Origin of the sequence: Rosettibacter primus, from assembly GCF_036860675.1 — a bacterium.
Classification (GTDB): Bacteria; Bacteroidota; Ignavibacteria; order Ignavibacteriales; family Melioribacteraceae; genus Rosettibacter; species Rosettibacter primus.
Genome location: NZ_JAYKGK010000012.1, coordinates 1 through 57,671 on the forward strand (window position 1 = coordinate 1; position 57,671 = coordinate 57,671).

The 57,671-nt window shown below is 30.6% G+C and carries 49 protein-coding genes (1 of these 49 running past the window's edge); 21 read left to right on the top strand and 28 right to left on the bottom strand.

Going from position 1 to position 57,671, the window contains the following annotated elements; translation table 11 throughout:
• Positions 1–340 precede the first annotated feature (340 nt).
• From VJY32_RS12610 to VJY32_RS12620, 3 genes are all read right to left on the bottom strand, one after another.
• Positions 341–622, bottom strand: coding sequence for a hypothetical protein (locus tag VJY32_RS12610; protein WP_353678282.1), 282 nt, complete (start codon positions 620–622; stop codon positions 341–343).
• A 382-nt stretch (positions 623–1,004) separates the two neighbouring features.
• Entirely contained in the window at positions 1,005–1,664 is a 660-nt protein-coding gene (locus tag VJY32_RS12615) for a Card1-like endonuclease domain-containing protein (protein WP_353678283.1), read from the bottom strand.
• A gap of 489 nt (positions 1,665–2,153) precedes the next feature.
• A complete protein-coding gene (locus VJY32_RS12620) occupies positions 2,154–4,820 on the bottom strand; it encodes a S9 family peptidase (protein ID WP_353678284.1) in 2,667 nt (888 codons plus the stop codon).
• Positions 4,821–5,151: 331 nt separating this feature from the next.
• Between VJY32_RS12620 and ybaK the strand changes: the two genes are divergently transcribed.
• Positions 5,152–5,628, top strand: coding sequence for a Cys-tRNA(Pro) deacylase (gene ybaK, locus VJY32_RS12625; RefSeq protein WP_353678359.1), 477 nt, complete (start codon positions 5,152–5,154; stop codon positions 5,626–5,628).
• Between the two features lie 87 nt (positions 5,629–5,715).
• On the opposite strand, the gene VJY32_RS12630 is transcribed toward ybaK, so the two are convergent.
• Positions 5,716–7,758, bottom strand: a complete 2,043-nt coding sequence (locus VJY32_RS12630; protein WP_353678285.1) for a dipeptidyl-peptidase 3 family protein — start codon at positions 7,756–7,758, stop codon at positions 5,716–5,718.
• A gap of 92 nt (positions 7,759–7,850) precedes the next feature.
• On the opposite strand from VJY32_RS12630, the gene VJY32_RS12635 reads away from it, so the two are divergent.
• Positions 7,851–8,186 (top strand): arsenate reductase family protein, encoded by a 336-nt coding sequence (locus VJY32_RS12635; protein WP_353678360.1) that lies wholly within the window; start codon positions 7,851–7,853, stop codon positions 8,184–8,186.
• Here VJY32_RS12635 and VJY32_RS12640 read toward each other — a convergent pair.
• The 7 genes from VJY32_RS12640 to VJY32_RS12670 all read right to left on the bottom strand — a co-directional run bounded on the left by VJY32_RS12640 (position 8,179) and on the right by VJY32_RS12670 (position 18,552).
• The gene (locus VJY32_RS12640) at positions 8,179–8,802 is read right to left on the bottom strand and encodes an HAD family hydrolase (RefSeq protein WP_353678286.1); all 624 of its coding nucleotides are present in this window, start codon (positions 8,800–8,802) and stop codon (positions 8,179–8,181) included. The two genes, VJY32_RS12635 and VJY32_RS12640, sit on opposite strands and share 8 nt — an antisense overlap.
• A 106-nt stretch (positions 8,803–8,908) precedes the next feature.
• Positions 8,909–10,975: an insulinase family protein gene (locus tag VJY32_RS12645; RefSeq protein ID WP_353678287.1), complete on the bottom strand. Its 2,067-nt coding sequence runs from the start codon at positions 10,973–10,975 to the stop codon at positions 8,909–8,911.
• A gap of 46 nt (positions 10,976–11,021) precedes the next feature.
• Positions 11,022–12,347, bottom strand: coding sequence for a M16 family metallopeptidase (locus tag VJY32_RS12650; protein WP_353678288.1), 1,326 nt, complete (start codon positions 12,345–12,347; stop codon positions 11,022–11,024).
• A 343-nt stretch (positions 12,348–12,690) separates the two neighbouring features.
• Complete coding sequence (locus VJY32_RS12655) at positions 12,691–14,136, bottom strand: glycine--tRNA ligase (protein WP_353678361.1); 1,446 nt, start codon at positions 14,134–14,136, stop codon at positions 12,691–12,693.
• 119 nt (positions 14,137–14,255) lie between these two features.
• Complete coding sequence (locus tag VJY32_RS12660; protein WP_353678289.1) at positions 14,256–16,211, bottom strand: tetratricopeptide repeat-containing sensor histidine kinase; 1,956 nt, start codon at positions 16,209–16,211, stop codon at positions 14,256–14,258.
• Between the two features lie 62 nt (positions 16,212–16,273).
• Positions 16,274–17,707 carry a pyridoxal phosphate-dependent decarboxylase family protein gene (locus VJY32_RS12665; protein WP_353678290.1) on the bottom strand — a complete coding sequence of 478 codons (1,434 nt, stop codon included), beginning with the start codon at positions 17,705–17,707 and terminating at the stop codon, positions 16,274–16,276.
• 2 nt (positions 17,708–17,709) lie between these two features.
• Positions 17,710–18,552: an alpha/beta hydrolase family protein gene (locus tag VJY32_RS12670; protein WP_353678291.1), complete on the bottom strand. Its 843-nt coding sequence runs from the start codon at positions 18,550–18,552 to the stop codon at positions 17,710–17,712.
• Between the two features lie 283 nt (positions 18,553–18,835).
• On the opposite strand from VJY32_RS12670, the gene VJY32_RS12675 reads away from it, so the two are divergent.
• The 3 genes from VJY32_RS12675 to VJY32_RS12685 all read left to right on the top strand — a co-directional run bounded on the left by VJY32_RS12675 (position 18,836) and on the right by VJY32_RS12685 (position 21,951).
• Positions 18,836–20,527: a proline--tRNA ligase gene (locus VJY32_RS12675; RefSeq protein WP_353678292.1), complete on the top strand. Its 1,692-nt coding sequence runs from the start codon at positions 18,836–18,838 to the stop codon at positions 20,525–20,527.
• A gap of 96 nt (positions 20,528–20,623) precedes the next feature.
• The gene (gene rsmI / locus VJY32_RS12680) at positions 20,624–21,307 is read left to right on the top strand and encodes a 16S rRNA (cytidine(1402)-2'-O)-methyltransferase (RefSeq protein WP_353678293.1); all 684 of its coding nucleotides are present in this window, start codon (positions 20,624–20,626) and stop codon (positions 21,305–21,307) included.
• 98 nt (positions 21,308–21,405) lie between these two features.
• The gene (locus VJY32_RS12685; protein WP_353678294.1) at positions 21,406–21,951 is read left to right on the top strand and encodes a NifU family protein; all 546 of its coding nucleotides are present in this window, start codon (positions 21,406–21,408) and stop codon (positions 21,949–21,951) included.
• Between the two features lie 104 nt (positions 21,952–22,055).
• On the opposite strand, the gene VJY32_RS12690 is transcribed toward VJY32_RS12685, so the two are convergent.
• Entirely contained in the window at positions 22,056–22,220 is a 165-nt protein-coding gene (locus VJY32_RS12690) for a hypothetical protein (protein ID WP_353678295.1), read from the bottom strand.
• A gap of 94 nt (positions 22,221–22,314) precedes the next feature.
• Between VJY32_RS12690 and VJY32_RS12695 the strand changes: the two genes are divergently transcribed.
• Positions 22,315–23,085: a DUF72 domain-containing protein gene (locus VJY32_RS12695; RefSeq protein WP_353678296.1), complete on the top strand. Its 771-nt coding sequence runs from the start codon at positions 22,315–22,317 to the stop codon at positions 23,083–23,085.
• On the opposite strand, the gene VJY32_RS12700 is transcribed toward VJY32_RS12695, so the two are convergent.
• From VJY32_RS12700 to VJY32_RS12720, 5 genes are all read right to left on the bottom strand, one after another.
• Positions 23,082–23,330 carry an FmdB family zinc ribbon protein gene (locus VJY32_RS12700; RefSeq protein WP_353678297.1) on the bottom strand — a complete coding sequence of 83 codons (249 nt, stop codon included), beginning with the start codon at positions 23,328–23,330 and terminating at the stop codon, positions 23,082–23,084. The two genes, VJY32_RS12695 and VJY32_RS12700, sit on opposite strands and share 4 nt — an antisense overlap.
• Positions 23,331–23,342: 12 nt before the next feature.
• Entirely contained in the window at positions 23,343–24,002 is a 660-nt protein-coding gene (locus VJY32_RS12705; RefSeq protein ID WP_353678298.1) for a fumarylacetoacetate hydrolase family protein, read from the bottom strand.
• A 37-nt stretch (positions 24,003–24,039) separates the two neighbouring features.
• Entirely contained in the window at positions 24,040–26,322 is a 2,283-nt protein-coding gene (locus tag VJY32_RS12710; protein ID WP_353678299.1) for a T9SS type A sorting domain-containing protein, read from the bottom strand.
• A gap of 3 nt (positions 26,323–26,325) precedes the next feature.
• Positions 26,326–26,661: a hypothetical protein gene (locus tag VJY32_RS12715; protein ID WP_353678300.1), complete on the bottom strand. Its 336-nt coding sequence runs from the start codon at positions 26,659–26,661 to the stop codon at positions 26,326–26,328.
• A gap of 74 nt (positions 26,662–26,735) precedes the next feature.
• Positions 26,736–30,422: an alpha-amylase family glycosyl hydrolase gene (locus VJY32_RS12720; RefSeq protein ID WP_353678301.1), complete on the bottom strand. Its 3,687-nt coding sequence runs from the start codon at positions 30,420–30,422 to the stop codon at positions 26,736–26,738.
• A 473-nt stretch (positions 30,423–30,895) separates the two neighbouring features.
• Here VJY32_RS12720 and mutS point away from each other — a divergent pair, with 473 nt between their 5' ends.
• The 5 genes from mutS to efp all read left to right on the top strand — a co-directional run bounded on the left by mutS (position 30,896) and on the right by efp (position 36,879).
• Positions 30,896–33,511, top strand: a complete 2,616-nt coding sequence (gene mutS, locus VJY32_RS12725; protein ID WP_353678302.1) for a DNA mismatch repair protein MutS — start codon at positions 30,896–30,898, stop codon at positions 33,509–33,511.
• Entirely contained in the window at positions 33,495–34,121 is a 627-nt protein-coding gene (locus tag VJY32_RS12730) for a DUF1684 domain-containing protein (protein WP_353678303.1), read from the top strand. The genes mutS and VJY32_RS12730 overlap by 17 nt, the downstream gene beginning before the upstream one ends.
• A gap of 14 nt (positions 34,122–34,135) precedes the next feature.
• Positions 34,136–35,149, top strand: coding sequence for a 3-deoxy-7-phosphoheptulonate synthase (gene aroF, locus VJY32_RS12735; protein ID WP_353678304.1), 1,014 nt, complete (start codon positions 34,136–34,138; stop codon positions 35,147–35,149).
• Entirely contained in the window at positions 35,150–36,232 is a 1,083-nt protein-coding gene (locus VJY32_RS12740) for a prephenate dehydrogenase/arogenate dehydrogenase family protein (protein ID WP_353678305.1), read from the top strand.
• An 83-nt stretch (positions 36,233–36,315) separates the two neighbouring features.
• On the top strand, positions 36,316–36,879 hold the full coding sequence (gene efp, locus VJY32_RS12745) for an elongation factor P (protein WP_353678306.1): 564 nt from the start codon (positions 36,316–36,318) through the stop codon (positions 36,877–36,879).
• 13 nt (positions 36,880–36,892) lie between these two features.
• On the opposite strand, the gene ubiE is transcribed toward efp, so the two are convergent.
• From ubiE to rsmA, 3 genes are read right to left on the bottom strand one after another with little or no spacing between them, the layout of a single operon-like run.
• Positions 36,893–37,582 (bottom strand): bifunctional demethylmenaquinone methyltransferase/2-methoxy-6-polyprenyl-1,4-benzoquinol methylase UbiE, encoded by a 690-nt coding sequence (gene ubiE, locus VJY32_RS12750; protein WP_353678307.1) that lies wholly within the window; start codon positions 37,580–37,582, stop codon positions 36,893–36,895.
• The gene (locus tag VJY32_RS12755) at positions 37,582–38,535 is read right to left on the bottom strand and encodes a phosphatase PAP2 family protein (protein ID WP_353678308.1); all 954 of its coding nucleotides are present in this window, start codon (positions 38,533–38,535) and stop codon (positions 37,582–37,584) included. The genes ubiE and VJY32_RS12755 overlap by 1 nt, the downstream gene beginning before the upstream one ends.
• Before the next feature lie 32 nt (positions 38,536–38,567).
• Positions 38,568–39,359, bottom strand: coding sequence for a 16S rRNA (adenine(1518)-N(6)/adenine(1519)-N(6))-dimethyltransferase RsmA (gene rsmA / locus VJY32_RS12760; RefSeq protein WP_353678309.1), 792 nt, complete (start codon positions 39,357–39,359; stop codon positions 38,568–38,570).
• Positions 39,360–39,416: 57 nt separating this feature from the next.
• Here rsmA and VJY32_RS12765 point away from each other — a divergent pair, with 57 nt between their 5' ends.
• The 10 genes from VJY32_RS12765 to VJY32_RS12810 all read left to right on the top strand — a co-directional run bounded on the left by VJY32_RS12765 (position 39,417) and on the right by VJY32_RS12810 (position 49,982).
• Positions 39,417–40,508 (top strand): glycosyltransferase, encoded by a 1,092-nt coding sequence (locus VJY32_RS12765; RefSeq protein WP_353678310.1) that lies wholly within the window; start codon positions 39,417–39,419, stop codon positions 40,506–40,508.
• Positions 40,509–40,545: 37 nt separating this feature from the next.
• Complete coding sequence (locus tag VJY32_RS12770; protein ID WP_353678311.1) at positions 40,546–41,373, top strand: DUF1207 domain-containing protein; 828 nt, start codon at positions 40,546–40,548, stop codon at positions 41,371–41,373.
• Between the two features lies 1 nt (position 41,374).
• Positions 41,375–42,367, top strand: a complete 993-nt coding sequence (locus tag VJY32_RS12775) for a site-2 protease family protein (RefSeq protein WP_353678312.1) — start codon at positions 41,375–41,377, stop codon at positions 42,365–42,367.
• Positions 42,368–42,549: 182 nt separating this feature from the next.
• Positions 42,550–43,371: a choice-of-anchor X domain-containing protein gene (locus VJY32_RS12780; protein ID WP_353678313.1), complete on the top strand. Its 822-nt coding sequence runs from the start codon at positions 42,550–42,552 to the stop codon at positions 43,369–43,371.
• Positions 43,372–43,390: 19 nt separating this feature from the next.
• Positions 43,391–44,965 carry a WD40/YVTN/BNR-like repeat-containing protein gene (locus tag VJY32_RS12785; RefSeq protein WP_353678314.1) on the top strand — a complete coding sequence of 525 codons (1,575 nt, stop codon included), beginning with the start codon at positions 43,391–43,393 and terminating at the stop codon, positions 44,963–44,965.
• Positions 44,966–44,982: 17 nt separating this feature from the next.
• Positions 44,983–45,972 carry a PorV/PorQ family protein gene (locus VJY32_RS12790; RefSeq protein WP_353678315.1) on the top strand — a complete coding sequence of 330 codons (990 nt, stop codon included), beginning with the start codon at positions 44,983–44,985 and terminating at the stop codon, positions 45,970–45,972.
• Between the two features lie 5 nt (positions 45,973–45,977).
• On the top strand, positions 45,978–46,874 hold the full coding sequence (locus VJY32_RS12795) for a PorV/PorQ family protein (protein ID WP_353678316.1): 897 nt from the start codon (positions 45,978–45,980) through the stop codon (positions 46,872–46,874).
• A gap of 2 nt (positions 46,875–46,876) precedes the next feature.
• Complete coding sequence (locus VJY32_RS12800; protein ID WP_353678317.1) at positions 46,877–47,836, top strand: GNAT family N-acetyltransferase; 960 nt, start codon at positions 46,877–46,879, stop codon at positions 47,834–47,836.
• Positions 47,837–47,844: 8 nt separating this feature from the next.
• Positions 47,845–48,963 (top strand): glycosyltransferase family 4 protein, encoded by a 1,119-nt coding sequence (locus VJY32_RS12805; protein WP_353678318.1) that lies wholly within the window; start codon positions 47,845–47,847, stop codon positions 48,961–48,963.
• Positions 48,963–49,982 (top strand): glycosyltransferase family 9 protein, encoded by a 1,020-nt coding sequence (locus VJY32_RS12810; RefSeq protein ID WP_353678319.1) that lies wholly within the window; start codon positions 48,963–48,965, stop codon positions 49,980–49,982. The genes VJY32_RS12805 and VJY32_RS12810 overlap by 1 nt, the downstream gene beginning before the upstream one ends.
• A 254-nt stretch (positions 49,983–50,236) precedes the next feature.
• On the opposite strand, the gene VJY32_RS12815 is transcribed toward VJY32_RS12810, so the two are convergent.
• The 8 genes from VJY32_RS12815 to VJY32_RS12850 form a co-directional block, all read right to left on the bottom strand.
• Complete coding sequence (locus VJY32_RS12815; protein WP_353678320.1) at positions 50,237–50,902, bottom strand: rhodanese-like domain-containing protein; 666 nt, start codon at positions 50,900–50,902, stop codon at positions 50,237–50,239.
• Positions 50,899–51,501, bottom strand: a complete 603-nt coding sequence (locus tag VJY32_RS12820; protein WP_353678321.1) for a YeeE/YedE thiosulfate transporter family protein — start codon at positions 51,499–51,501, stop codon at positions 50,899–50,901. Before VJY32_RS12820 ends, VJY32_RS12815 begins: the two co-directional genes overlap by 4 nt.
• The gene (locus VJY32_RS12825; RefSeq protein WP_353678322.1) at positions 51,498–52,070 is read right to left on the bottom strand and encodes a YeeE/YedE thiosulfate transporter family protein; all 573 of its coding nucleotides are present in this window, start codon (positions 52,068–52,070) and stop codon (positions 51,498–51,500) included. Before VJY32_RS12825 ends, VJY32_RS12820 begins: the two co-directional genes overlap by 4 nt.
• A gap of 27 nt (positions 52,071–52,097) precedes the next feature.
• Entirely contained in the window at positions 52,098–53,045 is a 948-nt protein-coding gene (gene nrfD / locus VJY32_RS12830; protein WP_353678323.1) for an NrfD/PsrC family molybdoenzyme membrane anchor subunit, read from the bottom strand.
• Positions 53,046–53,417: 372 nt separating this feature from the next.
• Complete coding sequence (locus VJY32_RS12835; RefSeq protein WP_353678324.1) at positions 53,418–53,957, bottom strand: 4Fe-4S dicluster domain-containing protein; 540 nt, start codon at positions 53,955–53,957, stop codon at positions 53,418–53,420.
• 1 nt (position 53,958) lies between these two features.
• On the bottom strand, positions 53,959–56,157 hold the full coding sequence (locus VJY32_RS12840) for a molybdopterin-containing oxidoreductase family protein (RefSeq protein WP_353678325.1): 2,199 nt from the start codon (positions 56,155–56,157) through the stop codon (positions 53,959–53,961).
• 2 nt (positions 56,158–56,159) lie between these two features.
• Positions 56,160–56,600 (bottom strand): MerR family transcriptional regulator, encoded by a 441-nt coding sequence (locus tag VJY32_RS12845; protein WP_353678326.1) that lies wholly within the window; start codon positions 56,598–56,600, stop codon positions 56,160–56,162.
• A 198-nt stretch (positions 56,601–56,798) separates the two neighbouring features.
• A protein-coding gene (locus tag VJY32_RS12850) for an ATP-binding protein (RefSeq protein ID WP_353678327.1) crosses the window boundary here: on the bottom strand, positions 56,799–57,671 show its 3' portion. Its footprint extends 309 nt past the window's final position; the window shows 873 of its 1,182 coding nt (coding positions 310–1,182); its start codon lies beyond the right edge, outside the window — the gene reads right to left on this strand; its stop codon occupies positions 56,799–56,801.

Below are 57,671 nucleotides of genomic sequence, written 5' to 3' on the forward strand. Positions count from 1 at the left end.
GGCTCATAATTCGCCAACGGCGAATTGTAGGTTCAAGTCCTACCCCCGCTACTAAGTAAAAAGCCTCTTCGAATGATGATGCTTTTTATTTTAGAAATCTATGAAAAACCGATGGCTACAATTAAAATTAAATATAATAATTTGGAAAGTATTTGAGCGCATCACGAATCTAGTTTTTGCAAATTGTAAGATGAAAAGTTGCGACAAGTATTAACTTCAATAAACTTATTTCACAGGTTCTAGTAAAATTATTTTTTGGGGCTATAATTGGTTCAACAATTTTAGACATATGAAATCTTACCTTAAATAACTTGCATACCAAATATTAACTATTTTGATATTATTCATCTAAAGGTTCATCATCTCCTTGAATTATTTCAAACTGAGAAAAGCAATCACAGCAAATGCAATATTTAATTTTGTTATTATCACTTTCATAACACTCTTCTAATTTAATTACATCAAGCAAAGTTTCACATATAGGACAGAGAATAATAACATAATCTTCATCGCATATTTTGTTTATACAATTGTTGCAGAAAGAGCCTTTGAATTTAACAAGATTCATACATTCTTTAATACTGCATTTATGAGCCTTTAATTTTTTGATATTATTTGCCATAAATTTTCCTAATTGTTTTTACTAGAAGAAGAAGTGCGGCAAAATGTGATTCTGAACTGAATGCCCTCGAAATTCAGCGAATCACAATTTTAACCGCACTCGGAATGACAAAAAGAACAGAAATTATTTATACCAAAATTATTATGTAATTAATGACTTGTGAAGAAAAGAAATATTTCGAAAATATTTATAAGCCCTCAATGGACAACTAAAACCTACCTAAAATCTCTGCTTCGAAAATTTTAAATCTCCAAGAATAGTATCATGCACTCTTTTTAATGTCAAAAAAATTTAATCTCCAGGTATTTCAATTTTATAAGAAAAAGAAATAACACTTGTTTGTAATTATAGTTGTAATCTTAGATACACACACAAGATGATTTTAATTTTCATTTTTAATAATCAAATCTAACTCATCTCTAATTTTATATAAATCATTAAAAATACATTTCCAAAGGATTGTGAAAAATTGTTCTGATGTAATTGTTCGAAAATCATACTTCTCTTCAATTTTTTGACAGTATTTAGGATTAGCCAAATGCAAAACACAAAATGCATGATTATCATCAAATTCAAGTCTCTCTTTGATAGCTGAATATTTTTTTATATCACTCTCATCAAAACTACCACTTTTACATTCAATCCAGTAAATATAATTTTCTATTACTGCGATAACGTCCAGTTCATAATGTTTATTATTATAGATACTTGTAAGTTCAACATCATAATAAATTTGATAATTAATGTGGCTAAAGTATATAGCACATTCATTAATTATCTTGAAAAGCAGAAAGCATGTATAAATCTCTAACCATTTACCATTAATTATAGACCTAATTTCATTTAATAATTTTAAATCATCATAATTATTTTCTTGCAATAATTTTTTTTTACACTTATTAACAATTTTTCTCAATAAAATACACTTCTTAGTTTTACCTTTGTAAAGTTCCTCAGCTAATCCATTGAATATATTCTCTGAATCATAAATTTTATAATTAACTACTTTTAGGTTGAATTGACTGAAAAAATTTTCAATCATGTTACCCTCAAGTTAAAAAGCTTTTAATGGGAATTAGACAAATTAGATTATATATTTAAGAAATCTTATAACATTAATAACTTCATTGATATTCGAATGAATATAAGTGCTATAACAATTTCCTCTTTTGCTAATTTATAAGAGTATTGAAAGAGAAGTTTTTCAAAATTGACTTTAAATTTTTTTGAGATATACCCTCAACTTGGTTAAACATTATATCTTATGTTAATTCATTATTACCCCTAATATACAGATTGTATAAAAACATCAATTGTAATGTGATATTTATCTGGCTTTTATGAAAAGACAATAATTTCAAAACATTTATAAACAAAATAAATTTCGATTTATAATTCTCATACAATCTCATAAAAAAAGACGACCTATAGGCCGTCTTTTTCTACTAACTTTTTTATCTACTAATTTGCTTTTTAATTTAAAAACAAGCTAACAATTTTTCTTTTTATTATAATATATCATAATTCTAATTTATTTCGTTAATTCAACTGTTACTGTACCACCTCCCATCATTGCGCCAAGTTTGGATTCAGATTTTACCAATGTTTTTGTTGTAACATCAAGCCATAAAGTTTGTGCACCTTCATCACTTTCTGCTGGTTTAACCAAAATTTTATATGTTTCATACTCTCCTGATGGAAGTGTTACTTTTTCTTTACCGGTTACTTCAATAATCATTGTCTGCACATTTGCTTTCATTATATCAACTTGTTTGTATGATGTTTTATATCCTTCTGCTAATGGCAAAGACCTCAATGCTAATTCTACTCCAGCTCCCTCTGTTAAAACTGGAGAATCAATTTTTATGTTTACAGGCATTTTTTGGGGACCGGCTTCAATTTGCCCTTCTACTTTATCCGGACTAAATGTTAAATGAATAGTAGCTGGTCCCTGTTTGATATTTCTTTTTATTGGCAATAATGTATTTGCATCAACTATTAATGTATCATTTCCTCCCATCATGCCTGTTGCTGCATCAACTATAACAAAAACACTTCTTCCATTGAGTTCAGATTTTGTTATTTCTCTGCTTACATTCATTTCAAATTTTTGACCTCTTGTTTCAATCTTAACAAGATAATTTAACAATGATGATTGAATTACTGAACCATCAAAAGTAGTAAGAATACTACTAACAGTTTCTTGTTTTGGCATTGTAACAGTTTTAATATCAACGGTTATCTCATCAAGTCTTTTTTGTATTTCTGGTTTAACATCTTCCTGCATTCTTCCGCCTAAATGTTTAGCAAAAAATTTCTCCATTGCTACTATCATTGCAAGTCGATTTTCTTTACCGAGAAATCCATGTCCCTCATCAGGGGCAACGATATATTCAACCTGTCTTCCTAAATTTCTCAAAGCTACTACAATTTGGTCTGATTCAGCTTTTTTAACACGGGGGTCATTAGCTCCCTGCACAACAAATAATGGAGCTTTGATATTGCTTGCATAATTAAGCGGTGATTGTTCTTCAAGCATTTTCCTTTCTTGGGGATTATCCGGGTCTCCAACTCTCACAGTAAAAATTTTCTTTACTGGAGCCCAGTATGGTGGAATTGAATTCAATAATGTAATAATATTTGATGGTCCTACAATATCAAACCCTGCAGCATATAAATCAGGAGTAAATGCCAAACCTGCTAATGTTGCATATCCACCATATGAACCTCCTGCAATTCCTATTCTTTTTGGGTCAGCAATTCCTTCTTTAATTAAATAATTCACACCATCAGTAATATCCTGCTGCATTGCACCTCTTCCCCATTGCTTATTTCCTGCATTCAAAAATTTTTTACCGTAACCTGTAGAACCTCTAAAGTTTGGCAATAATACTGCATAACCTCTGTTAGCTAAAAATTGTGCGAAAGGATTGTAACCCCAAAAATCACGAGCCCATGGACCCCCATGAGGAAATACAATTGCTGGCAGTTTTTTTGGTGTAATACCTTTAGGCAACACTAAGTATGCAGGAATTAACAATCCATCCTTAGCTTTATATTTAATTGGTTTCATCTCAGCAAGATATTCTGTAGGTAAGTTTGGTCTTGATTTATAGAGCAGTTCAGCTTTGCCTGTTATTCTGTTGAACAAATAAGTGGAACCTGGATCTACATCTCTCGAGACACTTACAATCCATAAATTTTCATCTTCAGACATAGAATTCAAAAATATCTCACCTTCTGGAACAGCTTTTTTCAATTGCATAAAAGCTTTTTCGAAATCTTTGTTTTTAAAATAAATTCTTAACCTGTCAGCTCTATAATATGTAGCTATAAGTTCATTTGTAATATCAGAAAAAATAGCACCACCAAAATCAACTTCGTTCTTAGGATCCCTTTCAATAAACTTTGTTTTGCCTGTTTCCATATCAAATAAAACTAATTCTGTCTTATCAACTTTATCCCCTTTATTAGTTACCAGATAAAAACTTTTTCCATCTGGCGTAAATCTGTATGGTTCAGCTGTTTCTTCACTTGATACTTTATAAATGGGAATTAATTTATCACCATCTATTTTCAAAATTTCTGTCCCTCCATCTTCAGTTTGCCTTATTCCAAGTCTTAAATTACCATCTAAATCAAAAATCCATTCTGCTACATTCTCGTCATTTTTTCGAATTAAAGTTCTTTCTCCTGTTGTTAAATTCAATTTGTATACATCATGAAGTTGAGGATTGCGGTCGTTAAGGCCAATAAAAATTTCATTTGGAGTTTTCTTTGGAACATCATAAATATAAGCCCTTACATTTTCGAGTGGTGTTAAATCTCTTGAAGGTGGAACTGGGTCTCCTTTATCAAGTGGACTTACAGCATATACTCTAAAATTTTCATTACCTCCCTGATCCTGAACATAAAGAATATACTTACTATCCCTTGACCAGAAATAATTTGTAATAGGTCTTTTTGTGTCATTAGTTAATGGACGAGCTTCTTCAAATTTTTGATTAATTTCTTTAATCCAAATGTTTCGCACATTATTGTAAGGCTTGATAAAGGTAATATACTTTCCATCTGGAGAAATTTGAGCACCTGAAATTTCCGGGTCTCCAAAGAAAAGTTCTCTGTCAATAATTGGTGGAAGTTGAGCAAATGACTTCATAAAAAATCCTATAAAGAAAATAATAATTAATTTTTTCATGGTGTTCCCCTCATAAATGTTGGTTATAAAATTAGTCAAGAATAATTTAAAACACTACATAATTCTAATTTTTTTTATTCTTGACAAGGCTCACAAAAACTTTCGAAATTTTATTTTACTATTGCACAGGGCAAAAAAGAAAGACATGAAAATGATTACCTATCTAATACTTGGATTAATGCTTATTTTGATTTTAATATTTCTGAAAAAAGTAATCCAAATTCTTAAAGAACTTAAATCTGATAATTAAAAACTCATTCAGTAAATAATTAGAGCTCAGTGCCCTTCTTCTAATAGAAATTATTTTTAAATTCGAGATGATATTTTATCAATTGAGGTTAATTTGAAAACCAATGCTATTAGAATTCTTGAATCAAAAAATATTTCATTTGAAACTGTGGAATATGAATTTAACGAAGAGGAAATTGATGCTGTTTCCGTTGCAAAAAAGTTAGGAGTAAATTTAGAAATTGTATTTAAGACACTTGTAGCGCATAACGAAGAAAATAATTTTTATGTTTTTGTAATTCCCGGCTGTTATGAATTAAATCTGAAAAAAGCAGCAAAAGCATGCAATTCAAAAAAAATAGAATTAATAAAGGTTAAGGAACTCCAACCAATTACAGGCTATATCAGAGGCGGTTGTTCACCAATCGGGATGAAAAAATTGTTTCCAACTTTTATTGATGAATCAGCTCAACTTTTCGATTACATTTATGTAAGTGCTGGAGTGAGAGGAATGCAGATAAAAATTTCACCTTCAGATTTATTGAATGTTATTAACGGTCAATATTCTGATTTGATTTAAGAATTCGGTTAAAAAAATTTATTGAATTTATTAAATGAAAAGTCCACCTGCATACCAATAAGCACGCAGATGGACTTAAATAAAAACTTAATTATTTACTTGTAGTACAGAATACTCATTAGCATAGTAAAGCATTTGTTCTGTAAAATCTTCTGGATATTCAATCTTCACATCAATTATTTCATCGCCATTCATAACAGGAATTAATTTAGGATTAATAAAACCTGCATAAGGTGCAATATTTAATTTCTGATATCTTTCCAAAACTTCATTATGAAGTTCAGTATCAACTTTTACACCATAATTTTCAACCAGATTTTTTCCTGCTTCATAATCGCCTTCTGATTTTATTCTCTGAATTTCGCGAAGCAGCTGTCCAAAAAGGTTTCTTAGTTTATCATAATCATTAATAACGAAATATGTTTTCCCATTTTTATTTTTTTTCTCAATAATATTTTCCGGCAAACCTTTTTCATAAGCCCATTTAGCAATAAGTTGTCTATTTCTCATATGAGCTTCTTCCAGATTTTCTTTAGGTTTTACTCGAGCCAACTGAACCATTAATGCATTTCTTATAAATGAATCATATTCTGCTTTGCCTACTTCAAGAGAAGGCATCACTCCAATATCAACTAATTTTTTATCCATGATGAAATACAACGCAACTAAATCTGCTCTAGCTTCTTCAAGAGTTGAAGCATAATTTTTCAATGTTTCATTTGGCTGTCCAACATTAGGATTAATTTGACCTGAAGCATGACCAATAACTTCATGCATGTCAGTATGTAAATCACTTGCAAGTGCCCCATATTTTTTTGCTCTTTCAATTTCTTCTTTTGAAAATGCAAATTCTTCGAGCACTCCGCTTGTTTCTGAAGCTTTATTATAAGAGTAAACAATATTACCAAGATTTACAGATTTTGAACCATGTTCTTTTCTAATCCATTCTGCATTTGGCAAATTAATTCCAATTGGTGTTGACGGCGAAGCATCCCCAGATTCTACAACAACTGTAATTACCTTTGCAGAAATTCCCTTAACATTTTTTTTCTTATGTTCAGGCATTATTGGAGAATTATCTTCAAACCATTGTGCATTATCGCTTATTGCTTTTATTCTTTTTGTTGCTTCAAAATCTTTGAACGAAACAACCGATTCAAACGACCCTCTGAATCCAAGCGGGTCATTATAAGTTTCGATAAATCCATTAATCACATCTATAACTGAAGAAGTATCTTTGACCCATTCAATATTATATTCATCCCATTTCTTCAAATCGCCGGTTTCATAATATTCAATCAATAAATTCAGAGCTTTTCTTTGCTGTTCATTTTCTGAAACTTCAACTGCTTTTTTTAGCCAGTAAACAATTTTTTGAATTGCAGCATCATACATCCCATTTAATTTCCAGACACGTTCGTAAATTTGTCCATTTTCCTTTACCATTTTTGAATTCAATCCATATGAAATTGGCCTTTCATCATTCGGCTTGATAATTTTTTTGTAATAATTTTCTACTTCCTTCTGTGTTAAATTTTCATAAAAATTAACTGCAGATGTTTTTATCAAATCATACTCGGGATTTTGATTGACTTTAATTGCATCTACATTGGGGTCAAATAATATAGGTTCTAATTTTGTTATCAAATTTTCAATTGTTTCATTTTCCTTTAGTGGAAATTCTTTCGGGTCAGAATTTTTAATTAGTTCTGCAAAATATTCTTTCGAAAATTCCGGCAGAAATTTTTTATTTGAATAATGATGATGAATCCCATTTGAAAACCAAACTCTTTTTGTATAAACCATAAAATTCTGAAAATCCGGAGTAGTTCTATCTCCTTTATAAGTTTTTACTATTGCTTCAAGAGTTTTTCTGATTAATAGATTGTATTTATAATTCTGATCCCAGATTATATCTCTTCCATACAAAGCAGCTTGATAAAGATAATAGACTAATTTCTTTTGCTGCAGAGTAAGATTTTCGAATCCATCAACTTTATATCTCTGAATTCTTAAATCTGCAAATTGTTCTGTTACATATTTGAAATCATCTTTTCTTTCTTGATTTGCACAGCTCATAATCAAAAATCCCATAATTATTAGATAAAATAATTTTTTTATTAAATGCATGTTAGCCTCAAAATTTATTTTTTTATTTTTGTTTTCAAAAATATGATTATCTGAAGTGCTTTACAATTTTATTTGAGTTAATAATGAATCAAATTAATATTCAAATAATTGGGACGAAGAGTTGCAATGAAACACGCAAAGCTGAAAGATTTTTCAAAGAACGCAGAATTCAATATCACTTCAGAGATTTGAATGAAAAAGGATTAACAAAAGGTGAACTTGAAAATATTAAAACAAAAATTCCTATTGAAGATTTAATTAACAGAGAGGGAAAACAATTTAAGAAAAGAAATCTTCAGTTTATGATTTTTGATATTGAAGAAGAATTATTAAATGACCCACTTTTGATAAAAACTCCAATAGTACGTTACGGTAAAGAAGTTACTGTTGGATATCAACCAGAAATCTGGAAAAAATGGCTCAATTAATTCCATCAAGAAAGATATTTCTATTTTTTAATTCTTTAATGAGCATATCATAATTTTGAAAGTGAATTCCATCCCAGCCACATCTTTTCGCTCCTTCAATGTATTCAAGAACATCATCAATAAATAAATGTTCGTTAGATGGTTTTTGTGTGTAAGATTCTACCGCTCTGTAAATTTTTTCTTCTGGCTTAACTGCTCCAACTTTATGAGAAAGAAAAATTTTATCGAAGTAATTCAAAAATTCATAATGACCATATCCATATTCTTCATGAATTTCATTTGTATTTGATAGTAACACAACTTTAAAATTCTTCTTAAGCTGTGGAATTAATGATACGACTTTCTCGTTCAAAGTAAAAATATCAGAATAAATTTTACAAAAATTTTCTTCTGAAACTTTATGCTCCAGCCAGCTGGACATAGTATCTAAAAATTCTTTACGAGAAATTTTGCCCCGTTCAAAATTTCGATGATATTCATAATTTTCGCTGTAAAGTCTTGCAAACTTATCTCCAAGACCATCACTTATTGAATTGAGCTTATTTACAACTTTTGAATAATCGAAGGGGATTAAAACATTCCCGAGGTCAAAAACAATAACAGAATATTTTGGCATATCTCTCCTTATAATTAAAATAACTACACAAAGATATAAAAAGAGGTCATTCCAAAATAATCCTGTAAAGCCAACCTTAAGTTTTTGAAATGACCCCTTAAAAAAATTATTTCACTTCAAAAAGTGAATCTGGAAGATTTGTATTTATTTCAATTGAAGAAACATATAATTCAATAGACTGCGGACCAAAACTCTGAACATATTTAAATGGATATTTTACTCCCTGCACTTCTTTATAATCGCTTACATCCATAGTCTGGGCAAAACTTCCTTGAGGTGTTGTAACATTACTAATAGTTCTTACCAACAATCCTGTTTCAACATCATAATATTGTGTTGTTTTCTTTCCTGAAGAAGAAGTCAAAACAACTTTGTATGCATCTTTTCCATTAATTGATTCAATACCCACAAGTTCAGGTTTTAATCCATATTTTGGATAATCAAGTGGAGCATCTAATGCCTGCTCTTTTAATGATTCAACCTGCTCGCTATTAAGTTCCTGGGATTGTCCCATTATTTCAACTTTTCCTTTTTCTCCATCAAAAATTGTTTTTTGTTGAAATACTCCTGCATCAATTAATTGCATTAATTTATTGGGATACTTTTGAGATATTGTAACATTAATATTCATTCCCTGAGTAGAGCCTGTTAATTTTACTACTTTATCTTTCACTTTCAATAAATTTTCTTTTCCTCCTATTACCTCAATATATTTATTGAGAACTTGTTCAACTGTAAGTCCTGCTGGTAATTTTTTTAATGTTGGGTCATATGGATTACCAAACACATCATAATATTCAATTTTTCCAGTGATACTGAAGTTTATAAGATTTTTTGAAATCTCTTCACCGTTACCAACAACAAGAATATATGCATTACCTGGTTTTATATATTTCTTTGCTGTTTCAAGAACATCATCAGCTGTAATTGAAGCAAGATTCTTCAGATAATTTTTATAAAAATCTTTAGGAAGATTGAATCTTGCAGTATTGATTGCAAATCGAGCAATAGTTGCTGGATTTTCGAGACTTCTTATAAATTCTCCTGCTAAATAATTTTTTGCTTTCTCAAGTTCTTGTTCAGTTACTTTTTCATTTCTAATTCTTTTCATTTCTTTTAACATTTCTGTAATTGCACTGTCGGTAACACTATTTCTAACCTGAGCAAAAGCAAAGAAACTTCCCGCAATTGGGTCAGCTTTAAGTTGAGAATAAGAACCATAAGTATAACCTTTCGATTCTCTCAGATTCATAAATAATCTGCCTGTTGCACTGCCCCCAAGAATCAAATTTGTTACTGAAGCTTTAATTTCATCTTCACTTCCAATTTTTAATTCTGCAGGATAACAAATTGCAATCACAGATTGAACTGAATTGGGACGGTCAACCAGACAAACTTTATTTATTAATGGTGGTTTTGGTGTTTCATAAGAATTTTTTGGAACTTCTTTCTTTTCCCATTTACCAAAATATTTTTGAATAAGAGATTTTGCTTTTTCTTTATTAATATCTCCCACCACAGCAAGATATGCTACATTTGGTTTGAAGTAAGTTTCATAATAATTCTTACACATTTCAAGAGTAATTGAATTAACTGATTCCTCTGTTTCTGTTTCGCCATAAGGATGATTCTTCCCAAACATTAATACAGAACTTACTCTTCTTGCTATAGAATTTGGTTCATCTTTAGATACAGCAATAGAAGAAAGCATTTGCTTTTTTATCTTATCGAGTTCTTCCTGTTTGAAATTTGCATTTAGAATTATATCAGACATTATTTCAAGAATTTTTTCTTTATGCTTTTCAAGTCCACTTGCAGTAATTCCATTTGGAGAAGTAGATAATTCAGCTCCAATAAAATCAATTTCTTCATCAAGTTTATCTTTTGTTCTTGTTTTAGTGCCGGTTCTTAATAATTCTCCTGCTGCGGAAATATATCCAGCATGATTTCCTTCGAGAATAGGGTCAATATCAATAAATAAATTAAATGTTACTCTTGGGAGCTTATGATTTTCGACCACAAAAACTTTTAATCCATTTGGCAATTCGAAAGATTCGTATTCTCCAATTTTGACTTCTGGGGCTGGAGCGGGTTGAGGACGCTTTGATCTGTCAAGTTGTGCATATAAAGGCACAACAATCATTAATGCTATTAACAATATTTTTTTAATCATTTTTCAAAACTCCTTTTTTTCCACATAAATTTTTTATTTAATCAGATTACTTTTTCTCAAATGATTTTGGAAGATAATACAAAACTACTCTGTTTTCATTTTTTAAATATTTATTTGCTACTCTTTTAATATCTTCTCGAGTAACTTTCATATATCTTTGAATTTCGGTGTTAATTAAATTTGCATCGCCGTAATAAACAAAATAATTTGCAAGGTCTTCAGCAATACCAATCATTGTTGAATTTCTTTTTACAAAATCACTTTCGATTTGATTTCGAACTTTTTGAAACTCATAATTGCTTATTAATTCGTTTTTAACTTTTTCAATTTCCTTTTGAATAGCAGCTTCTAAATCTTCTGCAGTAACACCAACATTTGCAAGTCCATAAACAATAAACAATCCGGGGTCTTCCATAGGAATTGGTATTGAACCAACTGCAAGAGCTTTCTGCTGTTTATCTTTAATTTCTTTCTGAAGTCTTGAACTTTCACCACCAGAAAGAACAGTAGTTAAAATGCTCAATGCATAATAATCCGGTGTTCCTTGCTTTGGCATATGATAACCAAAAACTACCATTGGAAGTTGAACATTATCATATACAACTTCTCTTACCTCTTGAGTTTGTTCCGGCTCTACAATATTTGGGCGGGTAATTTCTTGAGTCCCTTTCGGAATTTCACCAAAATATTTTTGAACTAATTCTTTTGTCTTCTCAATATCAATATCTCCTGCTATACTCAGAGTTGCATTTTGGGGGACATAATATTTTTTGTAGAAAGCAATGAATTCATCGAGCTTTGCCTGGTCAATATATTGTACCTGACCAATTGGTGTCCATCTATACGGGTGAACTTTGTAAGCATTACTGAAGAGCTTTTCTATCAATGAACCATAAGGCTGATTTTCATAACGCTGTTTTCTTTCTTCTTTAACTACTTTTCTTTGTGTCTCAACTCCAATGCTATCGATCTTTAAATGAAGCATTCTTTCAGATTCCATATATAAACCAAGTTCTAATTGATTCGAAGGAAGAATTTCGTAATAAAAAGTTCTGTCGAATGAAGTATTAGCATTAAGTTCCCCTCCTGCAGCTTCAATAATTTTGAAGTATTCACCACGAGGAATGTTTGGCGAGCCTTCGAACATAAGATGTTCAAAAAAATGAGCAAATCCCGTTCTTTCAGGGTCTTCATTTTTACTTCCTACATGATACAATACTGATATTGCTACTATTGGAGTTGAATTATCCTGATGTAAAATTACATTCAGCCCATTATTAAGTTTATATTGCACAAAATTAATTTTTCTGGGTTGAGCTGAAGTCATAACATAACAAAATATAAGCAACAAGAATATTAACCTGCTTTTCATTTTAAATTACCCCTTATTTTGTGTGGCTATTTAGTTGTGTAAATATGCTTATTAGTTGCAAAATTTTTTAGCCCTGCGAAGTAAAGATTAAGCTCCATTTATAATATCTGAATTTGTCTTCTCTGCATTTAAACAGATAAGTTTAATAAATCAAGGTTACAGAAAAAAACAATAACTTAAGTATATATCAGTTCATGTCCTATTCTTATTTTTACATTTACTTCAGGAGTTGCATTAAAAAGCAATATTTTAATAGGACATAGAACTTTTTAGCAACTCCCATGAAGTTTAACTTTCAAAAAAAACAGAAAGCAATAACTAAGTAATTATCTTGCTTTATGAATTATCTTAATTTATCTAAAAAATAATTCAACAAACTGCTGATAGATACACGAACTTGATTCATTGAATCACGTTCACGAACCGTAACAGTTTCATCCTGAAGAGTTTGAGTATCAACTGTAATGCAAAACGGAGTTCCTGCTTCATCCATTCTTCTATAACGGCGTCCAATCGCACCTTTATCATCATAAAATATTTTAAGATGTGGTCTCAAATCAGCTTCAATTTTTTTTGCTACTTCAGGCATTCCATCTTTATTAACAAGTGGAAATACAGCTGCTTTAATTGGAGCTAATTTGGGATGAAATCTCAGAACACTTCTTAATTCGCCATTAACTTCTTCTTCATAGTAAGCATCAATAAGGAAAGCCATAAATGAGCGGCTTGCACCAGCAGAGGTCTCAATTATATATGGAATATATTTTTCTTTTGTTTCATCATCAAAATATAATTGAGATTTGCCGGAATATTGTTGATGACGACTTAAATCATAATCGGTTCTATTGTGAATCCCTTCTATTTCTCCCCAGCCAAATGGGAATTCATATTCAATATCTGTTGCTTCTTTTGCATAATGAGCTAATTTATTTTGAGGATGGTCATGGAATCGAAGTTTTGTTGGGGTCATACCGAGTGATTTATACCAATCAATTCTAATCTCTTTCCATTCATCATAATATTTTTTGTCTGTACCTGGTTTAACGAAATACTGCATTTCCATTTGTTCAAATTCACGGGTGCGGAAAAGAAAATTTTTTGTATTGATTTCATTTCGAAAAGCTTTGCCAATCTGAGCTATTCCAAAAGGAAGTTTCTGTCTGCTTGAATTTGCTACATTAAGAAAATTAACATAAATACCCTGTGCTGTTTCAGGTCTTAAATAAATCACATTGCTTTCATCTTCTACAGGACCTAAAAAAGTTTTGAACATCAAATTAAATTTTCTGGGTTGTGTAAATGTGCCTTTATTACCACATTGAGGACAATTAATTATATCGAGTAACTTTGAAGCCAATGATTGATTTTCAAGAACAGCAGTAAATTTATCATCAAGAGAGCCTTCCTGTTCAAGTAAAGAAGAATCAAGTTCCCTAAGTGCCTTTTCTTTATTTTTATCTGAGATTAGTTCTGTTAAAGTATCTAATCTGAATCTAGCTTTACATTGTTTACAGTCAATCATTGGGTCTGTAAAATTTTCGACATGTCCGCTTGCTTCCCAAACTTTAGGATGCATAAGAATAGCAGCATCAAGTCCTTCAATATCTTCCCGGTAAGTCATGGCTTTCCACCATTCTTCCTTGATATTTCTTAGAAGTTCAACACCGAGCGGACCATAATCCCAGCAGCCGTTTAAGCCGCCATAAATTTCACTTGATTGAAAAACAAATCCCCTTCGCTTTGCAAGCGATACAATTTTTTCTACCGTTTCGTTTTGTCCCTTTGCGATTTTACACCTCCAGCAAATTTTTTTAGTGACAAATATAAGAAAACCAAGTGGAAGATAGTAAATCGATTTTAGAAATTTTTATTAGAAGACAATTCATGGATTGAAGGAAATAATTTACATTAAACATTATTTGCAGATGGAAGTGTAAAAATAAATTTGCTTCCTTTATTTATCTGGCTTTCAACAAAAAGTTTTCCATTTAGCTTTTCTATAAAATCTCTGCATAGAATTAATCCCAATCCGGTTCCAGATTCACCTGCAGTCCCATTGCGGCTTTTGTTAATATCAAGTTCAAAAAGTTTATTTATTGTTTCATCATCCATTCCAATACCATCATCTTCTACTGTTATTTTCACATATTTATTTTCTCTTTCAGCATTAATTAATACTTTTCCTCCTTCATTCGTAAACTTAATTCCATTTTGAATGAGATTTCTTAAAATAGTATTGAGCATATTTTCATCTGCCTTAACTATTATATCCTCAGGTACATTCGTTTCAAGTAAAATATTTTTTGTCTTTGCAACAGAATTAAATATTGAAAAATTCTCAAGAACTATCTCATAAAGACACAATTCTTTAATATCAATTTCTAGTCTTCCAGTTTGAGCACGAGACCAGAGTAATAAATTTTCAAGCAAGTGAAAATTTTGTTTTGCAGCTTTTTCCATATTGTTAAGATAACTTAATTTTTCTTCGTCACTTAAAGTTTCATAGTTGTCCTTTAATAAACTTAGATAGCCAAAAAGAACATTAAAAGGAATTCTTAAATCATGGGCAATTATTCTTAAAAGTGTATCTTTCATCGAATTAAGATTTTTCAATTTTTCATTTGCAATTTTTTTGGTAATGTAACGACTGTATGTAATAACTGAAATTAAAAGAATCAAAAGAGTAATTACGATAAAATAATCTCTCTGTCGTTCTGCAAGTTCAATATCTTTTTGAAGAATTGCATTTTCCCGTTCTGATTTTTCTGCTTTATAAATTGATTCCATAGTTGCCACAATTGATATATTTCGTTGATTAAATAACGAATCCTGCATGGCATTATACTTTTGGCTGTAATAAAATGCATTTTCATAATCTTTAATTATTTCACTGAATCTAATCCATTGCTTATAACTTTCAAGTATGATGTAAGCTGCTTTTAAATTTTTTATAGTTTCTTTTGCACGATTTAAAAATTCTTTTGCTTCTTCCAATCTGTTAAGTTCAGCATAAATTATAGCAAGTTTATTTAGATTATTTAATTTGCCTTCGTTATAATCTAATTTTTCAGAAAGATTAAGTGCCTGTGAATGATAATATAGTGCTTTATTATAATCATTCTTCAATTTAAAAATGTTGCCTATTCCAGTCCATGCAGAAGCAATTCCTCTTTTATCTTTCAACTTTTTGTATTTGCTTTCAGCAAGCAGATAATAATTCATAGCATTCTTTAAATCTTTTTTAGCAGTATAAACTTCAGCAATTAGATTTAGTGTAAGCGCTATGCCGGGTTCGTCGTTAATTTCTTTTCTAATTTCTAATGTATTCATTAAATATTCTAATGCACTATCGTTTTCCCCCTGATTTTTATATATCAATCCAATATTAATTGAGCAAAAAGCGATTCCCTTTTTATGATTAAACTTTTCAAAAATATTTAATGCCTTAAGAACATATTCCAATGCAAGGGGATTATTTCCTTGAAGTCTGTAAATACCACCAATATTGTTATAAGAAAATGCTATTTGAATTGAATCCTTAGATTCAATTGCAAGATTTAATGCATCATTATAGAGATATAAAGCTTTTTCATGTTCGCCTAAATTACGATAAACAACTCCAAGCAGATTCAAAGCTTCTGAGTGTAACTTTTTATTTTCAATTCTTTTTGCTTTTTTAATTGCTTCATCACCACATTGAATTGCAAATTTAGGGTTGCTGTTTCGATATAACCAGCAATTGTCAATAAGAATTTTAATTTGAGTAGTTTCTGGCAAAGTAGAATTTGCTTTAAGCAGACTGTCAAAATTAACTTGAACATTCCACAAAGGAATATTTAACAGGAAAAGAAATATATAATTCATAAAAAAACCGCCCTCTTTTTATTCCTAAAAATAATATATAAAAACTTATTAATGAAGGAATATTAAAAGGAGTTTAATTTTTCTTTGATTAGCTCCCAAGCCTGTTTAACATGTCGTTCCTCCTGTCGTATCCCTGATATTACAAGTCGCAATGTAAATTTATTATTTAATTTTGTATGAGTAAGAAATAATTTCCCAGTAGAATTAATTTCATTAATTAATTTTTCATTTAAGCTGTTAAGTGAATCTTCATCCATACCATTTAATTTAGCTCTAAAACAGACTGTGCTGAAAGGAACTGGAGCTAATCTTTCGAAATTGGGATGTTCATCAATCCAATTTGCAAATAATTTTGCAAGACGAATATGTTCTCTAATTCTTTCTCTTAAACCATCAACTCCGAAATATCTGATAACAAACCACAATTTTAATGCACGAAATCTTCTGCCAAGTTGAACTCCGTAATCCATCAAATTATCAACAATAGAATCTTCTCTGCTTTTAAGATATTCAGGTACAAGTGAAAAAGCTCTTTTCAATATTTCAGGTTTACTTATATAAAATGCACTCAAATCTATAGGGACAAAAAGCCATTTATGAGGATTGGTAACAATTGAATCAGCTTTTTCAATTCCAATGAAATATTCTTTCATTTCAGGCAACATTGCTGCTGAACCTGCGTAAGCAGCATCAACATGAAGCCACAAATTATATTTTTGACATATTTCAGCTATTTCATTTACAGGGTCTACACTCGTTGTTGATGTAGTCCCAATTGTTGCTACAACACAGAATGGTTTAATACCATTTAGAATATCCTGTTTAATTGCATTTTCAAGTTCAGAAGGAATCATTCTAAAGTCTGAATCTACTGGAATTTTTTTTACTCCTTCTAATCCAATACCTAAGGTAATAGCAGCTTTTTCAATTGATGAATGAGCTTGTTCAGAACAATAGAGCCGTAGCTTTGATAAACCGTTTAAGCCTTTATTTCTAATGTCAAGATTAAGATATTCGCGAGCAGCTGCAATTCCATGAAGAGAACTAACTGATGCTGTGTCATAAATTATTCCCTTAAATTCACCTGGAATATTGAGCATTTTTTTATACCAGTTTAATACAACATCTTCAAGTTCGGTTAAAGCTGGAGAAGATTTCCAGACCATGCCATTTGAGTTCAAAGTTGAACTAACAATATCAGCAAGAATTCCTGGTCCACTTGCTGTTGAAGCAAAATAAGCCATAAAATTAGGATGCTGCCAGTGTGTAACTCCCGGTAAAATTATTTCATTAATGTCATTAATTATACTATCCAACTCTTCTCCTTTTTGTGGGGGTTCAGAAGGAAGTTTTGATTTAATATCACCTGGCTTAATATCAGGTAGAACAGGAAATTCTTCTATATTTTTAAGATAATTTGTAGACCAATCAATTAACTTATATCCTGTGGATTTAAATTCTTCTGCAGGCATATCATATAAATTTTTCTCTTCCATTTTTAATACTCAATTTTTGATAACCAATTAGAAATTATTTTTGCCAGTTGAATTCTTTTATCTAAAAATGAATGTCCGCATTCAAGAATATATTCTTCAAAATTTTGTGCATTTATTAATCTTAATGAGGCTACTAATGGCAGATGATGAATCTCAAGCGGAGCAGTTGTATCATACTTAGCTCCAATCAACAAAAGATTTTTTAATGATAACTTGCTAACATAGCTCAATAAATTCCATTCATTTTTATTTGCTATAAGTTCATCTAATAAATTTTCTGCACTTGTATTTTTAACGAATGAAATAGCACTTTTAATTTTTTCAATACCTTGCAGATAAATTTCTTTGTTCAGTTTTAAAATTTCACCGAATGCTCCTGAATTAAAACCTGCAATCGAAACAATATTTTTTATTTCATCATGAAAAATTGAATAATACAAAGCTGCAAATCCTCCCATGCTGTATCCAATTAAAATTATTCTTTTGCTGTCAATTCTGAATTTTTCCTTTGATTCATCTGTCTTAATAAATTTTACTGCTGCATCAAGGTCTTCTGTTAAATTTTTCCAGCAGAAATCACCTTCACTTCCCCAGCATCCTCTGTAGTGAAATATAAGAACATTAAATCCCTGTCTTCTGAAAACATGTGCCAAATCCAGATTTGTCTCGTTGCCAGGAAATCCATGTAATAAAATTATTGTAGGATGCAAATCTTCATCGGCAGCAAGAAGCATTGTCCCTAAAATTTTATTCCCTTTACTTTCAAATACTACAGGGACCATTGATGATGGAAATTCTCTGTTAATATAAATTGGGTCTTGAGTTACAGGGTCAAATGAATTCATTTCTTACCATATTAATACTACATAAAAATAAACATAATATGATTGATATAAAATCAATTTGTAGAATAAAATTGCTGCAGCTTTTACATCTAAAAATTTATAGCCATAAAAAAATATAACTGTTACACAAACTTTTATTTCCAATCAAGCCATATTTTTGAAGTCTCATCAATTCTTATTTAAGCTGTTTCTGTATTTTTATTCATTACAAAATTAAAATGATGTTTTAATTAGGACTCGTATTTCTTATCTTTGCAACTAAATTTTTAACAAAGAGCAAGAAATGAAATTAAGCAAATCTTTTGTTCCAACATTAAAAGAAATACCAGCCGAAGCTGTAATTCCAAGTCATATCTTAATGATAAGAGCAGGATTAGTGCGGCAATTATCAGCTGGAATTTATACCTGGCTCCCACTTGGTTACAAAGTAATTCGAAAAATTATGGATATAATTCGAGAAGAGATGAATGCTATTGGTGGACAGGAATTTCATTATCCTGCACTTAATCCAAGAGAAATATGGGAACAAACTGGAAGAGTTGAAGCATTTGGTGATATTATGTTTCATGTTAAAAATCGTGATTATGTTTTAGCTCCAACTCACGAAGAAATTGTAGCATGGCATGCAAAAGGTGCGATAACATCATACAAAGATTTACCACAAATCTGGTATCAGATACAAACAAAATTTAGAAACGAGCCTCGGCCACGAAGCGGTGTGATTAGAGGCCGTCAATTTATAATGAAAGATTCTTACTCACTGGATAAAACTTTTGAAGATTTAGATAAATCTTATGAAATGCATGATAAAGCTTATAGAAAAATTTTTGATAGATGCGGTCTGAAATATTTTGTTGTCGGTGCATCAAGCGGTGCAATGGGCGGAAGTAAATCAGAGGAATTCATGGTTAAAAGTGATGCTGGAGAAGATACTGTAGCATACTGCGAAAATTGTGGATATGCAGCAAATGTAGAAGTAGCACAATCAATCACTCAACCAGCTATTCGTTATAACTCAAGTAAAGAGATTCATGAAATTCATACACCCAATGTCAAATCAATTGACGAACTATGTGCATTTCTTAATATTGATGAACATGAAACTGCTAAATCAAGGATTTACATACATAATGGTAATCCTGTTTTAGTTTTGATGCTTGGAAACGATGAAGTTAATGAAACTAAACTTCAAGCCGTACTGGGAGGAAATGTTCGTCCGGCTCATCCAGATGAACTTAAAGAAATTTCAGGTGCAGATGCCGGCTCAATTGGTCCAATTGGATTTAAGCATAGAATAATTGCAGATAATTTATTGAAAGATGCAAATAATCTTTACAGCGGTGCAAATAAAAATAATTATCATATAGGTGGAATTGATTTGATACGTGATGTTCCAAATATCGAATACTACGATTTAAGAATTGTTGAAAATGGTGAAAAATGTATAAGATGTAATTCATCGCTTCAAGTTTTTAAAGCAATTGAACTTGGACATATTTTCAAATTAGGAACAAAATATTCTGAAGCTCTTGGTGTTAATTTTCTCGATGAAAATGGAAAAGAACATCCTGTTGTAATGGGAAGTTATGGAATTGGAGTTGAAAGAATTCTTGCTTGCTTTTTAGAACAAAATTATGATGAAAAAGGAATTATCTGGAAAAAACCATTATCGCCATTTGATGTTCATCTAATCGGTCTTAATATGAAAAATCCTGATATTAAAGAGACATGCGAAAAGTTATACAATGAACTGCAAACTTCAGGTTTTGAAGTTATTTATGACGATAGATATGATGTTAGTGCTGGGTTTAAATTCAATGATGCAGATTTACTTGGAATGCCGCTGCAAATAATTGTTGGTGAAAAAAATTTGAAGAATGGAAATGTTGAAATAAAAATCAGAAAGTCAGGTGAGAAGTTAATCGTTCCAATAATAGAAATTAAAGAAAAGATTAAAAGCTTATTAGATGAATAAACAGATATGATGAAATAAAATCAGATGACTCAGAGCAAGATGTTTTTAATTAGAGCAGGCAAATTTACTTAATCTGAGTTATCTGCTTCCTATTTTATGAAACCCAAATTATATATCGTTTCAACACCAATCGGAAACATTGAAGATATTACACTTCGTGCATTAAAAGTATTGAATGATGTTGATTTTATTATCTGCGAAGAATTTAAAGAAGCAAACCGATTACTCTCGCATTATAAAATCAAAAAAGAACTTTTCTCACTAAATGAGCATAACGAAAAAGAAGCTTCAATCGAGTTATTTCAAAAAATTAAAGAAGGAAAAAATGCTGCATTAATTTCTGATTGTGGAACGCCTCTTTTTTCTGACCCAGGCTACCTACTTGTTCAACTTTGCATTGAATCAAATATCGAAATTGTTCCTGTCCCTGGAGCAAATTCATTGCTTACAGCTCTTGTTGGTTCAGGTTTCAAATTGAATAAATTTTTTTATGCGGGTTGGATTTCTCCAAAAAAAGATTTACGGAAAAAAGAATTACAGCATTTGAAGTCAATCAAAGAGTTGATAATATTAATGGAAACTCCTTACAGATTAAAATCTATTTTATCAGATATTTCAAAAGTATTTGGTGAGAACACAAATATTGTTTTAGCTTTCAACTTAACTATGCCCTCAGAAAAATTTTTTAGAGGAAAAGTTGGAGAGATTCAAAAAGAAGTTGAAAAAGAAAATCTCAAAGGTGAATTTGTAATCATTATTGATAACAGGTCAAAAAATTAACTTCAGCTTGAATAGTAATCATTTTTTTGATAAGATTGCATTGAAATAATTGAACCTTTGTCAAAATTTTTTAGTTAAAAAAGAAAAAGGAATAAACTATGTTAATGATAGAAGATGTTGATTTAACTCCCAATCCACAGGCACTAAAATTTATTCTGAATGAAAAATTGCTGAATAAAGAAGCAAGAAATTTTAAGAACAAAGAAGAAGCACAAAACGACCCTTTAGCAAAAGGTATTTTCGAAATTCCTGGAGTAGTTTCTGTTTTTTATATGGATAAGTTCATCACAATTGAAAAAGACCCTTCAGTTCAGTGGGGACAAATTCAACGGCCTTTTGTTGATTTCATCAAAAAGTTTGATAAGTCTTTAATACCTCCTGAAAAAGAAAGTTTTCAGATAAGCACAGAAGAACAAACTGAATTATTAAAAAGAATAAATGAAGTAATTGATACTCGTGTTCGACCAGCACTAGCAGGAGATGGCGGCGGTCTCGAAATAAGAGGGTTGGAAGGTTTCACATTAAAAATTCGATATCAAGGTGCATGCGGAAGCTGTCCAAGTTCTATTCGAGGAACTCTTCTTGCTATTGAAAATTTATTGAAAAGAGAAGTAAATCCTGCTATTGAAGTTGTATCAGATTAACTAAAAAAGCCGCTTCTTTTGAAAGCGGCTTTTATTTTTTTAAACAATTTTGTTGTTTAGATAAATAATCAGTTTTTAGATACAGAATAGAAAAAGAGAAAAAATTATTTAATTTCTGTTACCTTGCTTATATCATCAAGCTTTACAAATCTTTCCTGAAATTTGTATGTGCCGTTTGGTGTCTTGATTGTTTTCACAACTTTTACATTAACATGTGTGGATTTTGCTTTCGTTTTTACTTTATCTGCAAATGATTGTTGCTTTGCCATTTATAAACTCCGTTTTTTGGGTGCAAAATCTATAAAAATTTTTACATATAAAAAAATTTTCTGAATTTAATATCAGTCTTTACGATTTTAATCCATGAAAGGAAATGATAAAAAGATAATTCCAGGTTGCTGCGGTTTTATAGTATCTCACAAAAAATATTTTAATACTTTTGACTGCATTGAAATTAACATTACATTTTATCAAATCCCCGAAATAAATATTGCAGAAAAGTGGAAACAAGAAGCACAAGCAATAAACAAAAATTTTGAATTTATTATTAAAGCCTGGCAGTTAATTACACATCCCGCCTCAAGTTTTACTTATAGAAGATTAAAAGAAAAAATTCCTGAAAACAGAAAAAAGTATTATGGATTTTTTCAGCCGACAGATGAAGTATTAAAAGCATGGGAACGAACACAAGAATTTGCAAAAAAACTAAATTGCACAAAAATATTATTTCAAACTCCTGCATCATTTAAGCCTGAGGAATCGAACAAAAAAAATATTATCAATTTTTTTAATCTGATTAGGCACAATAAAAATTTTCAATTTATCTGGGAAGTCAGAGGCAACTGGAATTCGGAAGAAATTAAAGAAATTTGCAGTGAATTGAAATTAATTCATTGTGTTGACCCTCTTGCACCAGTTTTAAACAAATCAACATATGGCAATTTTAATTACTTCAGAATTCATGGAAGTTACGAAGGGAAAAAAATTAATTATAACTACAAAATAAATTCTGATGAAAAAGAAAAAATATATTCTTCGTGCAGCAAAAAAATAAACTATGTAATGTTCAATAATGCTTATATGTTTGAAGATGCAGTTGAATTTCAGAAGAGATTTTTAATTGAAAATCATTAATCATTCAAATTACACATACCGCTAAAGCAAGAACTACTGTTTGCATAACTTTTATTTTCACTACAGCAACATTGGAAATTTTCTGATAATGAAGAATTAACAGAAGAATTGAAAGAAGAAAATAACTTACTAATATTTTCAGAAGAACATTCCGGACATTTAATTTTTTCAGAATCTCCGAGTGATTTAAAAAATATTTCGAACTTTTTTCCACAATCATTGCATCTGTATTCAAATACCGGCATAGCATTGCTCCTTTATTTTACAATGGTTGTTTCAAGGGTTCCAATATTTTCAATCTCTGCAAAAATTTTGTCTCCCGGCACTACTCTTCCAACACCTTCAGGAGTTCCAGTAAAAATTAAATCTCCTTTTTCGAGTGTCATTTTTTCCGTTACATACTTTACAATTTTTGAAGGAGAAAACAACATATTATTCAAAGATGAATTTTGTCTTATCGTTCCATTAACAGAAAGTGAGATTTTTTCATCACCTCTAAGCTTATAATCTTTTTTCAAAACAAAATTTGAAAGGACAGCCGAAGTATCGAAGCTTTTTGATAATGTCCATGGGTCGCCTTTTTTCATAAATTCAAATTGTAAATCACGCAAAGTCATATCAAGTCCAACAGCATAGCCATGAATTGCTTCTTCAGCTGATTGGTCATTAGCATTTTTAATTGTCTCTCCGATATAAAGAACAAGTTCTACTTCATGATGCAAGTTGTTCGAATATTCTGGATGAATAACCGCTTCGCCAGAATAAATTACATTTGAAGCAGCTTTCAAAAAAATTACTGGAAATTCTGGAACTTCGTTGCCTAATTCTTTTGCATGTGCTGCATAGTTTCTGCCAATACACACAATTTTACCGATAGGAACTTGTTCACTATAATTTCTAAATTTTATGTATTTCATAGGAATTTAAATTCGCTAATTCTAAAATAAGAAGTATTTATTTCATCAAAATCATTTTTTTAGTCTGAACAAAATTTCCTGCAATAATTTTATAGAAATAAACTCCACTTGAAATCAGGTTCCCAAAATTATCTCTACCATCCCATGCAATATTATATTTTCCAGCAGGTTTAATTTCATCAATTAATGTTCTGACTTCTCTTCCGAGTGCATCATAAATTTTTATCTGAACATTAGTCATCTCAGGTATTTGATAAGAAATAATTGTAGATGGATTAAATGGATTGGGATAATTTTGTTCGAGTGAATATGTGCGCGGCAAAAGTTCTATTACTTCTTTATTATCAGAAGTTATATAACTTACATATGCACGAATGAGATAGACTACAAATGAATCCTGTGGTGATGATTTATCTACATAAAATTTATACCAACCTTTAGTATCTCCATTAGTGGTATATGTTACACTATTTGAACTAAGCTGATATGTATGCATTACTCTATTTGGTCCATATTTATTATTGGGGTTACTAACCCCCAAATAATTTCCATCAATATAAAATGATACTATAAAATCAGAACCTGTACTTATGTTTTTATCACTTAAATCAACTGATACCCAGTTTGGCCATTCTGGAGGATAATTTCCCTCCACATAATATTTACCCATTACTGAAAATTCAGCTAATTTTTTCCCTAAATATTTACCTTGTGTTGTTGATTTATACCATATACCTCCATTCATAGCACTTAAAGTTCTCAAAGCAACTTTAATTGAATCAAGCTTTGTTCCGGCAATTCCACTAAATTCAACTGCCACCGAATCTCCTATTTCCCAGGGAAAAACACCTACCGGAGCTTTATTATCATAAGCTATTTCAATTGGTTTGTTTTCAAAAATTCCATCTGCAGAATAAGAAAAATTAAAGGGACCTGTTTTACTTTCACTCTGGTCAATAAAATAAATCATAAATGTAATTTCATTGTAAGTTGTTCCAAAATCAGGGTATGAATAATCTGTAGTTGTAGATATATCTTCTATTGCAGCAAAATTGTTGCTAATCTTTATTGCTTTTATTTTAATATTATTCCCGAGATTATTAAACATTATATTCAAATTTTTTCCATTATTAAAAGTTATATACTGAACACCATACTTATAAACACTTTTTGTTGCTGTAACATTTGGATTGGGATAAACAATTGACTTCATTTTAGGTAAATCAGGATAGCTGTAGCCCCATCTTGAATTCACATTCTTATTGTTAAGATAATTTGCAATGAACCAATCTTCAAGGATATCCGTAAATCTTCTGCTAGAACCCAATTTTTGTAAAGTATAATCGAGTCCGCTTGCTGCAGTGATACCATTTTCTAAATATTTCTTAAATATCTGCACACCAAATTGTTCTTTTAAATAAAGAGCAAATCTCGCAGCACGTGAATAATCATTTAAAACTGCAGTTGCATTATCTCTTCGCCAATCAAATAAGTAATGATTTGATTCATTAGCATAATAATTTTGAGAATATAAGGGATAACCATTAATTACTTCTGCAATGAGTGACCATGCTTCATCAAAAAAAGTTTCTTCTATTTTATTTCTGAAATAGTTCCAATGTATCATGTGCTGAAATTCGTGAGCAGTAGTGCTCATTGCGGTTTCCAATCCGTCTGCTGAATTTAAGTTATTCTGAGCTCCATCCAAGAAATAAATTTCTGCTTTATTACTATTCGTGTATTGAGAAGTTGTGTATTCATGATAAGCATAAAAATATCCTGCAACATATCCGCCGCTGCCCGAATAACCATCTTTAATATCAAGAATGAGTATAATGATTTTCGGGTCACCATCAATATCAGGCGGGTTACCAAATGTTTCAATATTTGTTTGATAAATTCCTTTTGAAGAATTAGCCGGTGTTTTTGATTCAAATGCATTTAATACTTTCTTAACAGAAACAGAATCAACTTTATCGGCATCCCATAATTTATCTTCTACAAATATGTAACAATAATTACCAACAGCTCGACATGTTGAAGGCACTTGATAGAAAGCATTGGTTGCAAAATCCGATGAATACCAGGACCTTTTATCTCCAACTTTAAAATTCCATGCAGTAGTCTTTCTGAGAACATTATCTTCCTGAACTGGTTGTGTTAAATCTATTCCATTAACCTGATTAAATCTTTCTAAATAAGGTCTGGGGTCTACTGGATAACTTTTTCTTTTATCCTCTACAATATTTAGTTCTGGAATTGTTTGAGAATAAAGGACAGAAGCAAAAATTATCAGCCACAGAATATATATTCTTTTCATTCTTTAATTTCCTTCTTTTTCTTTTTCAACTGGCATTGCTTTTTCAACTGTTATAACAGGAATATCCATTTCAATTTTACTATCCGAGAAATAAATTAAATAATAATTTCCTTGCTGTCTATATAAAAAATCTTCCATTTCTTTATTGCATTTTAAGATATACACTTTATCATCGTTTGTTTTTACTGCAAGTTTAGAAAATGGTTCATTACCAACTACGGTAATATATCCTTTAACAAATTTTTCTTCAGCACTAATTTTTTTACATCCGCAGCAGGAAGAAATAATTAAAGGCAATATGCCAAATGCTGTAATTAATAAAATATTTTTTAATTTCATTTTAATTTCCTTAATAACTTTATAAACAATAACTGCTTTAGCAAGATTCAATTTTATAAAAGCTCATATAAAAATTAATTATCAATCTTTTCTGCTAACTTATTCAAACTATCAATAAAATCTTCCAATCTATAACCTGATTCATCAGATAACTTTTTAACCATTTGATATTTCTTAAATGAATGATTAATTAACTCAACAATTTCAAGATGAAGTTTTTTATAATCTTCTTCATTTTCAGGATTACTTTCTAAAATGATTAATATCATTTTTTCAAGAATTGAAATTGTAAGCAGCCAGTCTAAGAGTTCTTCAAAATTTTCTTTACTGTAATAAACAATATTTTGATATTCATTTACTCCAATAAACAACTTAACATTTTCATCCGTAAGAAGCTTAATTATGCAACCAAGTTCAATTTTATTTGAATTATTTTTTTGTTCAACATCTTTAACAGTGCAGAATAATTCAATTAATCCTGTGTTAATTTCTTGAAGTATATTAATTAAAAGCATTGAACGGAAAATATCATACTCGCCGCGGCCAAGTTTTTTCAATATTTTTCTTATTGGTGTGTCAAGTAAAATTTTATTTATATAATTTCTTTTGTTGATGTCACCTTCATCTTCAAACATTTGACCGATATTAGATATCACAAGCCACATTATAAATAAAATTGAATCTTCTTTATAATTTCTTGCTTTATTTGTAACCACAGCTTTATGCAAATTTATATTGAGCAGATTTTCTTCCCGAGAAAAATATAAATCGAGAAGATGATTAAGTTTTCTTACAGTAGAAATTTCTCTGTCAAAATTTTTGAGAATTGGTTTAATATCCTGATTAAGATTTAGGTGTGAATTAATTGTGCTTAAAAGTCTGTAATATTTATTATCAATAAATTTAATTCTTACATCTTTTTGAATTTCTTCATTATCTCCAGCAATGCAGGCTTTAACAAAGTTATTCAAAATTTCATCATCGAACATATGTTCAAATGCAATGTGGATTGGTTCAAGTTGCATTTCGATTAAAGCTCTTGCAACATTTGGAACACCCTTGCCCTGTAATCTGCGGTCAAGTTTTTCCCAGTCACCATATTCATCATAAATTTCTCTGAAATCAATAAAAACTGCATATTTGAAAGCTCCAAGTTCTACATAAAGTCCGTCAACATTAAAATCCAGCCCAGAACGAAGATATTCAAGATTGGTAACATGGTCTCGATAAATATAGTAATATTCTTTTGAGCGTTTTAAGTTGAGTGCAGATGCTAAGGTTTTTGTATAGATTTCTTTTTTATCATTTACAGAAATTAATTTTGGAGTCGAACGAAATATTTTACCTGCAGTGCTTTCAAATTTATTATTGTAAATAACAATAACTCTTTCATCATTAACATAATTTGAAAATGCAAAAACATTTTCGTTAACATGTCCATAGTTATCAATAAAATCATAGAACCAGAAATTTTCAATTGAACTGAACAAATATCTTTTTTTCATTAGAGGGAAAATTTCTTTTTCATGTCTATCAATCAAATATTGATTTGGAGTTTCGTGATAATAAGCTTTTTGATATTCCATTCCATACTTTTCAATAAATCCTTCAATCTGTCCATGAGCAAACATTGGCAAGCCTGGCATTGTAACCATTAAAGTGCAGACACCAAAATATTTATCATCAGAACCAAATTGTTTAATAGCAGTTTCTTCATCAGGATTACTCATAAAATTTACATATCGTTTTAAGATTTCGGGTTCAAATTCAAGTGTGTTAGTAATCAAATCCCGATATTTTTCATTTTCCTCTCTCATTAGCATATTCATAAAAGCAGAGTTATAAACGCGGTGCATTCCAAGAGTTCTTACAAAATAACCTTCGAGAAGCCAGAAAGCTTCGGCAAGCAAAAGTGTATTTGGCATTTCGGTATTAATTCTATCTACCACTTCGCGCCAGAATTCTACAGGAAATAATTTATCGAATTCCTCTTTTGTCATAGCAAAATCAGCACGAGAGGGGATATCGCCACCAGTGCCAGGTTCAGGATACCAGAGTCTTGAGAAATGTCTTTTTGTTAAAGTCATTGCAGCATCAAAGCGAATGATTGAAAACTTTCTTGCTACTTCAAATATTTTTTGAATTACAGCTTCACGAACTTCCGGCAAAAGCATATTAAGTTGTGCAGTATCGTTCCAAGGCATATTTGTTCCATCATTGCCGTGATAAATATATCTTCTTTCACCTGTTCTATTATCAATTCTTTCGAACACAACTGCTGCATCAGTTCTTGTCCAGTATCCATCTTCAATTCTTATTGAAATTGATGGGTCATCAGATAAATCGGGTCCTGAAAAAGAATAATTTGGGAAAGGAGGAAAAGCAGTTTGAATAAAATATTCTGGATGTTCAACAATCCACTTAGAATAAATTCCTGTATGATTTGGGACCATATCACTTGCTAAACGAATTCCAAATTTCTTTGCTCTTGCATTTAAATTTTGAAATGCCTCTTCTCCACCTAAATCAGCAGCAATTTGATAATCATAAAGTGAATAAGCCGAAGCAGCCGCTTCGATATTGCCCATCAAATGTTTTATTTTTTTTGAAGCACTGCTCCGCTCCCAGATTCCAATAAGCCATAAAGCATTAAATCCCCATCGTGAGAGTTGCCATAGTTCTTCATCTGGAATTTGGTCTAAAGTTTTTATGTGACGATGATATTTTTTTGACAGCTGGTCTAACCATACATAAGTATTTTTTGCAATTAAAATTACATTAGGCATCCAGTCAGTATCTGCAGTAAACTGTTCAGGTTCTTCATAAGCTTTTGAAATATCATAAGCATATTTGTAGCCTGATTTTCCAAGTCTCAATAAATCTGCATCGCTTATTTTACCTTTATATTGAGGAGGAACTGCTGGCGGCGGACCACCACCTGCAATTGGTCCATATTCTTCTTTAATGAAATCTTTGCTACTTAAAATTTTCTTTATAAATTTTTCATCAAGTAAAATACCCCATTTCTCTCGAATAAAATCGAGCTGTGCTTCAACATCATCTGGAGCTATTAGAATTGGAGTCTTGAAGAATGTAAATAAATCCTGATTATCTAGACCAAACTTTTTTTCCTGCTTAAAAAATTCTTCCAGTGTTTCAATTACTTTTTTATATAAATTTTTATTTGAAAAATAATTTTCATCAAAGAGTTCGATTATATTTTTGTTAACAGGATTAAAGTTAGCAAAGTAAAGAAGTGATAATTCTTCGAGTGTAATTTCCTGATTGGATTTGTTTTCTGTAAATGAATTCAAATAATCATAAGCACCAATTTTACCTCTATATACTTCAAGTGGTGGAAACAAATCAACAAATTCAAATAAAATTTTCCTAAGATTTTCTTCACCAAGTTCTTTTTGAAGATGATTTAATGCCTTTTGATAAACACCTGGATTAACCTGAAATTCATACTGTCTGAATAAATAATGATAAATCTCATCAATCAATGCCGATGCATTTAATTTGCCCGCCTGAACATAATCTTCTAATTTTCTTTTAGAATTTATTTTGTGAACAAAAACTCTAACAGAGTGAAAATCAGCAAATATTACATTTCCATTAATTGAAAAAATCTCATCTGAAAAATCGTATTTCTTTCTAATTTCTCTTGCAATGTGAAATTCATACTTTGGAAATTTTCTATTCAAGAAAAAATCATCAGAATAATATTTGCAGCTTATTTTTGTGCAATATTTTTTCATTTTGACAAAATTAATTTCAAATCCAGTTACAATATAATTAATTAAGTTTTCTGATTAAACCATAATTATGATTAATGGCTTAAATAAATTCTTCCATCTATTATCGAAAATTTATGAAAGTATTTTAATAAGGCTTAAAAGCAGAATATCAAGCAACAAAATTCTGATAATGACTGACTTTTTAGTTCAGTTCACAAAAATTTAGTTGATGGTTAAAAGCTCTGTCAAATAAAAATAGAAAAATTGAGTCTCAGTTTTCAAATAATTTTCGTTTCAAAATCAGAGCTAACAAAAAATTTTTCAATTTTAAAACCTGTGAGAATCTATCAAAATCTGTGTTTTCAGTGTTTCAAAAAGAAATTTTAAAATTCTGTATAAATTTTTCATCCATTCAATTTGAGTAATCTATTAAGTTTAATTGTGATTAGTTCAACATTATAGTATATTTTTCAGCCAAAAATTAGATTTTTTATATGTCAATTACACCGTTGATGGCTCAATATGCAAGGATAAAAGAACAATACCCGGATACTATTTTATTGTTCAGGGTTGGAGATTTTTTTGAAACTTTTGAAGAAGATGCAAAAATAGCTTCAAAAGTTCTTGGGATTACATTAACAAAGCGTTCTAACGGTGTAGCAGAAGACGTGCCACTTGCAGGTTTTCCACATCATGCAATAGATACTTACTTACCTAAACTTGTTCGTGCCGGTTATCGTGTTGCAGTATGTGAACAAATGGAAGACCCAAAATTTGCTAAGGGAATTGTTAAACGAGAAGTAATTGAAGTTGTAACTCCCGGTGTTGCTTTCTCTGAAAAGCTTCTTGACCACAAAAAAAATAATTATCTTCTTTCAATCTATATTCAAAATGATATTGCTGGACTTGCATTCTGTGACATTTCAACAGGTGAATTTCAAACTTATGAAGTAAAAAAATCTGAGTTAAACAGTCAATTTGGTTTAATAAATCCATCTGAAATTTTAATTCCAAAAAAATTAAAAAATGAACTTGAACCATTGATTCAAAAGTATGCTACAAATGCACGAATCACAAAAATTGATGACTGGATTTTTGATTATGAATACTGCTCGGAACTTTTGATGAATCATTTTAATGTGAAAACTTTGAAAGGATTTGGAATTGAAAATTTAAATGCAGCCATTTGTGCATCAGGTGCAGCATTAAACTATTTACGCGAAACTCAAAGAGCTAATCTTCCGCATATAAGTAAAATCAGCCATTACAATCCATCTGATTACATGATTCTTGATTATTCTACAAAAAGAAATCTTGAAATACTATACACAATGCAAGAAGGAGAACGAGAAGGTTCTTTAATTTCAATTCTTGATAGAACTCAAACTGCAATGGGAGGACGATTACTTAAAAAATGGATTACTGCACCACTCAAAAAGCTTGAGCCAATTCTTAAACGTCAGGAATGTGTTGAAGAATTTTTTAATAATAAATCATTAAGAAAAAATTTACAGGCAGAACTGAAAGAAATTGGTGATTTAGAAAGATTAATTTCGAAAGTATGCACTGGAAGAATTAATCCTCGTGAGTTAATAAATCTCAAAACATCTCTAAAAAAAATACCACTAATAAAACAACTTCTTGACCAGACAAAAGCAGAAACATTAAGAACAATTAATGAGAGGCTTAACAGTTTAGATTGGCTGATAGAAAAAATTGAAAAGGCAATAGTTGATGACCCGCCTCTTACAATTTCAGATGGTGGTGTAATCAGAAATGGATATAATCCTGAACTTGATGAATTAAGGCAATTATCAACAAATGCAAAAGAATGGATTTCAAACCTTCAGAAAACTGAAAGAGAAAGAACTAAAATTCCTTCTCTAAAAGTAAGTTACAACAAAGTCTTTGGTTACTATATTGAAATCAGTCATGCCAATAAAGATAAAGTTCCTGAAAATTACATACGAAAACAAACACTCGTAAATTGCGAGCGATACATTACTCCAGAATTAAAAGAATATGAAGAAAAAATTTTAAATGCTCAGGAAAACATATCAAAACTCGAATATGAATTATTTGAGCAAGTAAGATCTGCTGCAGCATCAGCAGTGCAGGAAATTCAGGAAAATGCAAGGCTGATTGCTATGCTTGATTGTTTTCAATCACTTGCTGATTGTGCAGAAGATTATAATTATGTAAAACCTGTTATTGATGAATCCGATGTAATTGAAATTATAGATGGACGCCATCCTGTTGTAGAAAGAATATTGCCGCCTGGAGAAAAATTCACACCGAACAGCTGTAAACTTTCTTCTTCCGAAAATCAAATTATTATTTTAACCGGACCAAATATGGCAGGCAAATCAGTATATCTGCGGCAAGTTGGATTAATTGTGCTTTTAGCACAAATTGGTTCATTCGTTCCTGCTAAAGAAGCCCGCATAGGTCTGGTTGATAGAATTTTTACTCGCGTTGGTGCAAGCGACAATATTGCTTCTGGCGAAAGTACATTTTTAGTTGAAATGCAAGAAGCAGCAAATATATTAAATAATGCTACAAGCAAAAGTTTGATTTTACTTGACGAAATTGGAAGAGGAACAAGTACTTTTGATGGAATCTCAATTGCATGGGCAATAACTGAATATCTGCATGATTATCCTAACTTGAATGCAAAAACACTCTTTGCAACTCACTATCATGAATTAAATGAGATGGCTCAATTGTTCCCAAGAATAAAAAATTACAAAGTAGAAGTTCGTGAATATGGGGATAAAGTAATTTTTCTTCACAAAGTTACACCAGGAAGTGCAGACCACAGTTACGGAATTCAGGTAGCACAAATGGCAGGATTGCCAGAATTTGTAACTAAGAGAGCAAAACAAATTCTTGAAAATCTTGAAAGCAAAGAACTAACTCCTTACGAAGTCAAAAAAGCCAAACTTGCTAAAATGAAATATCAGGATAGTTATCAAATAAGTTTATTTGAAATGAAAGATGATGAACTTCGAAAAGAAATTTCTGATATCCCAATTGAAAATTTAACTCCACTTGAAGCTCTTAATAAATTAAATGAACTAAAAAAGAAAGTAGATGAGAAAAAAGATTAATATGAAATATTCATTAATAGCAATTTTATTTTTTCTGCTTTTTTCTTGCGGACAAAAATATACTGAAGAAGAAATTAATTATATCAAATCAATTGAAGAACAAAGAAAAATTAAAAATGAGTATATGAAAAATGACCCTGCTTCCCCATTTAATTACAAAGGCAAAGTAGAATTTCATGAATTAAAATATTTTGATGTTGACCCAAAATTTGTTTTCAAAAGTAAATTATATGAGTATAATCCAAAAGATACCATAACAATTTATGGAACGAAGGGAGAAGCAAGAAAAGCAGTAAGATTTGGATATGTTCTAATTAATTATGAAAACAAAGAATACAAAGTTAATGTATATGAAGGAACAACAAAGTCTGGAGAAAAATATTATTCAATCTGGTTTACAGACAAAACTACAAATAAAGAAACTTATGGTGTTGGAAGATACCTCGATTTTGAAAAACATAATAATCCAGATTATATTTATATCATAGATTTTAACTTAGCATATAATCCATATTGTGCATACAGTCCAAATTACTCGTGTGCAATTCCGACAAAGGAAGATTTTATACCAATAGAAATAAAAGCAGGAGAAAAAAAATTTCATAATTAGAAAGGAGTAAAAAAGTGGTAGTAATACTTGAAAGACATGCAACACCAGAACAAATTGAAAATGTAATTAAACATCTCGAAGGATTTGGATTTCAGGTTCATAAATCTGTTGGAGCCGAAAGAACAATACTCGGTGCAATTGGAGTAAAACCTGACTTCGATATTAGAAAAGTAAGCATACTCGAAGGAGTTGAAGAAGTTTATCGTGTTACAACTCCATATAAATTAGCAAGTAGAAATTTCAAAGAAGACAATACAATTATAAAAATAAAAGATGTAGAAATTGGCGGTAATAAAGTTGTAATGATGGCTGGTCCCTGTTCAGTTGAAAATGAGGACCAGATTTTTAGACTTGCCGAAGTAGTTGCAAAATCAGGTGCAAAAATTTTAAGAGGTGGTGCATTTAAGCCAAGAACTTCTCCATATTCATTTCAGGGATTGGGAGAAGAAGGTTTGAAAATGATGCGCGCAGCAGCTGATAAATACAATTTACTTGTAATTACTGAAGTAATGCAAATAAGTCACATTGAATTAATTGAGCCTTACACAGATATATTCCAGGTTGGTGCACGCAATATGCAAAACTTCCCGTTACTAAAAGAACTTGGCAATGTTAAAAAACCAGTTATGTTAAAAAGAGGAATTGCTGCTACAATTGAAGAATGGTTAATGTCAGCTGAATATATTTTAAGCGGTGGGAATAATAATGTTATGCTCTGTGAAAGAGGAATAAGAACATTTGAAAATGCAACAAGAAACACTTTTGATTTATCTGCAATCCCGGTGGTTCACAAAAAAAGTCATCTGCCTGTAATTGCCGACCCATCACATGCAACCGGGATGAGAGATCAGGTTCCACCAATGGCGCGTGCAGCTGTTGCAGCTGGAGCTGATGGTTTGATGATTGAAATTCACGATGACCCTGAAAATGCTCTTTCTGATGGTCCACAAGCTCTATATCCAGATACTTTTCAAAAATTAATGAAAGAACTTCGTTTAATTGCTCAAGCTATTGGAAGGGATTTCTAATTGGAAATCAAAAAAATTTCTATAATTGGTTTAGGATTAATCGGCGGTTCGCTGGCAAAAGCATTGAGGAGAAACAATTTGAATTTTTTTATCTCTGCCTTCGACCGCCCTCAAATTTTAGAACAGGCTTTAAATGACAAAGTTATTGACCAGAAGCTCAATAATATCGAAGAAGCTCTTAATTCTGATTTAATTTTTTTATGTCTTCCGGTAGATTTATCAATTTCAGCATTCAAAGAATTAATTCCAAAACTAAAAGAAAATCAAATTATAACCGATGTATGTGGAGTAAAAGAAATATTTCACCAAATCTGGAATGAAAATAATTCAAAAGGTTTTTACATCGGCGGTCACCCAATGACCGGTAAAGAAAAAAGTGGATATGAAAATTCTGAATCGACACTTTTTGAAAATTGTGTTTATATCTTAAGTGATACAGCAAAAGAATTTGCTTTCATTCAATTATTCACAAATATTATTCATCAAATTGGTGCAAGAATAACTTTTCTAAATCCTAAAGTTCATGATATTATTGTTGCTGCAGTAAGTCACCTCCCCCAGATAGTTGCTGTTTCTTTAATTAATTCTGCTGCATTAAAAGACAGTGATATTAACTTTTTTGATTATGCTGCCGGCGGATTTAGAGATATGACAAGAATTGCATCGAGTGACTTTTCTATATGGGAATCAATTATCAAACTGAACAACAAAAATATTCTTCAGGCAATTGATAATTTTATTTTTAATCTCGAAGAAATTAAGAAATCAATCATAAAAAATGACTTAAAGAAAATTGCACAAAAATTTGAAAGTGCAAGAAGCAAAAGAGATGAAATTCCCAAGAACACAAAAGGATTTTTATCCCCGCTTCATGACATTTTTGTTTTTGTTAAAGATGAACCCGGTGTTCTAAGCAAAATTACAACGGCATTATTCCATGCAGGTATAAATATCAAAGATATTGAACTGCTGAAAATAAGAGAAGGAACAGGCGGAACTTTTAGAATCTCGTTTGAATCAAAAGATGCAGCTGACAGAGCAAAAAATATAATCGAAGAATTAGGTTTTACAACAAGAATTTAGATATTTCATTTTACACAAATGAAAATAAATTTCTAATTAACTATTTTTACGCCGCAAATTTTTAAGCAATAGGAGAAATTTCTATGGCAACAACTTCGGACTTCAGACCAGGAATGGTTATTAGATGGAATAATGAATTGTGGACAATCGTTGAATTTCAGCATGTTAATCCAGGCAACTGGCGTGCTTTTGTTAGAACAAAATTAAAAAATATGAAAACCGGAAGAGTTCTCGAAAATAGATTCCGTGCAGGTGAATCTGTTGATGAAGTTAGAGTTGAACGAAGACAATTTCAATATCTCTACAGAGACGGTGCTGATTATGTTGTTATGGATAATGAAACATTCGAACAAATTAATATTGCTCCAGAATTAATTGGTGAAGGACAAAAATTCTTAAAAGAAAATACAGTGATTGATATTCTTTTTGATGACACACAAATTGTTGCAATTGAATTACCAATTTTTGTAACACTTGAAGTTACACAAACAGAACCCGGCGTAAAAGGCGATACAGTTTCTAATGTTATGAAACCTGCTACACTTGAAACCGGTGCCGTAGTGAATGTTCCTCTTTTTATAAATCAAGGTGATAAAATTAAAATTGATACTCGAACCGGTGAATATGTTGAAAGAGTGAAAGAATAATTGAAGAGAAGCTTTATTTTGTAGCAATAACAACCTGGACCAATCCAAAAGTCAAAAAGTGTTGTTCAACTTTAACAAAACCATTTTGGGTGAGTAATTCTTTTAAGTCAATTTTTTTTTCAAACTCACCCACAGATTCCGGTAAATATTTATATGCTTCTTTATCTCCAGAAATTAATTTGCCAATTGATGGCAAAATTTTATCAAAATAAAAAAGATAAATTTTTCTTATGAATTTGTTTGAGGGCAGACTAAATTCCAGGATTGTGACTTTGCCATGATTTTTTAATACACGATAAAATGATTGAAAACTTTTTTTGATATCGTAAAAATTCCTAACGCCAAAAGCTACTGTAATATTTGTAAAAGAATCATTTTTAAAGGGTAAATTTTCTGCTGTGCTTTGAACCAATCTTCCATTACTCCATTCTGCTTTTTTATTAAAAAATGAAAGCATATTCATCGAAAAATCTGCGCCAAAAATATTATTCACATTAAATTTTTTGGCAGTAATTGCAAAATCACCGGTTCCACATGCTACATCCAGAAGAATTGAATTAGAATCTAATTTACTCAACTTAATTGCTTTTTTACGCCAGTAATAATCTACTCCAAAACTTAAAAAATGATTTAAGAAGTCATATCTGTGAGAAATTGAATCGAAAATTCTTTTTACTTTGCTCTTTTTTGCAATTGAATCCATTAGTTTTTTTCAATAATTCTAAAAAATAATTTTTCAGCCTTTTTATTCCACCAGTTGTAAATATATTTACCGCTCCACAATGTAAAAAGCATAAACATAAATCCACCGATTAAATCTACAACATAGTGATATCTTAAATAAACAGTTGCAAAAATCAAAAGTATTCCATCTAAAATAAAAAAATGTCTCATTCTACTTTTGTATTTTACAGAAAGAATCATAACAAGCAAAGTCATTTGAGTATGTCCGCTCGGGAAAGCATCGCGTTGAACAACTGCAGCAGGATTTAATGTACCTGACGGGATTGATTCTCCTGAGTTTACAACTTCCCTTAAAAAATTTGTTAAACATAGTCCAGGCAGTTCAATATCATTTAATTCAAAATTATGAAGTGTAAATCTTGGACCTATAGCGGGAACAAGAATGTATCCAATGTAAGAAAGAATAAAACCATAAACTATAATAAAAGCTGAATAATCAAGTTCTTTAAGTTTTCCATTGAATATTAAATCCAATCCAAGAATAATTGGTAAAAAGAAAAAAGTACCATACACTATTTGAAGAAGTTCAGTAAGATAAGGATTAGCAATTTTATAAAGTTCATGAGTTGGGTCAGTCTTAAAAATCATTCTGTCAATTTTAATTAGAACATCATCATAAATTACACCTCGAATTGGGTCAACCATATAATAAAGCTCTTTGAAAAAAATTAGAATCAGCGGAACAAGATACCAATAATGGAGATGTTTCCAGATTATATTGTTATTATTTACATCTTTATAAGCAACAAAAAAAACATAAGTTATAATTAATAAATTTACTATCAGGTTATTTTGCCAATAAACAATTTTATTTGAATAAATAATATTAAGAATAGATAAAAACAAACTGAAAGTTATAACGATAAAATCGGTAGGATTAATATTCAGAATAAGATTTTTATTTTCTTTCATGAACAAAATGAAGAATAATTATCAAAAAAAATTTATAGTTGACTTTTAATGAATTCATAAAGTTGAACAAAATCTTTGATTGATAAATCTTCTGCACGTTTGGTGAGAAGATTGGTCAATGATTCATTATTTGTAAAATTTATGGTTCGAAATATACTATTGCTGAATGAATTTTTTAAAACTTTTCTTCTGTTCCCAAATGCAGCTTTAACTACTTTTATAAATAAATCATCATCAATTTCTTTCTGTTCTTCGTCATTAAATATTATTTGAATTATTGCTGAATAAACTTTTGGTTTTGGATAAAATACATTTGGCGAAATTTTGAAACATAATTTTGTTTGGGCAAAATAATTTAAAAGAACGCTCAAGATTCCATAATCCTTTGTTCCCTCTTTTGCTGTTATTCTCTTTGCCACTTCATACTGAACCATAAGCAAAGCATCTTTAACAAATTTTCTTTCATAAATTAACTTAAATAAAATTGGAGAAGTAATATTATAAGGAATGTTCCCAATTATTCTTAATTTTTTATTTTTATTAACAAATTCAGAAAGGTTTACTTCTAAAAAATCTTTATTAACTATTTCAAGGGAAGGAAATTTTTCTTTAAGCTGCCTAACTGCTCTTTTATCAATTTCTACAGCAATAAATCTTTTCACTTTATTGACCAGTTCCGCTGTTAATGCTCCTGTTCCAGGACCAATTTCCAGAACAACATCTTCCTTTTCGGGCTTAAATTCTTCAATAATTTTTTTGACAATATTTTTATCCACAAGATAATTCTGGCCAAATCTTTTTAATGGATATATTTTATCTCCCATAAAGATTCATGTTAAATAATTATTTATATTTGATTACTAATGTAAATAAAATTTACCATGTTCGAGATAATATTTTTAGTTGCGTTATCAATTTATTTTATTCAATTAGTAATCTTTACAATTGGAGCAGGTAAAAGATTTCCGAAAATTCGGGATGAGAAATTACCCTATATTTCAATCATTGTAGCAGCACGTAATGAGGAAAATAATATTCTTGACTGTATGAACTCGCTTAATAAATTAATTTACCCGAATGATAAAATAGAAATAATAATTGTAAACGACCATTCAACAGACAGGACAGGTGAAATAATAGAATCTTTTATAAAAGACAAACCAAAATTCAAAACAATTATTCCAGTTAAACAAATTGGTTCGCTCAAAGGAAAAACAAATGCTCTTGCAAATGCTATAAAAATAGCAAAAGGAGAAATTATACTTACTACTGATGCAGATTGTGTTGTATCTCCAACCTGGGCTAAAACACTCGTTTCTTATTATCAAAATGATGTTGGATTTGTAGGAGGATTTACTACTCAACAGGACTATAACGCATTTGCAGGAATGCAGGCTATTGACTTTATCTTTTTACTTACAGTAAATGCTGGTGCACTAAATTTAGGAAAACCGCTTGGATGTATTGGAAACAACATGTCATATAGAAAATCTGCCTATGAAGAAGTTGGAGGTTATGAAAATATTCCTTTTTCAGTAACAGAAGATTTTAATTTGTTAATGGCAATTCATAAACTAAAGAAATATAAAATTCTTTATCCTTTAGATGCTGGTGCACTCGTAGTTTCAAAACCCTGCCCTGACTGGGAAACATTATACTGGCAAAAGAAAAGATGGGGCGTCGGGGGAACAGAAAGCGACATTATTGGTTATTTAATTATGCTCTGGGGATATATCACTCATGCTGCAATGATTCTAACTCCGTTTCTGTTCTCTTTAACTTCACTTTATTTGTGCTTCTTTAAAATTTTCATCGATTATTTTTTTGTTTATCCAGTTTACAAAAGACTTAATCTCAAATTAAAATTCAATCACTTTATTGCATTTGAAATTTACTTTATAATTTATGTTCTTCTGCTTCCTTTTATTGTTCTGCCAAGCAAAAAAGTTAAATGGAAAGGAAGAGAATTTTAATTGAAAACTACTTATTCACAAATCTTAGATAAATTCTATGAAAATAAAATTAACTGCACTTCTGCTTTTAATTCTTCACTTTCAAATTTTCTCTCAAAAGAAAATTGAAATATTTCCTGACAATTTAACAGTCCAACCATTTACTGCTAATATTCTTGAACCAAAACTTGGCTTTCTTTTTCACTTATCAAAAAATGAATTGCGATTGGATATTGGAAATTCTATTGATGTATTAAGAATTCAACATGATGATGAGACCATTTCAATAGGTGCTGATTTTTTCACATATACACTACTTCGGAGTGAGAAGAATTTTCATTTTCCTGTTGATGCAGTTGACTACCTGTTCGGAATTAATTCCTGTTATACAAAAAAAATTAACAATAATAAATTTGGTGTACGATTTCGATTGAGTCATATTAGTGCTCATTTTGTTGATGGGCATTTTGATGGGACAAACAATAAATGGCGTGATAATCTGAACCCTCGTGTTTACAGCCGAGAATTTATTGAAATTATGCCCTTTTATTCTGTCCACAATCTTCGATTCTACGGAGGCTTTACATATATTTTTCATGTTGACCCAAAATTCATAAAAAAAGATAATTATCAAATTGGATTTGATTATTTTGGAAATGAATTTTTTAATAACCATATCAGACCTTTCTTTGCGTATGATTTAAAAGTAGTTCACATTATTGATTATTCAATTAATCATTCTATTGCTGCAGGATTAAAATTCGGAAAAAATAATGGTAAAGGTTTAAGCACATACATTAATTATTATTATGGAAAAAGTATTCATGGAGAATATTTTGATATAAATAAAAATTATTTTGCATTCGGAATAAATTTGGATTTATAAAATGGAAGAAGATTTTACAGAAGTACGGGATTATTATCAACCTCAAGAAAAAAAGAATTCTTATTTAATTCATATTATTCTTTTAGTAATAACTTTTATTACTACAATTATTGCTGGTCTGGAATGGACAACAGGTAAAATTGGTCCTTATGAATTTAACGACCTAAAACTTGGTTTACCTTATGCAATTTCTATTATATTTATTTTAGCATGTCATGAATTTGGCCATTACTTTGCTGCTAAGTATCATAAAGTAAAAGCAACTCTTCCTTACTTTATTCCTTTTCCACCAATTCCTGGATTCTTTAATTTTGGAACAATGGGTGCAGTAATCAGAACAAAATCTATTACTCCAAACAATAAAGCTATGTTTGATATAGGAGTGGCTGGGCCTATTTCCGGTTTCATTGCATGTTTAATTGTTCTGATTTATGGATTTACTCATCTTCCTCCTGTTGATTATATCTTAACGATTCACCCTGATTATTTTTCTCCTGATTATGGAAAAAATGCTGTCAATCTTGAATTTGGTAGCACATTAATTTTTGAATTACTTAAAAATTTATTCTCCAATCCAAATGATTTCATCCCACCAATGTCTGAAGTCTATCATTACCCATATTTATGTGTCGGATGGTTTGGACTGTTTGTTACTGCTATGAATCTTATTCCTGTAGGACAATTAGATGGTGGTCATATTATTTATTCTATGTTTGGAGAAAAAGTTCATGAAGCAGTTGCAAGCATTTCAATGATAATATTAATGTTACTTGGTGCAGGAGGAATATTAAGTAGCTTTCTTGGATTTCATTTCGAGTTGGGTTGGAGTGGCTGGCTATTCTGGGCTTTGATTCTATATTTTTTTATTAAAGTCAAACATCCGCCTGTTCCACATTTTGAAAAATTAGATAGAAAAAGAATGATACTTGGATATATTGCTATTGCAATTTTTATTTTATCATTTTCGCCGACACCATTTATTATTTCATTATAATCACCTTGACATTAACACTAAGCTTTGTCTAAATTTGTTTTAAGAATAAAGGAAAAATTATAGAAAAGACTGCTACAATTAAATTGATGAATAAAATAAACTTTAAAGGCAAGTTTTCTATGATTTTTCCTTTATCATTTCTTTCCAGAAAATCAAACCCAAAAATCAAAAGAGATTTTTTTGTGAAACTTTTCATACATCTTTTTACTATATCATTAATTTTTATCCTTGGATGTGAAAAGATTTCTGAAAGTGTAATTGAGCAAGAATTAATTAACACAACTGCTGAAATTATTCAAGCACCCGATAATTTCAATTACTCAAGTTCAGATTCCACATTTGTTACTTCAATTAAATTAAGCAACAAAGAATTTATTGAGAATGTATGGCTGAGAATAAAATTTTATGATGGCTCTTCAACAATTCATCAGCAAATATTTATGTCAGATGAAGGCGACCTTTATTTAACTGGGGATGAATTCAAGGGAGATAATATTTATTCTGCATTAGTTCCAATGAGTAAAAAATTTCCCGGCGGCAAATATGCTATTGAATATTTTGCTCAGTACAAAAATTTGTATTCACAAGAAAGTTCATTAAAATTAGCTGTCCATTATTTTAATTACACTAACTCACAAATTAATTTACCCCCTTCAATTACTGAAGTGATTGTTCCTTCAACAGCTTCATATGATCAAAAAATTACTTTGATGGTAAAGGTTAACGACCCTAATGGACTTAAAGATATTTCTTCTGTTTATTACGAATTATATAAACCTGATGGAAGCAAAACAGTAAACAGTCAGGGAATATCACAATTCCCATTGTTTGATGACGGGAACACATCATCTAATGGAGATGCTGTAGCAAATGATGGGACCTATTCAGTATTTCTTACTTTTCCCTCAGGTCAACCTTCGGGACAATGGAGATTTGAATTTTACGTAAAGGATAAAGGTGGATTAATAAGCGAAAAATTTATTCATTACTTAACATTAAAATAAAATTGCTTAAGAGAATTAAATGAAAAAGTTATTTCTTGTTTTTGTTTCAATACTTTTTGCTATAAATATTTACTCGCAAAAACTGCCTAAAAGTTTTTCTATTGAAAACTCGGAAGTAATTGATAATTTACCAGCAAGTAATTCAATCGAAAAAATTTTATTTGTTGAAGATACAATATGGCTTGCAACGTCAAAGGGTTTAAGCAAATCAACTGATTACGGAAATTCGTGGATTAATTTTTATCGACATAAAGATTTTGGGGAAGATGGAATTTCTGCAATTGGTTATCATAATGGAGTAATCTGGGCTGCTACGTGGAAAATGGAAGAAATAGCCGGCTCGAATGTTCCTACAGGAACAGGACTTCATTACTCAACTGATTTTGGTAATACCTGGAATAACATCAAACAACCTGTTGATGAACCCGGTGATTCAATAATTACTTATGGAATAAATAAAATTCGTGCTTTACCTGTAACTGTCCCACAACAAAATTTTGTATACGACATAGCTTTCACTAAAAACACAATCTGGATTGTGTGCTTTGCCGGTGGATTAAGAAAATCAACCGATATGGGAAAAACATGGCAAAGAGTTGTTCTTCCTCCAGATAATCTTGATTCAATCAAGCCCACCGATACATTAAAATTTTCTTTGCAGCCTGTAGCAGGTAAATTCGGAAAAGAATCCTATTTGAATCATCGAGCTTTTTCTTTGCTTGCTGTAGACGATTCAACAATTTATGTCGGCACAGCTGGAGGAATTAATAAAAGTACAGATGGTGGAGTAAGCTGGATAAAATTTAATCACACAAATCAATCAAATCCCATAAGCGGAAATTTTATTTTATCGCTTCAACACAATAAATATGATAACTCAATATGGGCAGCAACATGGAAAGCAGAAGGCACTGATGAATATTATGCTCTCAGCGTTACTTATGATGGTGGAAATTCATGGCAGACATTTTTAACTGATGAAAAAATTCTTGACATTGATTTTAAATATTACGGCAACAACAATTTTACTCATTCAGATATTTTTGCAGCTACCGAAAATGGGCTCTTTCGTTCAAACAATAATGGTAAAACATGGTTCTCAGTTCAAGAAATTGTTGATAGCAAAACAAAAATTCCTATTAACATTAAAAAGCAAAGATTCAGAGCTGTAAAAGTTAAACAAAGAGAAGAATCAACAGACATATGGATTGGAACACTCGATGGCTTAGCAAAATTTATTGATACCAACAACAACTGGAATGGAGAATGGAAAGTTTTTCTGTCATCAAAAAAATTAAATAACTCAAACGAGTCTTATGCTTTTCCAAATCCATTTTCCCCCGATGATGAAGTAGTAAGAATCAAATATAAAATTGAAAAAGGCTCAAGTGTAACAATAAGAATATTTGATTTTGGAATGAATCTGGTAAGAACAATAATTCAAAATGCAATTAGAAATTCTGAAGGTGAGCAAATTGAATTCTGGGACGGAAAAGATGAAAGTGGAAGAATAGTTCCCAATGGAGTTTATTTCTATCGAATTGATATTGATTCCAATGAACCTTTATTTGGTAAAATTATTGTATTAATGTAAAACAAAGTGCAGAGAATATGTTGAAAAAATTATTATTTATATTATTCATCATAACATCGGTTATAAAACCACAAACACAATACTCACCCATTAACAGCATGCCTGGCTCATTCAGCAGAATGGGATTTGGTGCAAGAGGAATGGGAATGGGAAACGCACTTTCGGCAGTTAAAGATGGGAATCTGGTCTCTTATTATAATCCTGCTCTTTCTGCTTTTCAGGCAGAGAATGTATTTCAAACTTCTTATTCATTTTTACCATTAGATCGAACTCTAAGTTTTATCAACTTTACAAGAAAATTTGAATTCAAAAAGGAATCCGAATCAAAACAAGTTAAATCTGTTGCTGGAATAAGCTCAGGTTTTATATTGGCTGGAGTTTCAAACATTGATTTGCGTGACAATGAAGGTGAAATCTTTGATAATATATCAACTATGGAAACACAATTTTTTATTTCACTCTCAAATCGCTTTTCAGATAAATTAGCTTTAGGCATTGCATTCAAATTTTATTACTACAAACTTTACAACAATATTACTTCAACAGCACTGGGAATGGATGCAGGCGCTTTGTATTCTTTCAACGATAATCTTTCTTTATCACTTGTAATTTCCGATTTGAACAGTGCTTATAAATGGGATACAGGAAATATATATGGACAAAATGGAAATACAACAGTAAATAAATTTCCTTTGCTGAAAAAAGTTGGCATCGCATATAAATTTACAAATCCAAAATTAATAGCTGCAATAGAACTTGAAAGCAGCAACGCTAATACAAATTATTTAAGAAGTGGACTTGAATATAATATCTATCAAGATTTTTTTATTCGAAGTGGAATTGACAGATTTAATTTATCCAATACTGAAACTCCTGTTCGCCCTTCATTTGGTTTTTCATATTTTTATAAAATGAAAACTATCAAATTTGGCATTGACTATGCATTTGTAATTGAACCTTATTCTTCAAATGACCAGCATATAATTGGAATTAACATTAACTTTTAATTGCTATGAAAAAAATAATTTTTATAATAATTCTAAGCTCATTAATCATAAATGCTCAAGATATAAAAACAGGTTTATCATTCCTAAAACTTGGAGCAGGCGCAAGAAATATTTCTATGGGTGATTTTGGTTCTCTTACTTCGGGTGATTTGAATAACGGAATTTATAATCCATCTGTTATTGCAATAAATCCAAAAACACAATTATCTTTTTCTCATAATACTTATTTCAACGATTTGAGTTCTGAATTTTTTTCAGGAAGTTTTTCATTTCTAAATATTCCATTTATGATTGGAATTAATACTACAACAATTTCTGATATTGAAGTAAGAACAAAGCCGGGTGAAGCTGAATCAAAATTTAATGCTCATTATTTCTATGGAAATCTCTCAGCAGCTTATGAATTATACGAAAATTTATTTGCCGGCGCTTCAATAAAATATATTTATGAAAATCTTTTTTCTGATGATGCTACCGGCTATGCTTTTGATTTTGGCATCAGTTATAAAAATTTATTTAAGAATCTAACATTAGGTGCTTCATTAAGAAATGTTGGTTCAATGAAACAACTTCGAACAGAACCAACTAAGTTACCAAAAGATTTTAGAGCAGGTTTAACTTATAATTTTGATTTGCCGGATTATAAACTAAATTTTAGTGCTACCGCTGGTTTTCAAAATTATATAGACGACAAAATTTCTCATCTTCATTTTGGAATTGAAATTTTTTATTTCAATATGTTTGCATTAAGAAGCGGGTACATTTCCGGTTACGATTCAAAAAATGTTACGGCTGGTTTTGGAATTATTTTTCGTGGAATTAATTTAGATTATGCTTATGTACCATACAAATATTCGCTTGGTGATTCGCATATTATTTCATTCACATATACATTTAATTAAAAATGGAAATTATCAGATATACTGAGGAGTGGAAAGAAAAGTGGGACCAATTTGTTCTCGAATCAAACAACGGAACAATGTTCCATCTTCAAAAATTTCTCGATTATCATACTCCAGGCAAATTTAAATTTGACCATCTAATTTTTCTCGAGAAAGGAAATATTGTTGCAGTCTTACCAGGTTCAATCAACAATGGAATGTTTGAATCCCCGATTGGTGCAAGTTACGGTTCAATAGTAACTAAAGATATCACGTTTGCAAAGGCAATGGAAATTGTATCAACTCTTCTTGATTATGGAAGAAAAAATGGCATTAAAGAGTTTATGCTTACTGCTGCCCCATTAATTTATGAAAGATATCCAAATCAAAGTCTTGATTTTGCAATGCTATGGCAAGGTTTTCAATATAAATTACATTACATCTCGAGTGCAATTAAACTTGATAAAGACAGAGATATTCTTGAAAGATTTTCTCCTACTATCAGAAGAAATATTCGTAAAACATTCAGAGATTTTCAACTTCGAGTTGAAGTGAATGAAAGATATGACGAATTCTACCCAATTCTCTTAAAAAATAAAGCACGTCATAATGTAAAACCAACGCACACTTATGAAGATTTGCTGAGACTGAAAGAATTGCTTCCTGATAGATTGAAATTATTTATGGTTTATTACAAAGATACTCCTATTGCAGGTTCATTAATGTTTTATCCAAATCAATATGTTGCGCTTTGTTTTTATAACATGCTGCTTTATGAATATGCCGAGTATAAACCTATTCAACGTGTAATGTATGAAGTTGTAAAAGATTCTACAGAGAGAGGATTTCGTTATGTTGATATTGGAGTATCGCAGGATACAAAAGCTGAAAATCCTATGACTCCAAGTATGAGCTTAATCGAGTTCAAAGAAAAATTTGATGCAAAAACAATAATGAGAAATACTCTTTATATTAAATTGTAATTCCTTCAATGTATACAAAAAGAATTTGCATAGCTTTCCTGGGAAATGCTTTTAATGATTCAAGAATAATAAATCTTACCAATTCACTAAAAGAAGATGGCTGCAAAGTATCTGTTATTTCTTTCGATTGGTTTATCAAAAAAGAAAATATTTTTAAGGATGATATAAAAGTTTTTAGATTGCACAAAGGGAAATTTTCCCTTTTCTTTTATCTGCACTTCGCTTTTATTTTATCAATCGAACTTATAAAAAACAAAGCAGATATTTTTTTTGCAGAAGATTTTTATACATTACCATTTGTTACTACAATTGGAAAATTTAAGAAAGCAAAGATTTACTACAACAGCCGCGAACTCTATGCGTTTATTGGTGGATTAAGAAATCGACCGATTCTGCAATCAATTATCAGACTAATTGAAAAATTCTTTATTAAAAAGGTTGACCTAATTTTAACTACTGGCGAAATGGATTCTAAATTTCTTGAGAATTATTATAAAATTAAAAACACACTAGTCATAAGAAATATTCCTTTATATCAAGAGCCGACACAAATAATTGATTTTAGAAATAAATATAATATCCCGAAAAATTCTTTAATACTTCTTTATCAAGGTGTATTAATTGAAGGACGTGGAATTCCATTAATTATAAAATCACTTCGAGAATTAACAGATACTTATTTTATAATACTCGGAGAAGGTGAACAAAAAAATAATTTTCAAAAGCTTGCTAATGAATTAAATGTAAGTGATAGAGTAATATTTGCTGGAGTTTATGAACAATCAGAATTAATTAATTACACAGCAGGAGCTGATATAGGATTAGCTTTGATTGAAAATATAAGCATCAGTTATTATCATGCTTTGCCAAATAAACTTTTTGAATACATAATGGCAGGATTACCTGTTATAGTAAGTAACTTGCCACAAATGAAAAAAATTGTTGAGCAATATAAAGTTGGGGAAGTAATCGATATAGAGAAAGGCAAAACAATTGTCCCAGTTATAAAAAGATGGCAAAACAATTTAGAATTACTCAATGAATATAAAAATAATTGCAAAACTGCTGCAAAGGCATTAAACTGGCAGGAAGAATATAAACGCGTAAAAAACAAACTGCTCAATTAATGAAAACAAAACAAAAAAGAATTTTGATAGTAAGGCCTGATAGAATTGGAGATGTAGTTTTATCTACACCAATTCCTCGAGAAATAAAAAGAACTTTTCCTGATAGTTTTGTTGCCATTATGCTAAAAAAATACACAAGCGATATTTATCTTAATAATCCTTACATCGATAAAATAATTTTAATTGATAATAGAGATGATGGTTCTATCGAAGGTTTCTGGAGAAAAGTAAATGAAATAAAAAGCTACAAATTCACACATGCTCTAATGCTTCTTCCAAATGAAAGAATAAATTACATTTTGTTTTTTGCTGGCATTCCCTATCGAGTAGGAGTGGGACATAAGCTTTATCAATTTTTAACATTTACTCATTATGTTAACAGAAATAAATATAATCCTCTCAGGCACGAAGCTGATTATTGTATGGACTTAGCAAGAAAAATTGGTGTTACTACAAACAATCTTGTACCAGAAATTTTTTTAACAAATGAAGAAAAAGAAAAAGCAGTTTATTTAAGAAAAAATTTTCTTGACGGTAAAAAATTTTTAATAGGAATTCATTCAACAAGCGGAAATTCTGCTCCAAACTGGACAGCTGGAAGTTACAAAGAATTAGTAATGAAATTAATTGAAAGAAATAATGTTCGAGTTGCAATAACAGACAATAATCCACCTTCAGAATTATTAAATATCGATGATGTAATTTATCCAAATATTGATAAATCATTAAGAGAATCAATAATTAATTTTTCCACATTAGATTTACTTTTATCGGCAAGCACTGGTCCAATGCATATTTGTGCAGCATTGAAAGTGAAAACTATTTCATTGTTTTGTCCATTAACTGCTTGTTCGCCAAAACTTTGGGGTCCACTGGGCAATCAAAGTAAAATCATAATGCCTGAAAAAGAATATTGCAATGAGATTTGTCCAGGAAATCCCAAAATCTGTACTTTTGAAGGAAAAAATGGGATTGATGTAGAGACAGTTTTTAGTAGCATAATAAATTCAATCAGTTAAAATAAATTTGAGCCGCTGGTAAAAATTACTATATTTTATTTTCATTCATTGTCATTCTGAGGAGTTCCGCCGAAAGGAGGACAACAAAGAATCTAAAATTATTTTTCATTTCAAAGAGATTCTTCAATTTTGACTTTATCACAATTAATCATTATAAAGAACTCTCCCTAACTCCCTCTCTTAAAAAGAGAGGGAGTTTTTATCAATTTTATTCCCCCTTCTCTTCTTAAAAGAAGGTCAACAAAAGATAAATACTAACAACCTTCACGTTTTTTCTTTGTAGCAGATTTCAAATTTCCTGCAGGTGGAGCTGATATCTTAGGAATTGATGGAGCTTGAACATTTTGTATGATACTTGAAGCAGTAGTCCCCGAAATAATTTGAGGCATTCCACCAAAGTAAAAACTTATTTGCTTTACTTTTTCAAATTCAGATTTTTCTTCAGGTGTAGCATTATCAGCAATTTTCGGATAAAGAATTTCATTCTTCCACGCATTCATTCCCCCTTTAAGTATGTAAACTGATTTATAATTTGCGCTCTTTAATATGAACCATGCCTGTGCAGAAGTAATATCATCATCTCCATATAAAATAATTTTTTCATTTCTCATTAAATCTGAATCAAGAAGATTTTCAATTTCGATATTAACTGAATTAGGTATGGTATACTCGTTATACGATTTTTCATCTCTTAAATCCACAAGAACAAAATCCTCTTTTCCTTTTATTATCCAATCAGCCAATTCTATTACAGAAATTTTATCTTCATTTTTAATTGTTGATAATGCTAACTCTTTTGCATTAACTGTAATTTTATTTTTATTATTCGGATTGCCAATAATGAAAGCCAAAATTCCTAAAATTGCTGCGAGTAGAGCTAATTTTTTATTTGTATTCAATTTAATGACAGGGCAGTTCATTCTTTTTCTCTCCCTAATTTTTTAGTCATTACTTTTTCACTCCATTCTGCTGCTGCAAAAGCACCAAGTGCCATTATCACAACTAAGAAAACAATCATGCCATGGGATAAACCTAAAAACTCTTGTAATGTTATTTTTCCCATTGGAGTTGAATTATAAAATTCTTCTATTAACGGAAATACTTCACCAAAAACAAAAATTCCAAAGAACATTCCAAGTAAATAGACCATGCCGTCATATCTACCAGTTGCTGCAGAAACAACCGAGGTTCCTGGACAGTAACCGCCAATAACAAAACCAATTCCAAGAAGTAAGCCACCAATAATTTGTGGAAGTACATAAGTATCAGTCAAATAAACCAAAGACAAATCGAGCCATCCAATCCATGTTAAATAAAAAAGTCCAAGCATAGCAGTAATAATTGCAGTAAACATAACTTTAAGAACTCGCATATTGTAGAAATAAAATTGAGCTGCAAGAATTCTTGCGTTTCCGAATCCGCCTCTTTCTAATGAAAAACCGAATCCGATTCCAATAATGAATGCAATGACTAGACTAAAGTCGAAGCTGAAGTAGTCGAATTTATAATACGGCATCATAACCATTGCCTCCTTAAAAAGTATGCAGCTAAATAACCACCAGCAAAAACAGCAAACATGAAAGCCCAGCTCCCAAGATTTAGCAAAGCTCCTCCTGTTAAAGCTTGCCCACTTGTACATCCTCTTGCAAGTTTAGCACCAAATCCCATAATTGCTCCTCCAACAAAAGCATAAATTAATCTAAGCCTATTAGAAACATTAGGACCTTTTTCAATAGTCCGTTTAACTCTGTGAGCTAATGTTCCAGATAAAAATCCACCAATAGCTACTCCAATAACTTCAAATATTAGCCAATCTTTCAATGGATTGGTGGTGCCATCAGTCAAATATTCTTTATAAAAATTATTTTTTGATGCGTGTTCAGGTGCAATTTTTGAAACTGTAACAGCCACAACGGTTGAAGCTGCACCAGAAGCTCCTAAACCTCGTCCCATAATTGCAAATGCTGCTAAAAGAACAAGTCCTAATCCAAAACCTACAAGATATGGATTTGAATAAGGTTTTGGTTCAAATACTTTTTCTTCAATTGCTTTTTCTTTTTTTGAAAAAATTCCAGTTAATGTTGTCATTTTGTTTCTCCAGAGATTAATTACCATCTATTTAAAATGAGCATTTAAATAATGACTATATTGACCTGCATAAACAATTATAAATCTTAGAATCAACCCACCAAGAATAACCATTATAGGTGCAATTGGTGTGTGTTTAATTTTATGATTGACTGCGAGCAACTGAATAATTAAAGGAATAACTATTCCCATTCCTATTACAAAAGTCCAGAACTGAGGTGCATACTCACCGCTTATCAAAAGTTTTGCAGCAGAAATATGAACAGCTGACGAAGTAGATAAACCAATTAATAATAGCATAATTACAAAAAGTTCGATTACTAAAAATCCATTATCCGCTTTTGCTAATAATTCTCTTTCATAAACATTTTTTGCAATCATATGAACAAATGCAGCAGCAGTTGATAATCCAGAAACCAAAAATAAAATTGATAAAATTGAGCTGTTCCACAAAGGGCGTGAACCCATTGTACTTAAAAGAACACCGGTATAAATTCCAAGCATACCGCCAAGCAGCATATTTACAACACCAATATTTTGAATCAATTTTTGTCTTTCATTGATAAAAGTAGTTATTTTGTTTAACTGAGAAAATTTTTTAACTAAAAATTCAGGTGGTCCAATTAAAAGATTAGCAATAATTGCTGGATACACTAAAATTAAAATCCATGCACCCCATGACATTGGGGAAGAAATTCTAAAAGTAGTATAAAGTCGCCAAACATATAGTTTATGTTCTAAATCTAAAAATAAAGCGAACATACCGAAGCTAAGTAAAATTAAACTTATCAAAGGTAAAGTATAACAGGCACAACTTGTTTCTTTAAATCTTTTGCTGAATAAAAAATATCCGGAAATAATCATCATCCCGGCAACCAACCCACCAAGGAAAAGATAAACAGGAATTTCCCAACCCCAAACATGAACAAAGGGGTCAATTTGTGGATTGTGCCGCGTTGTTGTTATGTCTTGCATTTTCACCTCTTTAAAATTTTTAGAACATTATTGAAATAAGTAATACAAATTTTATCATCTTAATAAAATCTGAAGTAATCATAGATTCTTCTATACACAATTTATCTTTCAAAGATTCTTCTCCGTCTGTGATGAGTAAGTATGAGTATATGATTCTTTTATTTATGTCATTCTGAGGAATCTCGCCGATAGTGTAATTCTTCTTTTCGCTTCGATCAGAATGACTTTAACATCCTTTTTTGCCTTTAATTTTTACGAGCCAATAAATAAAGAACAGATAAAATTTAATATTAACATATTGATTGAGAATTCATACTATTCAATATTTACTTTAATATTTCATAAAATGATTATGATCTAACTCATGATTAATCATATCAAATAAAAAATTCTTGGTGATGTACCCGCTTCGGGCAAAAGTGTATGATATTTTCTTGAAGCTAGTAATTTGCTTACCTCGCTATTTGGGTCATCAAGGTCGCCAAAATACATACAATGAGTTGGACACACAGAAACACATGCAGGCAGTTCACCTTTTTCTACTCGATGGATGCAGAAAGTACATTTATCTGCATATCCATCAGGATGGACAAATCTTGCGTCGTATGGACAAGCTGCCAAGCAAGCTTTACATCCAATACACATTTCATGATTTACCAAAACTACTTTTCCAACTTCATGAACATGACTTGCACCTGTTGGACAGCACGAAACACATGGAGTATTGTCACAATGATTGCAGCGTTGAGATTGAATCTCTACATGAACATCGGGAAATTTCCCTTCTGTTACCTGAACAATCCAGTCTCTATTATATCCTTCAGGAACATTATTTTCAGTTTTGCAGGCAACTACACAATCCATACATCCAACACATTTTTTAGTATCTATAACCATTCCATATCTTGCCATATTACACCTCCGTCTCAAAAGTTACAAAATTTACATTCATGCCCGTTCCTCCCATAATTGGATCAATTACATATTTTGTAATTAATTGAGAATCACTTGCACCTTTCTGGAAAGCACGTTTTAACAATTTTGAATTATGACCAAATCCATGAACCATGTAAACACAATCAGGTCTAATTCTTTCTGTTGCTTTTACTTTTACTTTGTTGCTGAGAATTCCATCTTGATTTTTCAATCGAATATATTGGCCGGATTTTAATCCCCACTTTTGAGTTACATCGGAATTAATCCACACTTCATTTTCTTCCATCATATCCATTAAGATTGGATTTGACTGTGTACGAGAAAATGAATGAACGGGAGCTCTGCCAAATAATAATCGATAATATCCAGCGGGTGGTTCTTCTGGTCTTTTGTACTTTGGAACGGGATCAAAACCTGCATGCAAAAGTTGAAGTGAATAAAATTCAATTTTACCTGAAGGAGTTGCAAATTCGGGTTCAATCCCATCTTCTATGTATATTGGATTTTTAGGACCGCGAATAATTCCTTCTTTCTTCAACTGCTCCAAACTTAGTCCACCTGCTTTTAATCTATAATCAAGATATTCTTCAATATGATTCCATGGGAAGTAATGACCAAGTCCAAGTTTGTCAGCTAATTTTTTTGCAATCCACCAATTTGGTTTTTGATTTGCAGGAGGTTCAACAACAGGTTGACGAATTCCAACAAAAGGGACCTTGAAAGCTGACATGTGCAGGTCATCATAACGTTCAAGATAAACAGATTCTGGCAAAACAACATCTGCCCAGCCTGCAATTTCACTTGGGATTACATCAATTACAACAAGTAAATCTAAATTCTGGATTGCTTTAATTGTTTCTTCTTCATTAGGCAAAGCATGAATTAGGTTAGTTGCATAAACAAACCAACCTTTTATCGGGTAAGGCTTTTCAGTAATAGTTGCTTCTCGAATTCCAGTTGTAATTTCTTCTGAAGCAAAAGGATATTTATTCTCTGGATTATCTAATTTTTCTTTTGATGGATTTGGATACGGTGGATATGGATAAGGCGGTAATGAATAATTAACAGGAAAGAAAAATCCACCTTTACGACCCCAGTTTCCTAAAAGAGCATTTAATAAAGCAATAGCACGACTTCTTTGAGTATCATCACCATACCAAGTTGCATGTCTTCCAGGATGAACTAAAGTTGCTGGTTTATACATTGCCATCGTTCTTGCGGTCTTACGAATTAATTCTGGTTCAATGCCTGTCTCTGGATAAGCCCATTCAGGTGTGTATTGAGAAATTTCAGCAGCAAATTGTTCGAAACCAAACCCATATTTTTGAACATAATCTTTATCATAAAGATTTTCAGAAACAATTACATTCATCCATGCAAGCAAAAGAGCAATATCAGTTCCTGGTTTAATTGGCAAATAATATTTTGCTTTTGAAGCAGCAACTGAAAAACGTGGGTCAACAACAATAATTGTTGCATCGTTCTGAACTGCAGTAGCAAATTCTTGAACTTGAGTATTATGCATATTTTCGCCAAGATGAGAACCAATCAACACAAGACATTTTGTATTTTCAATATCAGTCCTTTCCGGTGAACCAATAGAATCACCAAAAGTCAATTCAAATCCAACATCGCGTGGGCCGCGACATTGAGCAAAAGATGGAGCTGCAAAATTTACTGCGCCATATGCTCTTAACATGTGTTTAAGAAAATTACCACCGATACCATGAGAAAACGAAGCAACAGATTCTGGCCCATATTTTTCTTTAATTAATAACATCTTTTTAGCAATGTAATCGAGTGCTTCGTCCCATGTCACTTCTTTCCAGCTTTCTTGACCACGTTGTCGAGTTCGTATTAATGGAGAACGTAATCTATCAGGGTCATAATGTGCACCAATTCCACCTGTTCCACGAGGACATAATCTTCCTTTGCTTAATGGGTCATTGGGATGTCCTTCTATTTTCCATAACCTGCCATCTTTCACATAAGCAATTGCACCGCATTTCCAGAAACAGATATCACAATAAGTTGGAATTTTCTGAATTCCTTTAACCTTTTTATCATTAATTTTTTTCGCACCTTTAATAACTGGATTTAAAGCTGATGATACTGCAGCAGCTCCAATTGTGAATCCAGTTAACTTCAAGAATTTCCTTCTTGATATTGCATTCATTCCTACCTCGTAATAGATTTTATTAATTCTTTTATTTCACTGCATTGATTATATTTTTTATAAACATCACAGCTACGGCAATCTTTTTTTTCACATATAGTTTTTGGATGCTCATAATTCCAGCATGGTTCGCTATGACCACTATAAGCTTTACAATTTTTTCTATCTTTTAAAGAGCACTTAACAATCTTCCAGCAAGGAATAAGTGAATACAAAGTTTTAATTCCATTAATACTTATTTTGGCTTCGTTTATAGCTTTGCGAATGCATTCAATCCTTTCAATATCGGATTTTGAATAAAGTCTTTGATTAGATTCTTTTTTGTAAGGAATTATTAATCCTTCTCTTTCATACATTCGTAAAGTATGAACAGAAATATTAAGCAATTTTGCTGCAGTGCTTATTGGAAATATTGGTTCGTCGTTTTCTATTTTATTTATCATTTATTCATCTTAATAAAGTTGATATTTATAAATATCAACTTATTTGCCAGATATAATTATTAATTTTATTTATTAATGCAGTTTTTGAAGAATAAATATTTTCAAATATTAGAAAAGAGAAGAATTGTTTTGTAAGATTGGGAATAAGCGGAGTGAATGTCTAAATAGAGATTTCAGTTACTTAATCGGAGTTTAAATTTATTTTGATATATCGTTCATCATCTTTTGCAAGCTAAAGAAATTTGAAACAAGATATTTTTTCTTAGCTTTAAAACTGTTAAATAACTCTAACTGTTTACCTTTCAATTCGGCTCCATATTTCGCTTCTATAAGAATTTTATCTTCTGTTAGAAAATCTATTTCTATTTTATCTTTATAAACATAAGAAGGATTTTTATGCATAATTTTCAAGAAGATATAATTTTCAAATAAACTTCCTTTATCACGAAATCCTGTAAATACATTTCTTATACCGAGGTCAGAAGCATAAATTTTTTTCGCTGATAATATTCTTTCATTCGTAGTTCCATATCTTGGTAAAAGATATATTAAATAAGTATATTGAAAATAATCCAAGAATCTTTTAACTGTATCAGGAGATATCTTTAATATATTTGCTAGCTTATTAATACTAAATACTTTTCCACATCTTTCCATAAGCAGAAGAAAGAAATCTTTAAGTAAATATGAATCTTTAATATTATACTGTGCAGCAATATCCTTAAGAATTATGTCATCAACAAGTTCCTTTAAATAATCAATGCCTCCTCGAAGAACATATTCTGGTATACCGCCTGTAGAAAGAAAATCTTCAAAATATCTATCGTATAAATGAGCATCTCTTTTATCAATTTTAATATTCTTAAAAAGCAAATATTCTTCAAAATCAAGAGGCAGTATTTCAATAATCTTAGTTCTTCCAGTGATAAAACTTTTTTTACTTTTTAGAATTGATGACTGTGATGATGATGCAAATATTTTAACATTCTGATTATCATAAAGATTTTTTAACTGCTGTTCGAATGCTTCTTTATAAGCAACTTCATCTATAAAAAGAAAAACTTTCTCTGT

Bases quoted from the DNA above. Each gene is read 5' to 3' on its own strand.
- VJY32_RS12610 (WP_353678282.1), bottom strand. From the start codon at position 622: ATGGCAAATAATATCAAAAAATTAAAGGCTCATAAATGCAGTATTAAA.
- VJY32_RS12615 (WP_353678283.1), bottom strand. From the start codon at position 1,664: ATGATTGAAAATTTTTTCAGTCAATTCAACCTAAAAGTAGTTAATTAT.
- VJY32_RS12620 (WP_353678284.1), bottom strand. From the start codon at position 4,820: ATGAAAAAATTAATTATTATTTTCTTTATAGGATTTTTTATGAAGTCA.
- VJY32_RS12630 (WP_353678285.1), bottom strand. From the start codon at position 7,758: ATGCATTTAATAAAAAAATTATTTTATCTAATAATTATGGGATTTTTG.
- VJY32_RS12640 (WP_353678286.1), bottom strand. From the start codon at position 8,802: ATGCCAAAATATTCTGTTATTGTTTTTGACCTCGGGAATGTTTTAATC.
- VJY32_RS12645 (WP_353678287.1), bottom strand. From the start codon at position 10,975: ATGATTAAAAAAATATTGTTAATAGCATTAATGATTGTTGTGCCTTTA.
- VJY32_RS12650 (WP_353678288.1), bottom strand. From the start codon at position 12,347: ATGAAAAGCAGGTTAATATTCTTGTTGCTTATATTTTGTTATGTTATG.
- VJY32_RS12660 (WP_353678289.1), bottom strand. From the start codon at position 16,211: ATGAATTATATATTTCTTTTCCTGTTAAATATTCCTTTGTGGAATGTT.
- VJY32_RS12665 (WP_353678290.1), bottom strand. From the start codon at position 17,707: ATGGAAGAGAAAAATTTATATGATATGCCTGCAGAAGAATTTAAATCC.
- VJY32_RS12670 (WP_353678291.1), bottom strand. From the start codon at position 18,552: ATGAATTCATTTGACCCTGTAACTCAAGACCCAATTTATATTAACAGA.
- VJY32_RS12675 (WP_353678292.1), top strand. From the start codon at position 18,836: ATGAAATTAAGCAAATCTTTTGTTCCAACATTAAAAGAAATACCAGCC.
- rsmI (WP_353678293.1), top strand. From the start codon at position 20,624: ATGAAACCCAAATTATATATCGTTTCAACACCAATCGGAAACATTGAA.
- VJY32_RS12685 (WP_353678294.1), top strand. From the start codon at position 21,406: ATGTTAATGATAGAAGATGTTGATTTAACTCCCAATCCACAGGCACTA.
- VJY32_RS12690 (WP_353678295.1), bottom strand. From the start codon at position 22,220: ATGGCAAAGCAACAATCATTTGCAGATAAAGTAAAAACGAAAGCAAAA.
- VJY32_RS12695 (WP_353678296.1), top strand. From the start codon at position 22,315: ATGAAAGGAAATGATAAAAAGATAATTCCAGGTTGCTGCGGTTTTATA.
- VJY32_RS12700 (WP_353678297.1), bottom strand. From the start codon at position 23,330: ATGCCGGTATTTGAATACAGATGCAATGATTGTGGAAAAAAGTTCGAA.
- VJY32_RS12705 (WP_353678298.1), bottom strand. From the start codon at position 24,002: ATGAAATACATAAAATTTAGAAATTATAGTGAACAAGTTCCTATCGGT.
- VJY32_RS12710 (WP_353678299.1), bottom strand. From the start codon at position 26,322: ATGAAAAGAATATATATTCTGTGGCTGATAATTTTTGCTTCTGTCCTT.
- VJY32_RS12715 (WP_353678300.1), bottom strand. From the start codon at position 26,661: ATGAAATTAAAAAATATTTTATTAATTACAGCATTTGGCATATTGCCT.
- VJY32_RS12720 (WP_353678301.1), bottom strand. From the start codon at position 30,422: ATGAAAAAATATTGCACAAAAATAAGCTGCAAATATTATTCTGATGAT.
- mutS (WP_353678302.1), top strand. From the start codon at position 30,896: ATGTCAATTACACCGTTGATGGCTCAATATGCAAGGATAAAAGAACAA.
- VJY32_RS12730 (WP_353678303.1), top strand. From the start codon at position 33,495: ATGAGAAAAAAGATTAATATGAAATATTCATTAATAGCAATTTTATTT.
- efp (WP_353678306.1), top strand. From the start codon at position 36,316: ATGGCAACAACTTCGGACTTCAGACCAGGAATGGTTATTAGATGGAAT.
- ubiE (WP_353678307.1), bottom strand. From the start codon at position 37,582: ATGGATTCAATTGCAAAAAAGAGCAAAGTAAAAAGAATTTTCGATTCA.
- VJY32_RS12755 (WP_353678308.1), bottom strand. From the start codon at position 38,535: ATGAAAGAAAATAAAAATCTTATTCTGAATATTAATCCTACCGATTTT.
- rsmA (WP_353678309.1), bottom strand. From the start codon at position 39,359: ATGGGAGATAAAATATATCCATTAAAAAGATTTGGCCAGAATTATCTT.
- VJY32_RS12765 (WP_353678310.1), top strand. From the start codon at position 39,417: ATGTTCGAGATAATATTTTTAGTTGCGTTATCAATTTATTTTATTCAA.
- VJY32_RS12770 (WP_353678311.1), top strand. From the start codon at position 40,546: ATGAAAATAAAATTAACTGCACTTCTGCTTTTAATTCTTCACTTTCAA.
- VJY32_RS12775 (WP_353678312.1), top strand. From the start codon at position 41,375: ATGGAAGAAGATTTTACAGAAGTACGGGATTATTATCAACCTCAAGAA.
- VJY32_RS12785 (WP_353678314.1), top strand. From the start codon at position 43,391: ATGAAAAAGTTATTTCTTGTTTTTGTTTCAATACTTTTTGCTATAAAT.
- VJY32_RS12790 (WP_353678315.1), top strand. From the start codon at position 44,983: ATGTTGAAAAAATTATTATTTATATTATTCATCATAACATCGGTTATA.
- VJY32_RS12795 (WP_353678316.1), top strand. From the start codon at position 45,978: ATGAAAAAAATAATTTTTATAATAATTCTAAGCTCATTAATCATAAAT.
- VJY32_RS12800 (WP_353678317.1), top strand. From the start codon at position 46,877: ATGGAAATTATCAGATATACTGAGGAGTGGAAAGAAAAGTGGGACCAA.
- VJY32_RS12805 (WP_353678318.1), top strand. From the start codon at position 47,845: ATGTATACAAAAAGAATTTGCATAGCTTTCCTGGGAAATGCTTTTAAT.
- VJY32_RS12810 (WP_353678319.1), top strand. From the start codon at position 48,963: ATGAAAACAAAACAAAAAAGAATTTTGATAGTAAGGCCTGATAGAATT.
- VJY32_RS12815 (WP_353678320.1), bottom strand. From the start codon at position 50,902: ATGAACTGCCCTGTCATTAAATTGAATACAAATAAAAAATTAGCTCTA.
- VJY32_RS12820 (WP_353678321.1), bottom strand. From the start codon at position 51,501: ATGATGCCGTATTATAAATTCGACTACTTCAGCTTCGACTTTAGTCTA.
- VJY32_RS12825 (WP_353678322.1), bottom strand. From the start codon at position 52,070: ATGACAACATTAACTGGAATTTTTTCAAAAAAAGAAAAAGCAATTGAA.
- nrfD (WP_353678323.1), bottom strand. From the start codon at position 53,045: ATGCAAGACATAACAACAACGCGGCACAATCCACAAATTGACCCCTTT.
- VJY32_RS12835 (WP_353678324.1), bottom strand. From the start codon at position 53,957: ATGGCAAGATATGGAATGGTTATAGATACTAAAAAATGTGTTGGATGT.
- VJY32_RS12840 (WP_353678325.1), bottom strand. From the start codon at position 56,157: ATGAATGCAATATCAAGAAGGAAATTCTTGAAGTTAACTGGATTCACA.
- VJY32_RS12845 (WP_353678326.1), bottom strand. From the start codon at position 56,600: ATGATAAATAAAATAGAAAACGACGAACCAATATTTCCAATAAGCACT.